Annotated in this window: 46 protein-coding genes, 3 pseudogenes and 2 riboswitches (1 of these 51 running past the window's edge); of the genes and pseudogenes, 7 read left to right on the forward strand and 42 right to left on the reverse strand. The window is 39.3% G+C overall.

Features of this window, described 5'->3' with window-relative positions; all coding sequences use genetic code 11:
* Positions 1-94: 94 nt before the first annotated feature.
* The 3 genes from preA to AC0KTX_RS06675 form a co-directional block, all read right to left on the reverse strand.
* Positions 95-1,378, reverse strand: a complete 1,284-nt coding sequence (gene preA, locus AC0KTX_RS06665) for an NAD-dependent dihydropyrimidine dehydrogenase subunit PreA (protein WP_474251444.1) — start codon at positions 1,376-1,378, stop codon at positions 95-97.
* 34 nt (positions 1,379-1,412) lie between these two features.
* Complete coding sequence (locus AC0KTX_RS06670; RefSeq protein WP_474251445.1) at positions 1,413-2,768, reverse strand: NAD(P)-dependent oxidoreductase; 1,356 nt, start codon at positions 2,766-2,768, stop codon at positions 1,413-1,415.
* 340 nt (positions 2,769-3,108) lie between these two features.
* Positions 3,109-4,347, reverse strand: coding sequence for a Zn-dependent hydrolase (locus AC0KTX_RS06675; protein WP_094245140.1), 1,239 nt, complete (start codon positions 4,345-4,347; stop codon positions 3,109-3,111).
* A gap of 166 nt (positions 4,348-4,513) precedes the next feature.
* On the opposite strand from AC0KTX_RS06675, the gene AC0KTX_RS06680 reads away from it, so the two are divergent.
* From AC0KTX_RS06680 to AC0KTX_RS06690, 3 genes are all read left to right on the forward strand, one after another.
* A complete protein-coding gene (locus AC0KTX_RS06680; protein ID WP_340854825.1) occupies positions 4,514-5,695 on the forward strand; it encodes a PucR family transcriptional regulator in 1,182 nt (393 codons plus the stop codon).
* Between the two features lie 779 nt (positions 5,696-6,474).
* Positions 6,475-7,821, forward strand: a complete 1,347-nt coding sequence (locus AC0KTX_RS06685; RefSeq protein ID WP_474251446.1) for an aminotransferase class III-fold pyridoxal phosphate-dependent enzyme — start codon at positions 6,475-6,477, stop codon at positions 7,819-7,821.
* 13 nt (positions 7,822-7,834) lie between these two features.
* Positions 7,835-8,968: an iron-containing alcohol dehydrogenase family protein gene (locus tag AC0KTX_RS06690; RefSeq protein WP_094245137.1), complete on the forward strand. Its 1,134-nt coding sequence runs from the start codon at positions 7,835-7,837 to the stop codon at positions 8,966-8,968.
* A 214-nt stretch (positions 8,969-9,182) separates the two neighbouring features.
* Here AC0KTX_RS06690 and AC0KTX_RS06695 read toward each other — a convergent pair.
* The 17 genes and pseudogenes from AC0KTX_RS06695 to AC0KTX_RS06775 form a co-directional block, all read right to left on the reverse strand.
* Positions 9,183-10,062: pseudogene (locus AC0KTX_RS06695) on the reverse strand (transposase); the annotation flags it as partial.
* A gap of 146 nt (positions 10,063-10,208) precedes the next feature.
* A complete protein-coding gene (deoC, locus tag AC0KTX_RS06700) occupies positions 10,209-10,880 on the reverse strand; it encodes a deoxyribose-phosphate aldolase (RefSeq protein ID WP_474251447.1) in 672 nt (223 codons plus the stop codon).
* A 10-nt stretch (positions 10,881-10,890) separates the two neighbouring features.
* The gene (locus AC0KTX_RS06705; protein WP_474251448.1) at positions 10,891-11,916 is read right to left on the reverse strand and encodes a substrate-binding domain-containing protein; all 1,026 of its coding nucleotides are present in this window, start codon (positions 11,914-11,916) and stop codon (positions 10,891-10,893) included.
* A gap of 16 nt (positions 11,917-11,932) precedes the next feature.
* Positions 11,933-12,874 carry an ABC transporter permease gene (locus tag AC0KTX_RS06710; protein WP_474251449.1) on the reverse strand — a complete coding sequence of 314 codons (942 nt, stop codon included), beginning with the start codon at positions 12,872-12,874 and terminating at the stop codon, positions 11,933-11,935.
* Entirely contained in the window at positions 12,864-13,715 is an 852-nt protein-coding gene (locus AC0KTX_RS06715) for an IS982 family transposase (protein WP_474251535.1), read from the reverse strand. The genes AC0KTX_RS06710 and AC0KTX_RS06715 overlap by 11 nt, the downstream gene beginning before the upstream one ends.
* 67 nt (positions 13,716-13,782) lie before the next feature.
* Positions 13,783-14,963 (reverse strand): annotated as a pseudogene (locus tag AC0KTX_RS06720) (IS701 family transposase).
* A gap of 927 nt (positions 14,964-15,890) precedes the next feature.
* Positions 15,891-16,409 (reverse strand): DUF7878 domain-containing protein, encoded by a 519-nt coding sequence (locus AC0KTX_RS06725; RefSeq protein ID WP_474251450.1) that lies wholly within the window; start codon positions 16,407-16,409, stop codon positions 15,891-15,893.
* Positions 16,410-16,437: 28 nt separating this feature from the next.
* Positions 16,438-16,986 (reverse strand): SAR2788 family putative toxin, encoded by a 549-nt coding sequence (locus AC0KTX_RS06730; RefSeq protein WP_130156700.1) that lies wholly within the window; start codon positions 16,984-16,986, stop codon positions 16,438-16,440.
* A 638-nt stretch (positions 16,987-17,624) separates the two neighbouring features.
* Positions 17,625-19,397 (reverse strand): allophanate hydrolase, encoded by a 1,773-nt coding sequence (atzF, locus tag AC0KTX_RS06735; protein ID WP_474251451.1) that lies wholly within the window; start codon positions 19,395-19,397, stop codon positions 17,625-17,627.
* Positions 19,394-23,032: an urea carboxylase gene (gene uca, locus AC0KTX_RS06740; RefSeq protein ID WP_474251452.1), complete on the reverse strand. Its 3,639-nt coding sequence runs from the start codon at positions 23,030-23,032 to the stop codon at positions 19,394-19,396. The genes atzF and uca overlap by 4 nt, the downstream gene beginning before the upstream one ends.
* Positions 23,033-23,075: 43 nt before the next feature.
* Positions 23,076-23,726: an urea amidolyase associated protein UAAP2 gene (locus tag AC0KTX_RS06745; protein ID WP_474251453.1), complete on the reverse strand. Its 651-nt coding sequence runs from the start codon at positions 23,724-23,726 to the stop codon at positions 23,076-23,078.
* Positions 23,727-23,825: 99 nt separating this feature from the next.
* Positions 23,826-24,539 carry an urea amidolyase associated protein UAAP1 gene (locus tag AC0KTX_RS06750; RefSeq protein ID WP_474251454.1) on the reverse strand — a complete coding sequence of 238 codons (714 nt, stop codon included), beginning with the start codon at positions 24,537-24,539 and terminating at the stop codon, positions 23,826-23,828.
* A 62-nt stretch (positions 24,540-24,601) separates the two neighbouring features.
* Positions 24,602-24,724: riboswitch (guanidine-I (ykkC/yxkD leader) on the reverse strand.
* Between the two features lie 136 nt (positions 24,725-24,860).
* The gene (locus AC0KTX_RS06755; protein WP_474251455.1) at positions 24,861-26,567 is read right to left on the reverse strand and encodes a methyl-accepting chemotaxis protein; all 1,707 of its coding nucleotides are present in this window, start codon (positions 26,565-26,567) and stop codon (positions 24,861-24,863) included.
* A gap of 19 nt (positions 26,568-26,586) precedes the next feature.
* Positions 26,587-27,381, reverse strand: coding sequence for an ABC transporter ATP-binding protein (locus AC0KTX_RS06760; RefSeq protein ID WP_474251456.1), 795 nt, complete (start codon positions 27,379-27,381; stop codon positions 26,587-26,589).
* Positions 27,382-28,200, reverse strand: a complete 819-nt coding sequence (locus tag AC0KTX_RS06765; RefSeq protein WP_474251457.1) for an ABC transporter permease — start codon at positions 28,198-28,200, stop codon at positions 27,382-27,384. It abuts the gene before it with no gap.
* A 13-nt stretch (positions 28,201-28,213) separates the two neighbouring features.
* Entirely contained in the window at positions 28,214-29,239 is a 1,026-nt protein-coding gene (locus AC0KTX_RS06770) for an ABC transporter substrate-binding protein (RefSeq protein WP_474251458.1), read from the reverse strand.
* 162 nt (positions 29,240-29,401) lie between these two features.
* Positions 29,402-29,532: riboswitch (guanidine-I (ykkC/yxkD leader) on the reverse strand.
* 451 nt (positions 29,533-29,983) lie between these two features.
* Positions 29,984-31,921, reverse strand: a complete 1,938-nt coding sequence (locus AC0KTX_RS06775) for a beta-glucoside-specific PTS transporter subunit IIABC (RefSeq protein ID WP_474251459.1) — start codon at positions 31,919-31,921, stop codon at positions 29,984-29,986.
* Between the two features lie 244 nt (positions 31,922-32,165).
* On the opposite strand from AC0KTX_RS06775, the pseudogene AC0KTX_RS06780 reads away from it, so the two are divergent.
* Positions 32,166-32,903: pseudogene (locus AC0KTX_RS06780) on the forward strand (ATP-binding cassette domain-containing protein); the annotation flags it as partial.
* 357 nt (positions 32,904-33,260) lie between these two features.
* Here AC0KTX_RS06780 and AC0KTX_RS06785 read toward each other — a convergent pair.
* Complete coding sequence (locus tag AC0KTX_RS06785; RefSeq protein WP_474251460.1) at positions 33,261-34,193, reverse strand: LysM peptidoglycan-binding domain-containing protein; 933 nt, start codon at positions 34,191-34,193, stop codon at positions 33,261-33,263.
* Positions 34,194-34,504: 311 nt separating this feature from the next.
* On the opposite strand from AC0KTX_RS06785, the gene AC0KTX_RS06790 reads away from it, so the two are divergent.
* Entirely contained in the window at positions 34,505-34,798 is a 294-nt protein-coding gene (locus AC0KTX_RS06790) for a hypothetical protein (RefSeq protein ID WP_474251461.1), read from the forward strand.
* The gene (locus AC0KTX_RS06795; RefSeq protein ID WP_474251462.1) at positions 34,782-36,203 is read left to right on the forward strand and encodes an FMN-binding glutamate synthase family protein; all 1,422 of its coding nucleotides are present in this window, start codon (positions 34,782-34,784) and stop codon (positions 36,201-36,203) included. The genes AC0KTX_RS06790 and AC0KTX_RS06795 overlap by 17 nt, the downstream gene beginning before the upstream one ends.
* A 370-nt stretch (positions 36,204-36,573) precedes the next feature.
* On the opposite strand, the gene AC0KTX_RS06800 is transcribed toward AC0KTX_RS06795, so the two are convergent.
* A complete protein-coding gene (locus AC0KTX_RS06800) occupies positions 36,574-37,665 on the reverse strand; it encodes an NAD(P)-dependent alcohol dehydrogenase (protein WP_474251463.1) in 1,092 nt (363 codons plus the stop codon).
* Positions 37,666-38,425: 760 nt separating this feature from the next.
* The gene (locus AC0KTX_RS06805) at positions 38,426-38,617 is read right to left on the reverse strand and encodes a YjfB family protein (protein WP_474251464.1); all 192 of its coding nucleotides are present in this window, start codon (positions 38,615-38,617) and stop codon (positions 38,426-38,428) included.
* 141 nt (positions 38,618-38,758) lie between these two features.
* Here AC0KTX_RS06805 and AC0KTX_RS06810 point away from each other — a divergent pair, with 141 nt between their 5' ends.
* The gene (locus tag AC0KTX_RS06810) at positions 38,759-38,983 is read left to right on the forward strand and encodes a hypothetical protein (protein WP_474251465.1); all 225 of its coding nucleotides are present in this window, start codon (positions 38,759-38,761) and stop codon (positions 38,981-38,983) included.
* Between the two features lie 676 nt (positions 38,984-39,659).
* On the opposite strand, the gene AC0KTX_RS06815 is transcribed toward AC0KTX_RS06810, so the two are convergent.
* The 19 genes from AC0KTX_RS06815 to AC0KTX_RS06905 all read right to left on the reverse strand — a co-directional run.
* On the reverse strand, positions 39,660-40,412 hold the full coding sequence (locus AC0KTX_RS06815) for a DUF2920 family protein (RefSeq protein WP_474251466.1): 753 nt from the start codon (positions 40,410-40,412) through the stop codon (positions 39,660-39,662).
* A gap of 13 nt (positions 40,413-40,425) precedes the next feature.
* Positions 40,426-41,571: a UDP-4-amino-4,6-dideoxy-N-acetyl-beta-L-altrosamine transaminase gene (gene pseC, locus AC0KTX_RS06820; RefSeq protein WP_474251467.1), complete on the reverse strand. Its 1,146-nt coding sequence runs from the start codon at positions 41,569-41,571 to the stop codon at positions 40,426-40,428.
* A gap of 14 nt (positions 41,572-41,585) precedes the next feature.
* Positions 41,586-42,641, reverse strand: a complete 1,056-nt coding sequence (gene pseI / locus AC0KTX_RS06825) for a pseudaminic acid synthase (protein WP_474251468.1) — start codon at positions 42,639-42,641, stop codon at positions 41,586-41,588.
* A 4-nt stretch (positions 42,642-42,645) separates the two neighbouring features.
* On the reverse strand, positions 42,646-43,695 hold the full coding sequence (gene pseG, locus AC0KTX_RS06830; RefSeq protein WP_474251469.1) for a UDP-2,4-diacetamido-2,4,6-trideoxy-beta-L-altropyranose hydrolase: 1,050 nt from the start codon (positions 43,693-43,695) through the stop codon (positions 42,646-42,648).
* Positions 43,696-43,742: 47 nt separating this feature from the next.
* Positions 43,743-44,546, reverse strand: a complete 804-nt coding sequence (locus AC0KTX_RS06835) for a formyl transferase (protein ID WP_474251470.1) — start codon at positions 44,544-44,546, stop codon at positions 43,743-43,745.
* Positions 44,543-45,889: a DUF4910 domain-containing protein gene (locus tag AC0KTX_RS06840; RefSeq protein WP_474251471.1), complete on the reverse strand. Its 1,347-nt coding sequence runs from the start codon at positions 45,887-45,889 to the stop codon at positions 44,543-44,545. Before AC0KTX_RS06840 ends, AC0KTX_RS06835 begins: the two co-directional genes overlap by 4 nt.
* 78 nt (positions 45,890-45,967) lie before the next feature.
* Positions 45,968-46,690 (reverse strand): cytidylyltransferase domain-containing protein, encoded by a 723-nt coding sequence (locus AC0KTX_RS06845; protein WP_474251472.1) that lies wholly within the window; start codon positions 46,688-46,690, stop codon positions 45,968-45,970.
* A gap of 13 nt (positions 46,691-46,703) precedes the next feature.
* Entirely contained in the window at positions 46,704-47,240 is a 537-nt protein-coding gene (pseH, locus tag AC0KTX_RS06850; protein ID WP_474251473.1) for a UDP-4-amino-4,6-dideoxy-N-acetyl-beta-L-altrosamine N-acetyltransferase, read from the reverse strand.
* A 13-nt stretch (positions 47,241-47,253) separates the two neighbouring features.
* A complete protein-coding gene (locus AC0KTX_RS06855; protein ID WP_474251474.1) occupies positions 47,254-48,477 on the reverse strand; it encodes an acyl-CoA reductase in 1,224 nt (407 codons plus the stop codon).
* On the reverse strand, positions 48,474-49,559 hold the full coding sequence (locus tag AC0KTX_RS06860; RefSeq protein WP_474251475.1) for a LuxE/PaaK family acyltransferase: 1,086 nt from the start codon (positions 49,557-49,559) through the stop codon (positions 48,474-48,476). The genes AC0KTX_RS06855 and AC0KTX_RS06860 overlap by 4 nt, the downstream gene beginning before the upstream one ends.
* Entirely contained in the window at positions 49,559-50,950 is a 1,392-nt protein-coding gene (locus tag AC0KTX_RS06865) for an AMP-binding protein (RefSeq protein WP_474251476.1), read from the reverse strand. The genes AC0KTX_RS06860 and AC0KTX_RS06865 overlap by 1 nt, the downstream gene beginning before the upstream one ends.
* A gap of 376 nt (positions 50,951-51,326) precedes the next feature.
* On the reverse strand, positions 51,327-52,166 hold the full coding sequence (gene rfbD, locus AC0KTX_RS06870; RefSeq protein WP_474251477.1) for a dTDP-4-dehydrorhamnose reductase: 840 nt from the start codon (positions 52,164-52,166) through the stop codon (positions 51,327-51,329).
* Positions 52,163-53,185 carry a dTDP-glucose 4,6-dehydratase gene (rfbB, locus tag AC0KTX_RS06875; protein ID WP_474251478.1) on the reverse strand — a complete coding sequence of 341 codons (1,023 nt, stop codon included), beginning with the start codon at positions 53,183-53,185 and terminating at the stop codon, positions 52,163-52,165. Before rfbB ends, rfbD begins: the two co-directional genes overlap by 4 nt.
* 15 nt (positions 53,186-53,200) lie before the next feature.
* Positions 53,201-53,752 carry a dTDP-4-dehydrorhamnose 3,5-epimerase gene (gene rfbC / locus AC0KTX_RS06880; protein ID WP_474251479.1) on the reverse strand — a complete coding sequence of 184 codons (552 nt, stop codon included), beginning with the start codon at positions 53,750-53,752 and terminating at the stop codon, positions 53,201-53,203.
* 1 nt (position 53,753) lies between these two features.
* The gene (gene rmlA / locus AC0KTX_RS06885; protein ID WP_474251480.1) at positions 53,754-54,638 is read right to left on the reverse strand and encodes a glucose-1-phosphate thymidyltransferase RmlA; all 885 of its coding nucleotides are present in this window, start codon (positions 54,636-54,638) and stop codon (positions 53,754-53,756) included.
* 334 nt (positions 54,639-54,972) lie between these two features.
* Positions 54,973-55,716 (reverse strand): SDR family NAD(P)-dependent oxidoreductase, encoded by a 744-nt coding sequence (locus AC0KTX_RS06890; protein WP_474251481.1) that lies wholly within the window; start codon positions 55,714-55,716, stop codon positions 54,973-54,975.
* Positions 55,717-55,953, reverse strand: a complete 237-nt coding sequence (locus AC0KTX_RS06895; protein WP_474251482.1) for an acyl carrier protein — start codon at positions 55,951-55,953, stop codon at positions 55,717-55,719. It lies immediately after the preceding gene.
* Positions 55,954-56,002: 49 nt separating this feature from the next.
* On the reverse strand, positions 56,003-57,169 hold the full coding sequence (locus AC0KTX_RS06900) for a glycosyltransferase (protein WP_474251483.1): 1,167 nt from the start codon (positions 57,167-57,169) through the stop codon (positions 56,003-56,005).
* Between the two features lie 44 nt (positions 57,170-57,213).
* Positions 57,214-57,671, reverse strand: partial view of a glycosyltransferase gene (locus AC0KTX_RS06905; protein ID WP_474251484.1) — the end only. 1,444 nt of this gene lie beyond the right edge of the window; the window shows 458 of its 1,902 coding nt (coding positions 1,445-1,902); the start codon falls outside the window, past its right edge — the gene reads right to left on this strand; its stop codon occupies positions 57,214-57,216.

Genomic DNA, 57,671 nt, shown 5'->3' on the forward strand with positions numbered 1-57,671 from the left:
TACAACACAAGGCAATCAGAGACTGTTGTTTTTTTAACGGCCTGTCTGGCCGATTGGTATAGTAATGATGCAAGGCTCCTTTGACTAAAAAAGCTTATTTTATGTCAATATTACAGTTACTGAGATTGCCAATGACTGCTTGTCTCTCTTTCCATGTCATAGGTGGATGTTCAACTGGAATTTCAACCATGTCAATTGCACCGTCCACCGGACAAACGATCGAACATAAATTACATCCTACACAATCTTCTTCCCGCACTTTCAAATACTCTTCTCCATTTTCATTCGTTAAAATATCAATGCATTGATGTGAAGTATCTTCGCAGGAGATGTGACATTTATTACAATTAATGCAAACATCTGGGTTAATGCGAGCAACTACTTTATAATTAAGGTCGAGATCTCCCCAATCGGAATATTTATGAACGGATTTTCCGACAATGTCCATAACAGAGGCGATTCCTTTTTCATCCAAATAATTGTTCAGCCCTTCAATCATGTCTTCAACAATACGGAAGCCATGATGCATAGCTGCTGTACAGACTTGCACACCGGTTGCACCCATCAGCATAAATTCCACTGCATCTTTCCAAGTGGAGATGCCGCCGATTCCAGAAATCGGTACATGAATATACGGGTCTCGGGCACACTCTGCAACCATGTTCAAAGCGATCGGTTTAACAGCGGGACCGCAATAACCTCCATGTGTCCCCTTTCCTGCAACATGCGGAATCGTATTCCATGTGTCTAGATCAACTCCCATTAAGCTATTGATCGTATTGATCATGCTGACGGCATCGGCTCCTCCCCGAACAGCCGCTTCCGCCGTTGCAGTAATGTCTGTAATATTAGGAGTCAACTTGACGATGGCAGGTGTCTGTGCCACCTCTTTCACCCAATACGTTTGCTTTTCCACAAGTTCAGGTACTTGTCCTGAAGCTGACCCCATTCCCCGTTCCGCCATTCCGTGCGGACAGCCAAAATTTAGTTCAAGACCGTCCACTCCTACATCCTCTACTTTTTTCACGATTTCATGCCATTTTTCCCTTTTTGGTTCAACCATTAAAGATGCCACCACAGCTCGATCTGGGAAACGCTTTTTTGTTTCATAAATTTCTTTTAAATTTACTTCAAGCGGACGATCTGTAATCAACTCAATATTGTTAAAACCCGCTACACGCTGCCCATTAAAGCTTAAAGCTGCAAATCGGGATGATACGTTCAAAATCGGTTCGCCGAGCGTCTTCCACACCGCACCACCCCAACCAGCTTCAAACGCTCTTTGCACTTGATAGCCGGAATTGGTTGGAGGTGCAGAAGCAAGCCAAAATGGATTAGGAGATTTGATACCTGCTAAATTAATGCTTAAATCCGCCATTTTCTTGTCCCCCTTTGCTAAAAATAGCTAATCATTAAGCAGTTTCACTCACTGCTTTTGTTAAATATTGATGTAGAGCATATGCTGTCTCTTTCCCTTGTTGTGCAGCAGTGACAACCATTGCTTCACCTTTTCCTTTATCAAAAATGACATCACCACAAGCAAACACTTTTTGATTGGATGTTTGATATTTTCCTGGATGCACTTTCACCACGCCATCGTCATGCTCTAATCCAAATTCCTCAATAAGATCAACGTGACGTGTCTGACCGATTGCTTTAATCACTACGTCCACTCGCATCGTGAACTCCGATCCTTCAATGGGAACAGGGCGACGTCGTCCGTCTGCATCTGGCTCTTCTAACTTCATACGGACACATTCGATATGAGTCACTTTTCCATTTTCATCACCAACAATCCGCTTCGGTGCAGTTAACCAACGAAATTCCACGCCTTCTTGTTTTGCAAACTCGTATTCAAAATCGTACGCTGTCATTTCTTCTTTTGTACGACGATATAAAATTTTTACATTTTCTGCTCCTAAACGCACCGCACAAGTGGCACCATCAATCGCAGTGTTTCCGGCACCAATGACAGCAACTCTTTTTCCTACTAGCTTGTCAGTCAATTCTTTTGTTTTCGTCTCTTTTACAAATTCAATGGCATCATACACTCCATCCAAGTCCTCACCTTCAATACCTAACTGCGGAACTTTTCCCATACCGACAGCCAAAACAACTGAATCATACTGGTCCAAAATTTCCTTAGCAGAAATATCTTTTCCTACCCGCATATTAGTGCGAATTTCTACTCCTAAACGTTTGACTTGATTCACTTCCCAAAACGATACTTCTTGCGGAAGCCTGAAGGAAACGATGCCATACGTATTAAGTCCTCCCGCTTCCTTTTCCGCTTCAAAAATGGTAACAGTATATCCCATTCTCGCTAATTCTCTAGCAGCCGATAATCCTGCAGGACCACCACCGACAACAGCCACTGTTTTTCCGTTTTTATTTCCAGCTTTAAATAATACTTCTTCATTCCGGATCGCCCAGTCCGTCACATAGCGTTGTAATTTTCCAATCATGATCGGCTTAGTGGAATGATTCAAAACACAAGCACCTTCACACAACTCCTCTGTTGGACATACCCTTGCACAGCTAGCACCAACAGGATTAGACAACATAATTTTTTTTGCTGATCCTTTCAAGTTCCCAGTTGCCACTTTTTTGATAAAAGAAGGAATATCAATTCCTGTTGGACAAGATTTAACACAAGGCGGATCATAACAATATAAACATCGGTTAGCTTCTTCCACTGCTTCTCGGTCGGTTAAACCCTTTTCGACTTCGTGAAAGTTTTTTTCTAAATCAGAAAGTGAAACGTTCATCATAGACAACCCCCTTCTCTATTTTGAAAAAAATCTTTTTTTAAGTTTTTCTATGAACTAACGGCGTTGCCATATTAAAATTCTCCTCTGTTGATGGGAACGACATAACTCCATGTGCCGCTGCACAAACCGTTTGTTCAAACTTCATAAGTTTAGAGGATACCACCTCCCGTCGTCTGACAGATTAAATGCAATTTCCCAGTTTGCATCTTACAAATGTGTACTTCTATCTTGGCACATTCAGCATTTAACATTTGGATATTTTTGAATATTCTAAATTATCCAGTTTAATATTTTTTTACCATCCACATTTACTTAAACGGCTTGAAAACGATCATTTTTATGATTTGCTTTCTTCTAAAGAAAATTTCTTTTGTAAATTTAATACTGTTTCAAGCAATACATCTGCCCCTTTTGCACAATCTTCATACGGTGTGAACTCTTCTTCGCAATGACTTTTTCCGTTAATACTTGGAACAAATATCATTGCGGAAGGAATGATACTAGCAATAAACTGAGCATCATGACCAGCACCACTGTACAGCCTTATAGACGAATAACCAAATTTGTTGCTCGCTTGTTCGATTTGATCGCATAAGTCCGAATCAAATACAACCGTATCCCGCCCCCAAAGTTTTTCGACTTTAACAGTACAACCATTATCTTCTTTAGGCAAAGATTGTAAAATATCTTCTACTTGCTTAATTTTTTCTTCTTCTTTGTGCCGAGCTTCTACAGTGAACGTTACTTTATTTGGAATGACGGTATGAATATTTGGTGTAACCAAGACTCGTCCAACGGTATAAACTAACTCTTCATCTACTGTTCCTAGTTGTTCAATGATTGAAGATAAGAGTTTTACTGATAAAAAAAGGGGATCTTTTCTCATGCTCATCGGAGTCGTTCCCGCATGATCAGACTCTCCTGTAACAGTGACTTCGTAGCAAACCATCCCCAACACGCCTTCTACGACGCCAATCGTTTTGTTTTCCGTTTCTAACACCGGCCCTTGCTCAACGTGAAGTTCTATAAAAGCTAAAGCTTCTTTTAATCGATTTTCAACATCGCCTTCATAACCACTTTCCTTTAGAGCTTCACCAAAGGTGATCCCGTTTTTATCAGTCGATTGGAGCATTTTTTCTTTATCAAATTTGTTTGTAAGAACTCCCGAACTCATCATCGCAGGATCAAATCTAGCTCCTTCTTCATTCGTGAAGTTGACAATCGTTACAGGAATATCCAATTCTATGTTGTTTTCTTTTATCGTTCGAACAACTTCCAGTGCCGTTAAAACTCCTAAAACACCGTCAAAGCGTCCCCCTTTTTCTACAGAATCTAAATGGGATCCCATTACAATTGGGGGAAGGTCTTTTTTCCCGGGCAAAGTCGCATAAATATTGGCCATATCATCTACTTTTATTTCCATGCCTAGCGCTTTACAGCATTCGCAAAAATAGTCTCTTGCTTGAATATCTTCTTTTGACAAAGAAAGTCTTGTGACTCCGTTGTTTTTTGTCGCTCCGAATTTACTAAATTGTTCGATAGTTTCTTTTAAACGCTCAGCATTACATGTATACATCTTGTATTCCCTCACTTTCCATGTTATTTAACTTAACATATATTCCGTTTGAGAATATTTTAATGGATATTATTCTGATAGTATATGTAAAATAATATAAAAAAAATTATGCATTTGCATATATTATATGTCATATTTATTAACATGATAATTGGAGGAGGTTATTATGACGACAATTCGACATCTTCTTCTCGCACCTGAATTTCAACATCTTCAATTAATTGCAGGAAAAGATGGTTTAAACCGTAAATTGTCCGGCATCAATGTGATTGAAAGCGATGATTTAATTCAATTTTGTCGAGCGAACGAGTTAATCGTTACAACAGGCATACAAATGAAAAATAATACTCAAATGCTAGAACGCTTGGTAAAACGTTCTTTTGATAAAAAAGTGGCGGGGGTCATTATAAATGTGGGACCATATATTCCTGAAGTTCCTCCATCGATCATAGAATTTGCAGATAACAATCATTTCCCCCTTATTCAAATGGAATGGAAGTACAGGGTAGCTGATTTGTTAAAAAAAACCTTCGCCTTTATATCGATGGCTCAAAAAGAAGTGACTATGCATCAAGAGGAGGAAAAGATTTTATACAATTTATTGTTTCGCTTTAAACATCTCCAACAGCTTGTTGAAAAACAGTTGCAAAAAAGAGGAATATCCAAAGGGGCAGAATTAGGCATTATCGTTTGCACAACAAAAAATAATAAAAAATCCATTAATCAATATTTTGACATTATCCTCTATGAATTTCAGAACCGCTATCATGATTTTTTATCTTTAAAACATGACAATCAACTCATTTTTTTAATTGATAAAGCAAAGGTGAAAACTAACAGAATTCCTTTTTCTAAAACTGTTGAGAAAATCTATAATAAGGTCATTGAGAAGGACGGAGAATTAAATTTAATCATTGGTATGGGCAACTTTTATAATTCTCTAGGGAAAATGTCTAAAAGTTATAATGAAGCTCTAACTGTGATATTTTTATCACAAAAACATCGAAATCCATTTATCTTTAAGTACAAAGAAATTGGAGCCTACAAAATTATTTTAAGTGTACCAGATCATTCAATTCTTAAAACATTTCATCAAGATATGCTCGGTCCTCTCTATTTATATGACGAGCTGCATGAAACAGATTTTGTTGACTTTTTAAGAATTTTCCTTGAAGAAAACGGCAGTGCAAATAAGATTAGCAAACGACTCTTTATCCATCGAAATACGGTCACATATAAAATTCGTAAAATTGAAACGTTATTAGATGTAGATTTAAATAATACGTTTGCCCGCACTAATTTGAGCGTCGCTTTTATGATTGAAAATATTTTAAATCAGAATAAGTGACATGCTCCCACCATCAACGCTAACGCTAGTGGTGGGAGCTTCTCGGACCATCCCATCTCATGACGGGAAGAGCGATCCCCGTTTGTATCACGGTTTGCGGTCAAGTTAGGCTATCGCTAATGATGTTTATATTGATCGCCGCATTGACGCTTCATTCATAGCGAAAGGTTCGCCCAGAAAGCAATAGCGACTCCTTGACTTGACCGCAACACGAATACGTTTTGGATGATGGAAACTACTGGTCGATTGTGATCAGTTTCTCACTTTGTTCTTCTAATTTATATTGGAGCAATGTCATAAACATCCCCGACGCATGATCAGCAACACTTTTGCCGAATGAAGGGCTTTTGCCATTCCCTTCATGTTGAGATCTTCATTCACCACGCCGTCATACCGTTTCGTTAATTGGTGTGATGCCTTTGTGTAGAAAGCCTTTTCGTTAGTTTGCCATTTTTCCAACCCTTGGCAATCGAGAATCATTCACCATCGACATACAGCGTGTTCATCGGTTGATGGACGTATTCAGTGAGAATCGAAACAAAGTTTTAGAAATGGTGCAAGACTTGATCGACCACCATTCATCTCCCACTTTTACTGGCGCTGACGCACCTTCACGTTTAAAACTAAATATGAAATACGTTTTTGGATTGGGGAGAAAGGTTAGATATGTTGTGCAAGTGCACAATATAATTTGTCATAATATTCATTGTTTTCAACTTTTCCCGTTGATATGATGACATAAAATCAATTCATCATATCAATTAAAGGGGTCATGTAAAATGGATGAATTACTACAAATCAAAAATGATGATTCAAAGTATGTTTTACATTCTTGGTCAAAACAGAAGGGCTTAAATCCGAAAGTGATCACAAAAGCAGAAGGTGTATATTTTTGGGATGAGAATGGGCGACGTTACTTTGATATGTGTTCGCAATTAGTGTATTTAAACGTAGGCCATCAACATCCTAAAATGATAGAGAGTTTCCAACAAATTCGTAACTATCCCCTTGCTTCCCCTTCCTTTGCGACAAAACCTAAATCGGAATTAGCGAAAAAGATTATTGAATTATCACCATCTAATATGTCAAAAGTATTTTTCACTTCCGGTGGGGCGGAATCAAACGACCATGCTATTAAAATCGCTAAAATGGTGACTGGACGTTACAAAATTTTTTCTAGATATCGTTCATACCACGGGGCTACTTTCGGAGCCGGTAATCTCACTGGCGAAAGCCGTCGATTTTATGCTGAACCGGGTATACCGGGCTTTATCAAATTTGAAGTTCCTTATTTATATAGAGAAGTCATCGACTTTGACTCCGAAGAAGAAGCTACAGCTTATTATTTAGATAAATTAAGAAATCAAATTTTATATGAAGGTCCCCATTCCATTGCGGCAATTGTTTTAGAAACGATCCCTGGAAGTAACGGGGTCTTAATTCCTCCGAAAGGTTATTTAGAAGGCGTACGTGCCCTTTGCGACGAATTCGGCATTTTAATGATCTGTGATGAAGTCATGACCGGTTTCGGTAGAACAGGCAAGCCTTTTGCAGTAAATCATTTTGATTTCCAACCGGACATCATTACTTTTGCTAAAGGCGTTACATCTGGATATGCGCCTCTTGGAGGGGTGATTGTAAGCGATAAAGTGGCACGTTATTTTGATGAAAATATTCTAATGACCGGATTAACTTATAGTGGACATACGATATGTACACACATTGGATGTACTAACATACAAATTTATGAAGAAGAAAATCTTTTCAAAAATGCTGAGACAGTAGGAAAAACTTTGAAAAGCCGTTTAGAAAAATTGCTTGATTATTCTTCAGTTGGGGAAGTCCGTCATATCGGTTTATTTGCCGCGGTTGAATTAGTGAAAAATAAAGTCACGAAAGAGCCACTCATTCAATATGGGATGGATTACGGAAAAGATCCAGCGGGTCTTATGAGTCAATTTGTTCAACGTTTAATTTCCAACGGTTTTTACACCTATTCCCACGAATCAAGCGTCATTATCGCTCCTCCACTGATTATTACAGAACGTCAAATTCATGAAGCGATGGACCTTTTTGAACAAACTTTACAACAGTTCGAAAAAGAATGTTTGTCTGCACTAGCGTAAGGAGTGAAATAAAATGCAAGACTTTTACTATGAATTGCCAGTTCCTATTGAATTTGGAATAGGAAAAATCAACAAAATCCCAGAAATCATCGAAAAGTTCCAGTTTAAACGCGGACTATTAATTAGCACTCCCTCATTAGTTAAAAATGGCACTGCAGAAAAAATGATGAAATTATCAAAAGGCAAAATAAAAGAAATTTTTTCAGACATTCAGCCTAATCCTACGCTACAAAATACGGATAACTGTGCAAACATTTTACGGGAAAAGGCATACGATTTTGCAGTTGCTCTCGGCGGAGGAAGTATTTTAGACTGTGCAAAAGTGGCTTGTTATGTCGCCACTACAGATTTTTTGACAAAGGAATTTTTCTACAATAAGAAACCGATTCAGCATCCGTCAATTCCTTTAATCGCCATTCCTACAACTTCGGGTACAGCGAGTGAAATTACTTCTGTTTCAGTTTTGACAGACCCTGAAAAAGGAATAAAAAGACCTTTAGCCAGTTCGTATTTTTATCCGAAATATGCCTTGATAGACCCAGAACTAACCGTCAGTTGCCCTCCGAGTGTCACGGCAACAAGCGGCATCGATGTGCTCGCTCACGCTTTAGAAGCATTTTACAATAAAAGACACCAACCTTACACAGATATGATGGCTGAAAAAGCGGCGCAATTAGTATTTGATCATTTATTAACAGCATTTCATGAACCAAATAATTTAGAGGCCCGATCAAATATGAGTTTTGCATCTGTCACAGCAGGACTTGCTTTCAATTTAACGCAAACAGCTGCAGCCCATGCTTGCTCTTACCCGCTTACCCAAGATTATAATATTCCCCATGGAGAAGCATGCGCTTTTACATTAGCAGCTTTTTGGCGATTAAATAGTCAAAGCGATGATGAGAAAGTGCGAGAGCGTCTCCAAAGCTTTAGTCAACGGTTAGGATTTACTAATGCTGATGATTTGGCCAATCGAATTGATGAAATGAAAAAAGAAATGGGATTTCGTATGACGCTTGAAGATGTTGGTGTTACTTCTGAGAAGCAACTTGATCAACTTGTGAAAAAAAGCTTCGCTCCTAACATGCTTAACAATCCTGTTGAAATGGATCCTTCTTCTTTAAAACAGCTATATGAATCTTTGTAACTGCTTCTGTACAATCTCATTAATCGTTCACTTTAGTGAGCCAGATTGATGACAAACACCTCTGTTTTAAGCCAACAAGAAGAGAGACAGTGTGCTGAACTTGCCATTTTATGAAAAATAATAACAATCGATCTTTCGAACCACCTGACTTCCATAGCCAGGTGGCCAATTTTTTTAAATTCATGGCAGCAAAAGTAAGCATCGCCTGCAAGGACACTTTTTCCAATAATTGGAAAGTGATCCATCGCATGCCATGCTTCTCCTTAGCGTCTGCAAATACCCGTTCAATGGTTTCTTTCCTAAGTGTATACAGCCTTATTTTCTTCGGTGTGTCTCAAATGCTCTGCTTCTTCCACATCCGCCACCCAAATATGGCCACTGATGCGCTTGGTCACATCTTTTCTTTCCGTCCATCGCGATCGGTCCGGATTTGGAACGGTACCCGGGTGGTTGTTTCATAGTCTGAGACTTTATTTTGCGGACAGAGGTAACAATCATATCATCGCGTTTGCGGAAAAAATCGTCTTTTGTACGGGGGAGAGTATACGGCATGACCGGACGAATGTTGCGTTCCAAGCACCATTTGGCGTGCTTGATATTTTTGGCTCTCTTTCTGAATCGCGGTTTTGATGAACTTATGCTTATTGGCACCGGCTTTGACCGGCGCCAAGGTCGATCAACCAAATGTCAGGGTCCACCAAACCATGACGAACCGCTTCTTCCAAAATGCGTTGGAAGATGGTTTCAAACAGGTTAGTGCCGCGAAAACGGCGGGCATCATTTTTCCCAAAGGTGGAGAAGTGAGGAATGGGTTGAGTAAAGTCATAACCGATAAACCAACGATAGGCGACGTTCGTTTCAATTTCTTTAATGGTTTGGCGCATGGAACGGATTCCAAACAGATACTGGATAAGGACAATTTTGATGAGCACAACCGGACCGATACGGGGACGTCCGGTATGAGGACTGTATTGATCTTGAACCAAATCATAAATGAAACTGAAGTCAATCGCTTGGTCGATTTTTCGAAGCAAATGATCTTGAGGAACCAAATCTTCCAAGGAGAAAAAAGCGATTTGATAACGTCCTTCAATGTGATTTTTTCTTTCCCTTCACATCACCTCAATGTTGAATCACTCTTTAATCATTTCGACAAAAAAAGCCTGAAGACCTGCTTCTTGTGAAGCTTTTGTCTACAGGCTGATCTGTAGGTAACTTTCCTACAGGTATGTTTCCATCATCAATATCCATTATTGTCGGAAATTAAATCGCTTTTCACAATCTGCACACCACTGCTTGTACCGATACGCGAAGCTCCGGACTCGATCATTTTTATGGCTGTTTTTCTATCTCGTATTCCTCCTGATGCTTTAACTCCCATTCGATCACCTACTACCTTTCGCAGCAATGTTACATCTTCGACCGTCGCAACACCTGATGCTAATCCTGTAGATGTTTTTACAAAATGTGCACCAGCCTCTTTCGACAATAAACAAGCCCGTTTCTTTTCCTCTTTTGTCAATAGACAAGTTTCCAATATAACTTTCACGATTTTTCCCTGTGCGGCTTTCACTACATCTTCTATGTCTTGGGATACCCCTTGATCGTTCCTTTCCTTTAAAGCTCCGACATTCATTACCATGTCAATTTCATCTGCACCGTTTTGAATAGCCTCTTCCGTCTCCTTGACTTTGATGATGGTTGTATTTGCACCAAGGGGAAAGCCGATGACCATGCACACATTTATTCTTGTACCCATTAATAGGTTAGACGCCAGTGGAACAAAATACGGGTTAACACAAACAGAAGCAAATCGATAGTTTATTGCCTCTTCACATAGCTTTTCAATGTCTTTTCCGGTTGCCTCAGGCTTCAATAATGTATGATCAATGTATGAAGAAATATTATCCATAGGAATCCCCCTATTTCATTGATGCAAAAACTGTTTTTTCATCAAAATAATCTTTCGCATTAGAAGCATCAATCAAACCAGTACCTCCATCAATGTACTCTTTGACTTCTTCACCTTCTGCAACTTTTATAGACGTCTCCACTACTAATTGCCCCAACTTTGCTGGATCATTTAAAACCGTTGCATGATGCTTGCCATCGACAATGGCTTTTACTGCTTCTGTGAGCCCATCAATACCTACAATTTTTATCTTGTCCAACATGTTTGACTGTTCTAAGACCTGAAGGGCTCCGAGAGCCATATCATCATTATGGGCATAAACCAAATTGACATCTGGGTGGGCTTGAAGAAGATCTTGAAATGCTTTGACGGCTTTAGAACGAACATAGTCACAATAAGGTCCTTCGATGATCTCAATGCCTGCTTCTTTTTCCACAATTTCATGAAACCCGTCATGACGATCTTTCATCACTTTACCGCCTGCATCTCCCTGCAGTTCAATAATTTTTCCTTTTGCTTTTCCTTCACCGCCAAGCAGTTCAACCGCTTTTTTTCCTGCAATTCTACCCATTTCCTTATTATCTCGACCAATAAAAGCTGTTACCTCTTCTTCAGTGGGACGGTCCACTGTAATCACTGGAATATTTGCTTGTTTCGCTGCTTGTAGCACCGGCGCAACGGCTGTCGGATGTGTAGGATTTATTACCAAAACATCAATACCTTTTGTAATCAAATCCTGCACGTCCCGATTTTGTTTTTCTATATCATTCTGTGCGTCGATAGCAATCAATTCAACTCCTTGCTTTTCTGCTTCTGCTTTTGCAGCATCTACTAAAGATACATAAAATGGAGACTCTAGCGTAACCTGTGAAAACTCTATAACCACATTGTCATTTTCTTGAGAGGAATCGGAAGTTTGCCCCTCACCGTTTTCTGATAATCCATCAGTTTGCTGGGAGTTTGTACATCCTGCCAAAAGAAGACTTGAACATAATAACGTAGCTAGAAGTAAACGTAACAAGCTAAAATTTTTCATTTGATATTCTCCTCTCTTAATCTGATTTTTTAACAACAAATCGATTCAATACTAAAGCCAGAACAATTATTATCCCCATGAAGATCGACTGATAATAAGACGACAAACCTAACAGATTGAAAATATTCGTGATAATACTTAACAACAAAACACCAATAAACGTCCCGCCAACACCTCCAATTCCGCCAAATAAACTTGTTCCGTCTAGGACTACCGCTGCGATAGCATCCAATTCAATTCCCTTCCCAGCGGTAGGCTGAGCCACCGTCAGCCATGATGTAAGGACAACTCCTGTCAAGGCGGACATGGCTCCACAAATAACATAAGCTGCAATAATATATCGGTTCACCTCAATACCCGATAAATAGGCAGATTGGGGGTTCCCTCCAATCGCATATAGTTTGCGTCCAAACGTAGTATAATGCAAAACGAAAATTCCGATAATAGTTAATAATATCCACAAAATCCCAGAAACAGGAACTTTATTATCAATAATATTACCTCCAAGAAATCGAATAGAAGGTGGCAAATTATGAATGGGTTCCCCATCTGTCAATAGCAGTGCGATACCCCTGGCTGCTACCATCATTGCCAACGTTGCAATAAATGCTGGAACCTTCAACTTAGTGGAAACAATACCGTTAATCCAACCGAGCATTCCCCCGGCTAGTATTGCCATGATTATTGCAAAGAAAGTTCCTGTACCGTTGGTAACAAGGATACCTAAAACCATGCTGGATAATGCCAAGACTGAACCAACCGAAAGATCGATCCCAGCGACAATGATGACAAAAGTCATCCCCAAGCTAATAATTCCTACAACCGATGACTGCTGTAACAAATTCATAAGGTTTTGAAAGGATAAAAACTTGGGAGACAGCAATGACCCAACAGCTATAAAAATTACCAATAAAATAAATAGATTAACCCATGGTGCTAGTTGAGCGTCAACGCTCAACTAGCCCAAGAACAACGAGCGAATAGGCCAATAAAATGGCATCAAGCGCCGTTTCAAATCCAGAGATCGAATTGGCGCGAATTTTCGTGATCCGAAATGAATCCACTAAAACCGAGAACGCGGTTTCGACGATTTTGCGTTTTCGCTTCATCCATTGTTTCCATTCTTTTGATTGCACCACACGTTGATTTTTTCGGGCAGGCGTCCAAAAAGCGATCTTGTATTCATCGTACAGCTTCTTTTGCAGGGCTTGGCTCACATATCCTTTGTCGCCAAGTGTATATGGATGAGGAAGTTGAGTCATCACTGTTTCCGCAGCTGTCCGATCGTGGCAGGATGCCTCGGTCAGGACATATCCCATCGGAAGCGCTTGGTCGGTAATCTGAAGATGAAGCTTAAACCCATAGTAAACCATCTTTTTGGATGCACAATACCCAATATCTGCGATTCCTTGAAATCGTTTGACGCGATACATTCGTGCGTGGTGGCAGAGTTCAATGGGTAAGCTGTCCACTACCGCATAAGCGTGATGTTGTCCACGTTTGGCGAGTTGGTGACGAATCCATTTGATCGCCCAACGCAAAGAACGGCATCGACGGTTGTATCGAGAGCGCTCTAGGAACTTTTCCTTGGTGAACAGGTTTCCAATGACAAATCGATGCCAAGCCCGTTCCGAAGTAAAACCCAGCAATTTTCCAAGAACGTGAATGGCGATGATAACCTCATCCTCTTGCTTCAACAAATGACGATTTCGACGTTGCAAATACATCTGAATACAAGACAGTTGTGCTGATACAACGAATAAGATCGCGGTATATTGCTTTTGAATTTTTGCTTGAATAGATTACTGTAGTTGAGCAATTTTCGTTACAATAATTACCATTTAAAAAGGGAAAACAGGGTACCCCTTATGCCACATGGAGCTGTTTTTTCACAATGTCCATTGGAATATTTTGCTTCGCTGCACGGTAAATAAACGCCACGAGGCTATGTCCTTTTTTCTTGCGCAGAAGATCGAGTCCATCCGAAACATCACTGTTCGACTCGAACATGCTGTACACATAAGTAAGTTGTACCAAGATCCAATACCGTTTCACCGCCCGACACTTGCGAACACGGTACCCATCAAGCTTCAGCTGGTCTTTCGCTTGTCGAAAAAAGCATTCGATCGACCACCGCTCGGTATAATAGCGTAGGATGTCTTCATTGCTCAGTTCCCGATTGGTGCTCATGACACAACGAAGATGTTCAGGTGTCATCGGTTGATCCGCTTTCCAAGTGAGCAACACCACCGCATCATCAAGACCTTTGAGCGCGCCTTCGTAACAATACACACGATAACGTTCTTCTCCCACCGTGACGAGGTGAGTATCTTGTGGTTTAAGTATCGGGCCAATTTTTTTGCTTGAATTGCTAAGCCCTTAGGATAAAGAATCCGATTGGTCTTGAGCATGGCGATGACGTGGAATCCCTTTTTCAGACAAGCTTCCACGAGCGTTTGCGATGGATACCAAGAATCCATCAGCACATAAACGGGACAGTGCACATCCAGAGAAGAAAGCATCTCAATGGCCAGTTTCCCTTTGCTTTTCCCAGCCGTCTTGTCATAGAGGCGAAACGAAAAAGGAAAAGCTTGGGTCATTGTATGAACCATGAGCCAAACGAGAGAATGTCCCCAGACGGACTTTTTGTCAGTGTGGGAATAATGCCAATCACATCCTTGAATGATGCGTGTTGCCCGTGACGAAGGCTTTGTTTTTTGGCAAATGGTATCGTCGATCGAAACAAAAAGGGGGGAATTCTCTCGTTTCGACCTGCGTTCGACACGGCGAAGGATCCATTGCTGTAGTTTGTGAAGCAACGTCTCTTCCTCCCAAGGGCTTTTCGTGAAAAAATGACTGAGTGTCGTGCGATGGTTCGGATGAAAGCTCCCATGATGTAGATCGGTCAACGTTCCCGAAAAACCTTTCGTCACCATCGCATCCACGATATGAACGAGATGCTTCATCACTGGCTTTGAAAAATGAAGTGTCAACCCTAACATCTCCAAAAACTTGTGAATTCCTTGATGATGTGCTAGTCTATTCATGAGACATGAACCTCCTTGTGGATAGTTGTGGCACATCTATTCTAATCAAGGAACCGGGTTCATGTCTCTTCTTTTGTTTATTTGTAAATTTATGTTAGCGAATTTGCTCATCTACAGTTTATTACTTAAAGGTTCACTGATTTGATTTTAGAATCCGAACTGAAATGGATTTTGAAGAAATGCCACTGTGAAGGACAAAAATAATCTAATAAAATTTATAAACGTCCTTCATGGAGGTGATGGAATCCAAAAAAAGGAAATTGCATATACTGAATGTCCGTCATAACTTTTGAAAGACAGAATGAAAATGGCGTGCATAGAAAAAGTCCTGTTTTTTGCAAAATAAAAGTGCAGAGAATTGCAAAATCCTTATGCAGTGATATGCAATGGGGCTTTACATGGAGGAGGAGCCATGATAACCTTTTTTGGTTTTGCCAAAACTGTTGAAGCTGGCGCTTGGCTAAAGAATCATGGCTACAGAGGATCCATGTCAAGCCCTTGATGGATAGATCACATATATGTATATTTATTCAAAATTTTGATAAAGATATACTGCAACACTCTGTATTTTTTTCTTGCAGAAAACAAAGTCCTTCATAAGATTCCCGAAGGACATAAACAAGATAGGGAAACATAGGAAAAGCAGTTGTCCAGAAAGCCAAAATCTTTTGGAAACGAAAAACATAAACATTGAATATTGAAAGGGCACCTATAAGCCGAAAAAATCGACTACTTTGACAGCCACTTTTGCCATTATGATTCGGCTTCTTTTCGGCAATAGGAACGCCATCCTCCAAAATCTGTAATATCCTCGAATCGATTGGCGATATACGCCTTCCAAAAGAAAGCCCGACACTTTGTTTCCGTTGATCAGTTCTACTGTTCCTATACTCTAAAGGATTTGTATCCCTAATTTTTTACAGAATACTAAAACCATTTCTTCTTGCCTCTCTTTTTATCGATGACAGCTAAAGCTCTAATGGGAAATTTATCAATAAACGGTTCTACTGAAATGCTATAATGTGCCTCAATATCTTTTTTTAATTGATCGCGTAATTCTGTCAATTTGTTCACTATATAATCCATCTTAAATACAGGATCAAACGGTTCCTTTCTCCAAATAGATGTGAGTCGAGCCTTATCGTTATTGTCAAAAGGGATGATTGAAATCAACGGCTCATCTTCGTCAATTTCAAGAGTATAATAATGAAATTCCGGGATATCATATTTGTCACTTTCGATAATGGCGAGCCATCTCTCTAGGTATAAATAAAACTCCAACAATGCGATATCATCTCGGAAATAGGAGATTCCATCTACTTTTATGTCAAAATCTCCACTAACTCTAAGCACAATGGCAGCATTCTTTTTCAACTTTTTAGGAATATAAGATTCATCGGTTGTAAAGTGATAGACAAATTCTATTTGACTGGATATGCTGTCCATATTTCACCATCCCACCCTACTACAATTTTTATTTTTTCTGACCTTTTGTACCTATTACTTTACCAAGGTCCGCTATAACTACAAATGACAAATCCGCATTCTTTTTTTCTTCCTCTGGATTTAAAGAATAAGATGCGTTCTTAGAATTTAATCCTTCTTTAACCCAATTACGTATTTGGCTTTTATCAGTAGTATTGAATTTAGAAAAATTACCTCCAGCATTTTTTAAATGCTTATTACTTACATTGAATTTGGAAACTTTACTTTTTGCTGCTTTAACGGCTGCCTTTGCAAATGTGTTAAGAACGGCTTTAGAGCTTTTTATCGACTTAACGATAAGTTTTTTTCCAAATTTTTTTATGGCATACTTGATTCCATGTTTTGCAACTACTCCGATTATAACCGCCGGCAGAACCGAAGCTTGAGCATCAATGGTATTGATCTGGTAAGATTCTCCAGTATCTTGATCAATGAGTGTTGCAATAAAATCGGTGCCGTCAATTTCTTGCAACACTACATCAAAATGTTGAGTAATGATTTCTCCATTCTCTAATGATACTAGCAACCGCTGTACCATGTCCGTATGAATCTATTTGATTATTTTTCTCGTTGAACCTTTTTGATACTTTGACACGAGCCTTTTCTTCATCAATTCCACTATCAATAATGGCAATTTTTATAGGTGTGTCTGTTAAAGAGTTAGGATCAGCATATTCCTTCTGTATGGAGCATAGAGCCCAATTCTGATTACAATCAATTTTTTGATCATAGGATAATTGATGATTGCATGAAGCTAAGAAGATGAAGAATATTATAAAAAAAATAGTTTTCTTAATTTTTATAAATTCCCACACCCCCTAGTTATTTTTACAATATATAGTAATTTTACCAAAATTGTAATTTAAATACAATATTTTAAAATTTTATGTAATAAATCTAACTAAGAGGAAATACTATTTTTTCAAGCAATTTGGAAATGAATTGATACATTGGTATTTTCAATATTCAAGTAACCAGCAGAGGTAAAAGTCGTATTTTACGGTTTAAAAAATAAACAAAACAGAAGTATGCAGCTAACTTTCTGTCTCCTAATACACTGTACGTACACGTCGATTTTATCTAAATAGTTCAGTCACTCCATCCTGTCAATCTCTTAAAATTAGAATTTTGCGCTTGAACGTGAAAAAGCCGCCAACATGTTTGACGGCTTTTGTATTATGAATTGAGTTCTTTCAGGCAATAAGAACGCCATCCTCCAAAAGCTGTAATATCCTCCGATTGATTGGCTATATATGCTTCACAAAGAAAGCCCGGCACTTTCTCTCCGTTGATGAGTTCTATTTTTCCTATTCCTAAAGGCTCCGGAATCGATGCGGCAAAAGCACCAAATGAAGCTAATGGCATTTCCCAAATCTCCACTTGAATGGAGGCACCATTGTCGTTTGTTTTGATAAGTCCCGGTTTGGCAGGATCCGTAGGCAGCTTATACAGTCGGTAATTAGGAGCTGTTGTTGCTTCACAAACGAATTTGCCGCCGAATTGATGCATTTCATTTTCGAGCGGAAATCCCCTCATATGCAAACCGCAGACGGCAACAAAAGTCGTATTTTTTTGAGGTTGAAAATTTTCTTTTGGAATCTCTCCTAAAAATTGAGAAGCAAGTCCGAAAACCAATCCTTCCTGCTCTGCCATCGAAAACATCGTTATACCGAAAGGAACATTCGCTTCCGCTTCTCCCGCCGGAATAGCTATTGCGGACAGATCCAAAAGATTACAGTGATTCGTGTATTTCCCCATTTCGCTATTTGTGCGAATTGGATCAAGGCTAACTTGTTCGCGTGTCCAAGTACCGCCGCAAGTAGGCAGAACCAATACTGCATCTTTTAACATTTTTTTCACTTTATGCTTGATTGATTGGATCCTGTGCATTTCCTGAAAAGCTGAAGCTGCCGTATGATCAGGAGCAGCTCCGGAAGAAAGGACTTTTTCTGTAACGGGAAACACATATTCTGCATTTGCTTTCACAAAATCGCCTAAATCCGCCCATCTTTCCGCCACCCAAGGACCTTCATAAAGAAGAGACGCCGCTTCGGAAAACATGTCATAGTCGATAAACTCAATCGGAAGGCGTAAACGTTCCAATTTTTTTATCGTTTTCATCCAAGCATTCCTATATCCTTCACGAAATGGGCCAAAAAATGAGAGCTGTTGTTTCGGCAAACAAATTTTGCTCGGACTTTTCGGCGATATGTTCGGGAAAGAGCGTGACCAAGGATCTGTTTCATCCTCACCGCGTACAATTTGATCGACTTCCAATGCATCCTGCAAATTGTGCGCAAAAACTGTCACACAATCAAGGCTTGCGCAAGCCGGAACTACTCCAGCGGTCGACCAGGCTCCCCTGCTCGGTTTAAATCCGACTAAGCGATTTAAGGCTGCCGGCACTCGTCCGGATCCAGCAGTGTCCGTTCCGAGTGCAAACGCTGCATGGCCGCGTGCAACGGCCACCGCAGATCCAGAACTTGATCCTCCGCTTATCAGTTCTTCTTTTAAGGCATTTTTCGTTTCCCCAAAAGGGCTTCTTGTACCGACAAGTCCTGTAGCGAATTGATCCAAATTTGTTTTTCCTAAAGGGATCGCACCAGCTTCGATTAACCGTTCGACTACTGTTGCGCTTTTTTCTGGTATATAAGCATATTGGGGGCAAGCTGCAGTTGTCGGAACCCCAGCCAAATCAATGTTGTCCTTAATAGCAAATGGAATGCCCCATAATGGCAAGCTTTTCCGATCCAGTGAAGCAAGCCTGTCTAGATAAGGCTGAATTCTTTCCATTGTCGGAGGGGTAATCCATATATTCATATCCTCATCTTGTTTAACTCGATGAATGATTTCAACGACTACTTCTTCGGGAGTTAGTTGATTGTTAAGGTACATCTCTCTCAAACGCGCAATCGTCAAAGGTTGAGGAAAATGTTTGACCGATTTCATTTGAGAACCTCCTCTCGTTCTTTCTGCTTTAAAATGCTGACAATCAATTGTCCTGATTGCACCTCATCCCCTGGTTTCACGTAAACATTTACTATTTGTCCATCGCACGGTGCCAGCTGTGGAAACTCCATCTTCATGCTTTCTTCAATCATCAGAACATCGCCTTTCTTAACTTGCTGTCCAGGAGACACAAGCACTTTCCATACACTTCCAGTCATGGAAGAACGAACAACCTCAGCACCTGGAGGGATATCTTCCTCTTGCCCTTCTTTCATTGGTTCATGCTCTGATATATATTCCGCCAATCCTAGCTGCTTCCACCGTTCTCGCTCTGCTTTAAAAGCTTCCTGCTGCCGCATACGGAATGTTTCGGCACTATCTTTGATCGAATCCAAGAATTTTAAATATTCACCAAGATCAAACGTTGTTTCTGTTATTTCCACTTCAAACCTTCCTCTAAGAAAATCTTCCCGTAATTGCAGCAATTGTTCCGCATCTACTGGGTAAAACTGAATTTGATCGAAAAACCGCAATAGCCAAGGTTTTCCTTGTTCAAAACTCTTCGTTGTCCGGAATTTATTCCACATTTGAATCGTCCGGCCGACAAATTGATAGCCTCCAGGACCTTCCATTCCATATATACATAAATACGAACCGCCAATTCCTACAGCATTTTCAGGCGTCCAAGTCCGGGCAGGGTTATATTTTGTTGTGACTAAACGGTGCCGTGGATCAATTGGAATGGCTACTGGGGCGCCGAGATAGACGTCGCCTAATCCTAAAACAAGATATTTTGCATCAAATACAATTTTCTTTACATCATCAATGCTATTTAAGCCATTTATGCGCCTGATGAACTCTAAATTGCTAGGGCACCACGGAGCATCAGGGCGGACGTTTTTCTGGTAGCGTTCAATGGCCAATTGAGTAGCCGGATCATCCCAGGAAAGAGGCAGCCGGACAATACGCGATGGGACTTTTATCGATTCCAGCGGCGGAAGCTCACGGTCAATTTCTAAAATTTTTTGACAAGCCTCACGAACGGACATTTTCGATGGGTCAATGTGCACTTGCAAAGACCGAATGCCCGGCGTTAAATCAAGGAAAGGGATGTTTCCTTTTTGTTGTATCGCTTGCATTAAAGCATGTACTTGAAAGCGATACAGCAGGTCTAAATCCATTGAACCGTACTCAATCAGCAAATTTTCGTCGCCGCTTGAACGAATCGTAATTGGAATGTTTCGAGATGTTTGTTCTTGAGCCAAAATTGAATCGTCGGCTGTAATTTTTGGATTAATGGCAGGAAGTTGAGAAGGTTGAAATCCGTACAAACTGCCATTTTCAATTTTTTGCAGAAACATTTCTTGTTTTTTTCGAAGTTCCTCCGCTTCTTCCAATGACAACAAATGAAACTTGACGATATCGCCCGGATGCAATTGCCCAATTTTCCAAAACTCAGCTGAAGCCGTCGTAACTGGGCAGACAAATCCTCCTAAACTAGGTCCATCAGGTCCCAGTAAAATCGGCATATCGCCTGTTAGATCAAGCGTTCCCACCGCATAAGCGTTATCATGAATATTTGACGGATGCAAACCTGCATCTCCGCCGTCTTCTCTTGCCCATTTCGGCGCTGGGCCCATTAACCGGACGCCTGTGCGCGAGCTGTTAAAATGCACTTCCCATTCTGTTTCAGTTAATTGCTGCAAATATTCCGGCTGCAAAAATTCGCTTGTACAATGTGGGCCCGGAATGACGCCAATCGTCCATTGATTCGCAATGATCGGTCTATATTCAGTTGGAAGCCCCTTCGTTTTTTTGACAACAGCCCCCCGGTTGACTAAAAGCACATCGCCAGTGCGCAAGGCGCGTCCGCCATGGCCGCCGAATCCGCCGAGCGTAAATGTGGAGGAGCTTCCTAAAACTTCAGGCATGTCAAAACCGCCTGCTACTAATAAATAAGTCCGCATTCCCCTTTTCGCTTCACCAAATGATAATACTTGGTTCTTTTTGGCCAAAACAGGTTCATACATCGGCACGAGCTGATCGTCAAGCTTAGCCTGCATATCGGCGCCTGTAATACAAAACCATATATCATCTCGAAAACGATAAGATCCCCCGCGCAATGTCATTTCAAGACCAGGGGCGCCTTCTCTGTTCCCGAGAAGTTTATTTCCAATCCGGAACGAGAGCGGGTCCATCGGACCGGAAGGCGGCACACCTACGCTCCAATATTTAATGCGTCCGGGCCAATCCTGAACAGTTGTTTGAATTCCTCCGTCCAATACTTCCAGTGCATGTTCTTTAGGTTGAAAATGGTTTAATAAACGGGTGTATACATTTCCTTTTATAAAATCTTTTTCCTTCAATAAAGCTTTCAAATATTGAAGATTGGTTGTAATACCGTACAATTTCGTTTCGTTTAGCGCTTGTATGAGTTTTCCGATCGCCTCTTCCCTATTTTTTCCACGAACAATCACTTTCGCCAGCATTGGATCATAAAGTGTCGTAACCGTGATCCCGTTTCTTACCCACGTTTCCGTTCGCGCTGCCTCAGAAAACTTTGCTTCATCAATCTGACCGGCGCTCGGTCGAAACTCTTGCAAACAATCTTCCGCATAAATACGCGCTTGAATGCTATGCCCTTTCGGCTCTTTAACCAAGGAATGCAATTCATGCAGATCATCTGCTGCTTCACGTATCATCCATTCAACAAGATCGATGCCAAAGACCTCTTCTGTTACACCATGCTCCACTTGAAGTCTTGTATTCACTTCAAGAAAGTAAAAGGAGCTTGTTTCAGGATCATATAAAAACTCAACGGTGCCTGCACTCCGGTATCCAACTTCTTCCGCCAATCGGATGGCGGCTGCGAACATTCCTTTTCTGACTTCCTGGGACAAAAGAGGGGCCGGACTTTCTTCCACAACTTTTTGATTGCGGCGCTGAATAGAGCAGTCTCGTTCGCCTAAAGCTACCACTTCACCAAATCGATTTCCAAAAATTTGAACTTCTATATGGCGTGCTTTAGCGATATATTTCTCCAGGAAAACGCCTTTATTTTTAAAATTTGTTTCAGCAAGACGACGTACAGCCTCAAATGCCGAGCGCAAATGCTGTTCATTTTCGCAAACGCGCATTCCGATGCCTCCGCCTCCTGCCGTGCTTTTTAAAATAATTGGATAACCAATATGTTCAGCTTGTTTTACCGCCTCATCCAAATCGGTGATGAGGTCCGTTCCCGGCAATAAAGGAACATTGGCTTTTTTTGCAATTTCTCTGGCAGAATGCTTTAATCCGAATATCTCCATCTGTTCAGGTGAAGGTCCGATAAACGTAATTCCATTTTGTTCGCACAAGCGGGCAAAATCTGCGTTTTCACTTAAAAATCCATATCCGGGATGAATGGCATCGGCTCCTGACTCAATGGCAGCTTTTATGATTAAATTTCCATTCAAATAGCTGTCTTTGACCGGGCCTTCTCCTATTAAAATAGCTTCATCTGCTTCGTCTACATGTAAACTGTCTTGATCCGCCTTTGTATATATAGCAACCGATAGAATTCCAAGCTTGCGAAGCGTCCGTTCAATCCGGACGGCTATTGCCCCGCGATTGGCAATCAGAATTTTTTTAAACATTTTGTTCTCCCCCCTGACGCATCCGTATCCTAGTTGATTCTGTTTATTTATCCCAAATCAGCACTTGTATTTTTGTTGGATTGTAAGCATTGCAAGGATTGTTTAATTGCGGGCAGTTGCTGATCAGCACCAATGTCCGCCTAAGGGATAATAATTCCACATAACTTCCGGCATAAGAGATTCCATCAGCAAATTCTAAATGACCATCTTCTGTAACCGGAACGTTCATGAAGAAGTTAATATTTGGAGCCAGGTCCCTTTTTGTAAAACGTTCCCCATATTTCGACAACTGCAGCATAAACGTGTCTCGGCAATTGTGCATATGCAATTTATCATGTGCATAGCGGACGGTATTGCTTTGTGCTGAGCAAGCACCGCCTAATGTATCATGGCGCCCGCACGTATCCGCTACAATCTTCAGCAGTTCATTTCCTGATTCCGAACGAAGCACCGAACCCGTTGTTAAGTAAATATTTTTCTGCCCTGTCATGGTGGCTGTTACACTGTAATGATCCTCCGGGTTATCTGCATCGTAAAACAATGTATCTACTGCCTGATTTCCTTCCAAGTCGACAATTCTGAGAACCTGCCCTGGCTTTAGTTCATGCATCCAGCCTTCCCCGGCAGGAATGATTTTGTTATAAATTGCATTCTCTTCCTTTCGAGAACTTTCCACTTTTTTAATATTTTCCATGTTCCTTTCCTCCTCGCATCCTATTTTTATCGCTATTTTCTATAATGTTGAGCTTTAAAGGCATCAGCCCTGGGCTCTCAAACAATTTCCTGCCCGATGTTACAAAAGCGTATAATATTCCCAAGTATTTTCAAATGCCCGGCGGTTTTCAGGACGATAATTTACACAATGATCGTTCAAATCGACAGGCTCTGCCGGAAGCACTTCCATCGCCACCGGAACGGACGGATAATGGGTTCTTGGATCAAGCGGGTTTGGTGTATTGGATAAAATCAGCAAAATATTCATTTCAGTCCTTAATGTCACTGTGTCATTTTTTTTGCAATGATCCAAACAATAGGTAAGGTTGCCTTTGTCATCGGTTTTCACTTTTGAAAACAGATTGACGACAGGAGCCATGTCGCGCAGGCTGAGCCCGTTTCTTACAAGTTCCATGGCAAAGTTCTCTTCTCCGCTTCTGAGCCATTCATTTCTTAATTCTTGATAGCTTGTTTTGCCATATTTTTCATCTGTTCCTTCCCTTGTGGTATAGCCTGAAACAGTATCGTGCCAGCCAAGGCTGTCGCTGGTTATGCTGGCCAATACTCGGCCGTTATCGCTCATCAATACGTTTCCCTTTGTCAAGTGAAATGTGTGCTGGGCTTTTAATGTATCCGGCATGTTATAACGCTCTGAAAGATCATGTGCATGATACATCATAAGCGAAAGATTAGCCCCAGCCTCCAAGGCTGTAAAACGAATAAGCTTTCCTTTTCCAATTTTTCCTGACCATTTTCCTCCAGGTACGATCGTTTTGCTGAAAATTCTAGTCATCCAATATACCTCCTTTGAGACTTTTCTTAATGATCGTTGTAAAAAAATAAAAGCCTAGGGAAATCTCCCAGGCTTTTATCCTTCCGTGTTTATAGAAAGACATCTTTTGATGCTTTCTATACGCTCTCTCTCGGACCAGACCTGCTGCAAGCTCGAGCAGCAGCGGAACCCTAGACAGCTTTTTTGTTCCTATCGATCAGGAACCTTTATGAAATTTTTATTTAAGATTAATATAGAAAGGAGTGCAGCATTGTTCAATGATTTTGTCAGATAATATAACATAAAACTTACAATGAATGAGGGAAATAGATAAAAGCAATGTTAAACATTAAATTCCCCGATCATGTTTCTCAGTTTTTTCGCTACATTTGAGAGATTTTCTGCCGTTGCTGTAAATTCTTCAATTGCAGCCAATTGTTCTTCCGTTGAGGCTGCCACATTTTGTGAATGAGCTGATGATTTTTTGGCGATGTCAGCCAATTGTCCGATAGAAACAGCAACTTGATCAGCACCTGTTGACATTTGCTGGACAGATGAGGAAACCTCTTGTATTTGACATGTTACTTTCTCAACTGATGTTAAAATTTTATGGAAAGCACGCCCAGCATCATCCACAACCCTTTTTCCCTCTTTTAGATCGCTTCTTCCTTTATCGATATTCTCCACGGCTGCAGCAGCAATGGAGAGGACATGCTGAATCATTTCATTTATTTGAACCGCAGATTGTTTTGACTCTTCCGCCAAATTTCGAACTTCTGTTGCTACAACAGCAAAACCCTTGCCTTGTTCCCCTGCACGCGCCGCCTCAATGGCAGCATTTAGAGCCAATAAATTCGTCTGCTCCGCTATGTTTGCCATGACATCTGATATTTTTTTTATCTCATCGGTAAGCTTGCCAAGTTCCTCGATCTTGATAAACGCTTCATCCACCGATTTTTGCAAAAATTCCATCTGCTTTACTGCTTTGACGATTGATTTATTTCCTTCCTCTGCTATTTTCGATGTGGTCAAGGCCGATTCTGCTGCAAAAGAAGATGACGATGCAACTTTTTGAACTTCAGTGGCAATTTTATTCACCGCATGCGAGCTTTCATCCGCCATGTCACCTTGATCTCCGGCTCCGGAAGCAATGTCTTGAACAGCCATCGTGATTTGTTCGGTGCTTTCCGCAAAGTTTCTAGTACCTTCAGAAAGCTCAAATGCTGAAACAGAAACTTCATCTGTCGTTTCCTTTATTTTAATCATCATTTTTTGCAGGTTTTCCAGCATTCTATTAAATACCGTCGCCAGCCTGCCGATTTCATCTTTATTCGTGATATGGATTCTGGCTGTTAAATCTCCTTTATTTCTCGCCAATTCCTCTAATTTATTTGCCATTTGCCCCAATGGCCGGGTGGTGCTTTTAGAAATGAATATTGCAATTAAAATTCCTGCAAGCATTGCTATGATAAATACCGCTGCACCTGCCATGATTTTTTTTCTTATTAATTTTTCATCTTCCTCAATTTTCTTGGTTATCCGTTCTGTCGTGATTTGTTTGAATTCTTCCAGTTTGGAACTAAAAATTGCGCGAATATCGGCATATTCTCCATGAAAAATAGCAAGCGTTTTTTGACGGTCTTTCCCGGCCAATTCCATCATCTGCGTTTCTAAATCAACTAATTTTTGATTGTTTCTATTTAGATCATGAAAAATTTTTTTCGTCCTGGAATCATCCAGCATAGGGGTCACTTCTTGAATATGTTGATCAATTTGCTCAGCAAACTGATTGTACTTTTCCCTTTCGGCCGTATTATCCGGTTCGATAATCACCCCTCTAACCGCATCTGTTAACGCAAGATCTTCAAATTGAATCTGGTGGGCAAGCTGCAATTTTTTCATCTCAGTTTTTGCTAAATTAAAATAAGAATTGGAAATGTCCTGCAAAGTAGAATAAACGATGAGAAAGGCGAGCAGGACAATTAGCAAAACGGTTCCAAAGCCAAGTAGCAGTTTGTTTCGTATCCCCATTATCAACAGCCCTTCCATCCTCCTGTGGAGTTTTTTGCTAACGCTTTAATAAAGAAATGATATGTTTTTTGACAGCCATAAATTTCTCTACATCCACCAGCTCCCCATCTTGAAACAATTGCAAGTCCGCATCAATCTCTTCGAGAATTCTCCCCGGTCTTGCTTCCATAACATAGATTCGCTGGGATAAGAATAAGGCTTCGTCGATGTCGTGCGTTATAAACACAATGGTTGTTTTTTCCTTCTTCCAAATATCCAACAATAATTGCTGCATGGACTGCTTTGTTTGTGCATCAAGCGCTCCAAAAGGTTCATCCATTAATAACACTTCCGGATTATTGGCCAAGGATCTTGCAATAGCCACACGCTGCTTCATGCCGCCGGACAATTCTTTGCCATAGGAATCTGCAAATCTTTCCAGTCCTACCAGCTCTAAATATCGATCGGAAATTTCTTTACGCTCTTTTTGTTTCATTCCTTTTAGCTTGAGACCAAATTCTATGTTTTCTCTTACTGTCAACCATGGAAACAACGTATAAGACTGAAAGACCATCCCCCGTTTCGCACTTGGTCCTTTCACTTCTTCACCGGATACTTGCACACTTCCTGATGTCGGTTCCTCTAAACCTGCCAAAATTCTCAAAATGGTGGACTTGCCGCATCCCGACGGACCAAGAATGGAGACGAATTCTTCATTTTTTACGTACAAAGAAACATTCTTCAGCGCTTCAAAGGAGCCATTATTCGTTTTATATACTTTGGATAAATTTTGAATGTTGATTTCAATTTCCTCTTGCTGAAGTTCTGGTTGAGTTTTGACCGCCTTCAACATTTAATTTCCCCCTTCCGCCCATGGAAATAATTTTTTGTTAACGTAGGCGAAGCACCTGTCTATAATAAGTCCCAACAGCCCGATGACAATGATTCCGACAAAAATGGACTCAGTATCCAAGAAACGCTGTGCTTTCATGATTGAATAGCCAAGACCGTTGTTTGCTGCCACCAGCTCTGCTACAACTAAATACGTCCAAGCCCATCCCATAATCAGCCGCATAGTTGTCATTAATTTCGGAAGCATTGCTGGGATGATGACCTTTGAAATGACTTGCCGGCGATTCGCTCCAAGGGTATAGGAAGCATAGAGCAGGTCTTTATGAATTCGGTTTGTGTCATCTGCCACCATTAAAACAAGCTGAAAAAAGCTGCCGATAAAAATCACTAAAATTTTGGCAGTTTCCCCAATCCCTGCCCAAACCATTATAAGCGGAATAAAAGCGGCTGCCGGCATATACCTGATAAATTCAGAGACGGGCAAAATAACCGATTCTGCAAGCTTAAAAGTACCAGCCAATATTCCGAGCGGAATCCCTAACAGACAAGCCAGCAAAAACCCCATAAAAACTCTGTAGACGCTAATACTAATTTCTCCCCAATACTCCGGACTTGAAAGGGCGGCAAAGAAAGAGGCCACAACAGCTGCGGGAGTCGGAAGAAAAACTTCATCCACGAACTCTAAATTGCTTAGCAAAATCCAAATGAGCAATAACAAGAGAAAAGCGGCCGATACCCCTGTAAAATACCATTTTTTCGGAATATCCTCGCGTATTTTGAATAATGTCCATTGATGCCTTTTTCCTTTTTGAAGCTCCATCCATTTATCCTCCTTACTTTGCCCGTTCAATTTCCGCTTTAATAAATGATGTGTCAACGAAACTGCTAAAATCAGGAATTTCTTTAATAAACCCTAACTCTTTTAAAAATTCAGCATTTTTTTCAGCTGTGTAATAAAAAGATTGATAGTTATCCCCCTCTTTAAAAGCATTCAAGCTTTCTTCAGGAGAAAACAGCTTGAATCCTTTCATTCCTACATCCAGCTCTTCTTTGGAAATTCCCGCCTCGTCCGCTATCAGTTGAATCGATTGATCGTAATTTTGCGAAAGATAGTCAACCGCATCAAACCATGCTGCTACGATTTTTTGGACGTCCTCTTTTCTCTCTTTCGCAACATCTCCTCTTACAACAAATAAGTCGGAAATCAAGCCTGGAAAGTCAGCGGATGTCACCAATTTATGTCCTTTTCCCTTATTCACTGCCATGCTTAAAAAAGGCTCCCACAAACCGGCTGCATCCAATTTTCCAGCTATAAATGAATTCCCCGCATCTTGAACAGATAAGTTTGTAAATTTCACATCGGATTCCTTTAATCCCGCTTCATGTAATGCCGTGAGAAGAAAAAAATGTTCAATCGTTCCTATTTCCGTACCGACTTTCTTCCCTTTTAAGTCTTTAACGGAGCGAATATCATTTGAAGCAACAAGCCCATCGCCGCCAAGTGAATTATCTGTAATAAATACCGCTTTTAAATCAATTCCTTTATCTAACGGGGATATCGAATCAAGCAAAGCCTGGCTGTTTCCATCAATTTCTCCCGTATTTAATGCAGAAAGGGAATCAGCATATACTGGAAACCAAACCAATTCGACATCCACTCCATGTTTTTCGAAAAAACCCTTTTTTTCTACGAGATGCCATAAATACCAGCTCGGCAAAGCACTGAAACCAATCTTAATCGGTTCTTTTTTGCTTTTATTGCCGCCAGAAGTCTCATTTGCAGATTTACTTCCGCAAGCAGCGAGCAGCAAACAAAATATAATTGATAGCGCAAGTAATGGAAGTTTCCTTTTTTTCATGTCATTCACCTCTGTTTTATATTTTTTGTCAGGAATTTCGAGAAAATGAAGATGGCTTTGAAAATAGACAGGGTCAATATATGGTGAATTTTCTGCGGCAGCTGCATCTCCCTCCCTAAATTTTTTATTTTTGGATGAAAAAATAAAAGCCTGAGAGAATCGATCTCCCAGGCTTTTATCCTTCCGTGTATATAGAAGTTGCGATAAAATGCAGCTTCTATACGCTCTCTCTCGGACCAGACTTACCGGCGGTGATATAGCCAGCCAGCAACGGAACCCTAGACAGCTTTTCTTTCCCACCTATTTTTGGGGAACGATATTCACTTGTTCTTCATCCAGAGAAGTGCTGGCTCAAGCTTAGCTTTTCACCTTCTTTTTTGGTTAATAGGGAATGAGAGATCACTTTGAATTTTAGGGGGATCCTGTTTATTCATTTATTTACTATGAATTATAGTATATGTGATGATATCCGCAAGATTCATGTCATATTTTTTGACATTATTTTTTTAAGCAACACTTAATTTTCACATTATTGCGATAACTATTATTACATAAAAAAACGCTTTTTGAATAATTTTTGTCTCACTAATTCATTTGACTTTGCAAATACAGGATAAAACAGGATAAAATAACAGAAGGAAACAGAATCGAAGAGCCGTTAAAGCTCTTGCATTGTAAAGGCATTTTTTCAATAAAAAAGCATCCGCCCGATTAAATGAGCCGATGCTTTTTTCTTGTGCAAAATCATTCCGATTCTTTTGTAAGCGTCAATAAAGGTTCGCCAATCTTGATTTGCGTTTCTTTTGTTTCAATAACATCTTGATATTGATCCGTATTGGTTATAACAACCGGAGTCGCCAAATTGTAGCCTTCCGACTGAATTCCTTGTATATCAAATTCAATCAGAAGCTGTCCTTTCTCTACACGCGCGCCTTGAGTCGTGTGTGCAGTGAAAAATTTTCCTTCCAGTTGAACGGTGTTCATGCCGATATGAATCAAAATTTCCGCCCCTTGATCAGAAGTTATTCCAATTGCATGCTTCGTTGGAAAAAGAGTCGTTACTGTGCCGGATACAGGCGCTACTAATTTTCCTTCCACGGGGTCAATGGCTGCACCTTTACCAAGGGCTCCTGATGCAAAGGCGGCATCCTTGATTTCTGATAACGGCTTTACTTCTCCGGCAAGAGGGCTGGAAATGACTTCTTTTTTCACTGAAAATTCTTTTTCCGCACCAGCCCCAGTTGTTGTCTGTTGAGATTGTCGATCTGCTTCTGCTGCAGATGTTTTGCTGAATCCAAAAAGGAAAGTAAGGATAAAACCAAGAATAAAGGCAACAGTAATGGCAATAATCATGCCCCATAAACCTAACGTAATGCCTTCGGTCGGACTGATAAAGGATGGAATACCAAAAATCCCTAGACCTCCCAGCATATACATTTTTGAGTCAAATACTCCTGTGATTGCTCCGCCAATTGCCGCAGCAATACAGCTGATTATAAACGGTTTTTTGGGCGGAAGTGTGACGCCATAAATCGCCGGCTCGGTAACACCGAAAACTCCGGAAATAAAGGCAGGAACACTAAGCGTTTTCAATTTTTGCTGTTTCGTTTTCACCATGACGGCAAGTACAGCACCTATTTGTGCAAAAGAAGGAGCGAATGCCATCGCTAAAATAGGATCCACTCCCATTGTGCTCATATTGTTGATGGCAATCGATACAAGCCCCCAATGAAGACCGAAAATAACAAATACTTGCCAGAATCCGCCAAGAAGCAACCCAGCGATGATAGGCGATAAATCATAGATGGCAACGGTTCCTTGTCCAAGAAGTTTTCCGGCCCATGTTGCGATTGAACCAATTACCAAAAAAGTTAAAGGAACGACAACAAGCAATGTACAAAAAGGAACTAAAAATGTTTTCACGACATCCGGAATGACTTTTTTAAACCAATTTTCCACCTTTGCTCCAAAATAAGCAGCCAAAATAATCGGAATAACCGACGATGAATATGACATTAAAATGACCGGAATGCCAAGGAACGTTATATAAACAGGCGACTCAAACATCGTGCCTGAAAACAAAGTGTAAAGCGCTTTTCCGCTTGTAAGGTTCGCCAATGTCGGATAAACCAAGGCCGCCCCAATCGCCATCCCGATAAACGTATTGCCGCCAAATTTTTTGCTCGCCGTATAGCCGAGAAAGATCGGGAAGAAGTAAAACAGCGAATCGCCGATTGCATATAAAATTTGATAGGTTCCCGATTTATCCGAAATCCAGCCTATTGAAACGAAAAGTGCAGCAAACCCTTTAATCATCCCTGTTGCAGCTAATACCCCAAGAATTGGCGTAAAAATTCCCGAAATAATGTCAATAAAGCGGTTGAATAAATTTTTATCCTTTTCCCCTGCGTCCGCACCTTCAGGCTTCGCTGCTTCAAAACCTCCGACTGCAACGACCGCCTTATATACATCTGGCACATGGTTGCCGATCACTACTTGATACTGTCCGCCGCTTTTCATAACGGTGACAACGTCATCCATATTTTTTAATACTTCTGTGTTTGCTTTCCCTTCATCCTTTAGTTGAAAGCGCAATCTTGTAATACAGTGGACAACACTGATAACGTTTTCCTTGCCGCCGACATTTTCGATAATGTCTTTGGCCAATTGCTCATATTTCATGATTGACCCTCCCAAAAATATATTATTTATAAAGAAAACCTGAACCAATTTGAACGCGCACGAATAAACCACTGTGTTGTTCAAATCAGTTCAGGTTATGCCCGGATGGTAACATTCCTTCCTGATTTTTACAGTTTCACAAAAACCGTTTCGTTATTGAATTTTACCTTTATTACTCTAAATTTGCGCCATTCGATGAGATGACTTGTTGATACCAATAAAAGCTTTGTTTTCGAATAACGATCGTTTATTATTAAAAGCCGATTATTTGCCTATCCACAAGCATGACCGGATCGGGCTTGTCGGCCGAAATGGGAGCGGCAAAACAACGTTGTTAAAAAAAATCATCGATGAGGAAGAAGGCATAACGCTTTCTCCATCCGTGAAAATCGGCTACTTTAGCCAAAATATTGACATATTAAACACCGAACAATCAATTTTGGAAAATGTCCGCTCGACCTCCAAACAGGATGAAACATTGATCCGAACGGTTCTGGCAAGGCTGCATTTTTTCCGAGATGATGTCTACAAACCTGTAGGCGTTTTAAGCGGCGGAGAACGCGTCAAGGCTGCCTTGGCGAAACTATTTGTCAGTGATATGAACACGTTAATTCTTGACGAACCGACAAACTATCTCGATATTGAAGCTGTCGAAGCATTGGAATCTCTTTTGCAGGAATACGAGGGTACCGTCATTTTTGTTTCACACGACCGCCGTTTCATCGAAAAAATCGCCAACCGCATTTTCAAAATCGAAAACGGGGAAATCAATATATTTGAAGGAACTCATCAAGAATTTATCCATAACAATTCGTCAGAAAACCGCAATACGGCTGAAGACGAACTTTTATTATTGGAAACAAAAACAAAAATATCTGAAATATTGAGCCGCATAAGCACCCAACCTTCAGCCGAACTGGAAAAGGAGTTTCAACGACTTATCGGCAAAAAGCGAAGCCTTGAGCAATTGGTGGAAAAGTGAAACGATTGAAAAACAAAAAACCCTGATTCCAACCATCTTTGTTGGGATCAGGTTTTCATGGCAATAGGAATCATTGAATGCTCTATGAAAAAATCCACCTTTCCAATCTGGCCTTATAATAAAGGGCAACCCTTTTTCACAAGTGCGCATCTTCACAATTTTTCTTTGATATGGAGAATTTGATCGCTATACTTCATCTTATTGCTTCAGTTGATGGTGGCGATGAAACGATCATGTATTCCTGATTTACCTTTCAAAATTTATTGAATATCAACTTTTACAAAGATGGGGTTCTTTTTTGGTGAAACAAACTGTATCAAAAAACAGACGTCCCTTTTAACTGGGACGTCTATTTTTTTATTCATGATTTAATTTTGTTACTTGTACTTGCCTGCGGCCGAAATTGACGGCATCTTGTTTCGTTGGCATATGAATGTCAATCTTATTGCCTTTGATGGCGCCGCCTGTATCTGCCGCTGTATATGTGCCGAACCCTTCAATATAGACTTTACTGCCCAACGGTATGACGCTTGGATCCACGGCTACAACTTTCGAATCTTTTGTCAATTTGGTTCCAGTTGCCGTCGTATTCCCGACTAAAGAATAAGCAGTTGCTTCCATTGTTAGAGATTGACGAGAATCTTCGGGTGCTCCTTTATCTTCCGGTTGTGAAATTTCTTTTGGTGCTACCGCTTTTTCAGCTGGAACCGCATTGTTTTTTGCTGTTGCTGCTTCTGATTCTGCCACAGCATTTCCATTTTCAGGTTTTGAAACTGTGTTATTGCTTGCTGCTGCCTGAAGGTCTTTTGCTTGTTGGTTCACTTCAGGCCGGTCTGCAGCCTCTTTTTTTACTGGTGAAGATGATTGAGAAGCTTGATTGATCTTTTCGGCGCGTACCTCCGTTTTGTTTTGTCCAGCAGAAACTGCCGCTTTCCCAGCTTTTTCAATGACCAATACATCTCCAGCAAAAATTAAATCAGATGTTAAATGATTGGCCGATTTAATCGAAGAAACCGTCACGCCGAACTGGTTGGCGATGCCGCTTAATGTATCTCCTTGTTTAATTTTATATTTTACTTCTTCGTTAACAACCAATTCTTGGTTTGGATATATATTATCAGATGTCAATCCATTCCATTCTTTTAAATCATTAACCGTTACGTTGTTTTCATTAGCAATTTTCCAGAGAGAGTCCCCAGGTTGAACATGATACGTTGCTGCAGAAGCTTGGCCCATAAATGGAACTGAAAAAGCAGCAGCGGTTGCTAGAGCAATCATTGATTTTTTCATTATTTAAAAAACCCCTCCTTTTCGCTAACAGTTTCCATCATAACAACTTTATGTAACAACAACTTTACAGTTCAATTTAATTTACATGACAGCTAAGTTTCAAAGTCAAAATTTTTTGTAATGTTTGCTGGAAAAACTCCTTCCAAAACCTAAGCATAAACTGCCAATATATGCAATAAATCAGGCAGCGCTTTGCAGCCGAAATGAACTTTTTATGGGAAATTTTACACATCCTTTATTTTCTCTTCTAAAAGCATAGAAGACGGAATGATTGGAAATAGTTAAGTTAAAAAGGTTAGGTGATCATCATCATGGATCAATATCAAGACTTTAAAAACACACTATCTTACCTCCGCTCTGAATTAAATCGGATCGAAACGATGGCTGGAACACTATCGACCATTGAAAACGAGCATTTTCACAGACTTACCAATTTTGACCATCGAGAGCTGGTCGATCTTGCAGTAGAAGAAAAAAATGCCGCACGCCAACTCGGAACGATCAAGCAAATGTGCTTGACGATGACTGAAAAAATTGAAGAGATAAAAAATGCGGTGGATCGTGATGAAGTTGGGGGGAGTGGCCGACGTGCTGAAATTCATTGAAAATTTTTTCCGCTCTGTCATTAACGAAACCGTGGACAAAGCGATTACAAGAGTGGTTAGAGACCAATATACTGAAAACCTGTATGAAATGATTCCGGGATCTCAGAAAGTTGGCATAACAAACCTTATGGAGATTGCCATGCGGGCAAAACAAGGCACAACGGTTCCACGCCCTCTCGGAAGCCCCATTCATTTTTCTCCATGGGAAAAAATTCTCTTTAATCCTGTTCATCTATTCCGTTTTCCGACTCCTGAAAATGTTGGAATCGATACTTCGGTTACAATCGGCCCACGGGCAAAAAAGCCGATGACAATATCGATTCCCATTATGATTGCCGGTATGTCTTTTGGCGGAGCATTGAGTAAAAGCACCAAAATTGCTTTGGCAAAAGCGGCCACCGCTGCCGGAACCGCAACCAACACGGGTGAAGCTGGTCTTCTTGAAGAAGAACGGGACGCAGCACAATGGCTGATCGGTCAATACAATCGCGGCGGCTGGTTAAACACTCCCGATAAATATAATCGTCTGGACGCCATTGAAATCCAATTAGGTCAAGGAGCGCAAGGGTCGGCTCCTCAACGGACAACAGCCAAAAATATCGGTCAAGAATTTTGCGAAGTTTTTGGCTTAGAGGACGGACAAGATGCGTTGATTCATTCCCGCCTTCCGGGCGTAAATTCGAAAGAAGATTTTATACAATTAGTTCGGCGTCTGCGTGATGAAACAGGCGTCCCGGTTGGTTTGAAAATTGCAGCAACCCATCACCTTGAAAAAGAATTGCAAATTGCGGTTGAAGCCGAAGTTGATTTCGTGACAGTTGATGGTGCGGAAGGCGGAACGCATGGGGGAGCCCCAACTTTACAGGACGATTTAGGATTGCCTACTCTCTTCGCCGTCGCAAGAACAGCCGAGTTTTTGGCCAGAAAAAGAGTTATCGGCGATATCAGCCTGATTGCTACGGGAGGATTAGTGACGCCCGGACAAATGCTGAAGGCAATCGCATTGGGGGCAGATGGTGTCTACATTGGTACAGCCGCTATTATGGCGCTTGTAAGTGATCAAATCGTCAAATCGGCGCCTTTTGAACCGCCAACAAGCCTTGTCGTTTATACGGGGAAATTGACGGACCGATTAAATGTTGACAATGCTGCGATGAACTTAGTTAAATATTTGAATGCATGCGTTCTCGAAATGGAACAAATCGCCATCACCCTCGGCAAAACCGCCATTAAAGATATTTCTAAATCGGACTTGTGCACGATCGACCCTTTTATCGCTAAAGCAACAGGGATTCAGCTTGGTCTTGTTGCGCCCGAACATCAAGATCTTTTCTTTGAAGAAACAAAACCTTTCTTTCAAACTTTTGAAGATCAAGCAGAAGGTGAACAAATGAACCTTCATTAAAAAGATCTAATCGAGCAATGAAATCGGAACGCAAGCCATTTTACCGGCGAGGATGTGCGAAAAGGCAGAGATTGTGAAATTCAAGGGCAAGTCCTAATGACCGTGTAAAATCTCACTTCCTGCCCAACGAACTTAGATTCCCGGAAAAAAAACCGCTTCCTTTTTACGCTAAGTTCAAAAGCCTTGGACTTCTTTATAGCCAAACCATTAGGAAAGCGGCTGCTCTTTTTTAAACAAAACAAGGAAATATTGTCTTTTCTTTTACATACCAAAATCCCACAGAATTCTTAAAGTATTTCTGCGGGATTATATATTAGATTTGATCTTTAAACTTCAAAGAAGTGCTTGTCGGGAATTGAAACAGCACCGTCTATAGTGCGATTTTTAAAATTGGTTTGATGGTGAACCCATTCTTGGAATCTTCAAAGGCTTTGTTAATATCGTCAAAATTGTAAAAACGGACTAATTTATCAAACGGGAACAGGCCTTTTTTATAATAATCAACCAATTCAGGGATGAACACTTGCGGCACTGCATCTCCCTCAATCACACCCATCATCGTTTTCCCTTCTGCCATCAGATCATTGTGGACATCGAGGGTCATTTCAGGTGTAACACCTACAATGGCAACTTGTCCAAGCGGACGCAATGCTTGAAGCGATTGGCGGACAACAACAGGTACACCGGTCGTTTCAACGGCATAATGAGTGCCGCCATTCGTAATCTCTTTAATGTTTTTCACAATATCGACTTCTTTGCTATTTAATGCAGCAGTAGCTCCTAATTCTTTCGCCATCTCCAAACGATTCGCATGAATATCAATAGCGATGATATGTTTGCATCCGACGATTTTGGCTGCCATAATCGCGCTTAACCCTACAGCCCCACAGCCATAGACGGCAATGGAAGAACCGAACTCCGGCTTCAATTTATTTAAAACCGTGCCAGCCCCCGTTTGAATTCCGCAGCCCAACGGTCCTAATAGAGAGATGTCGACCTCTTGATCCACTTTCACAACGTTTCTCTCATTTGCAATCGCATATGCGGAAAAAGAAGATTGGCCAAAAAACGTTGATATTCCTTTGCTATCCTGATGAATCCGATGATTTCCGTCTTCATCCGTTCCGCCGAAATTCAAATCATTAAAATTGACGCATGTCGAAGGATGACCGGTTAAACAGTTTTCACAATGGCCGCAGGAAGCATAAGAAATGACAACATGATCCCCCGGCTCCACAGTTTTTACACCTGATCCGACTTTTTCTACAATTCCGCTGCCTTCATGTCCTAAAACAACGGGAAACGGCGTCAACCCCATATCTCTCGCAACTGCATCCGTATGACAAACTCCGGAAGCCACCACTTTAACTAATACCTCATTCGCCTTTAATTCGGATAGCTCCACTTCTTCGATTTTAAAGTCTTCCCCTTTGGTATGAATCACTGCCGCTTTTGTTTTCATGAGAGTATCCCTCCTGTTCGTTTGTATGTATGCCCATCAAAAAAATTTTATGAGGCTTTGCCTTTAATATTGACAAGATGCTTGTCATTTATAATCGATCTCATGAAAAATTAACTTTTACATCTCACGCGAGACCCTGCTTCGGAAAAACACTCTTGAACGTACAAAAGAGCGGCAATTCCATAATAGCAAGTGTTTTTTTATGATTTGTTTTTAGGTGCTAATTCAACAGCCTGCCTGATGGCTTCAATCTGTTGTTCGGAAAATTTGTTCATGAACTTTAAAGTCATTTTTTTGCTTGTTATTCTCCTTTTTCCCTTGTAAGATTCTTTTACTCTTCCTGATATGAGCATTTCCTCTTTATACTTTCAATGAGCCTCAGGCCTTGCGCGAACCACATAAAAATATTCTCCTTCTATACATCTGGCAGAAAAAAGGGAGGCACTCGACATAAGCTCTTATCAACTTTTTATCAGCGGTAGTAAAATTTGTTCCATCTTCGGACAATGCTGCATCGCCATCTTTGCACCGTTGTTTCTATTATACCAAGACAGGAACAAATGTTCTGTTTTTTAAAACTTTTTTCCTTTCTTAATGAAGGCTGCTGAATCCTTAATAATCTTTTTTTGGATGTTGTCGTTCAGACAGCTGCTGCCAGCAATCAGCGACTCGTAATTCCTTAAAAAGAAAAAACAGCTGCAACTCAGAAAGAAATTCAGGTTGCAGCTGCTTTTTCAAAGGAAGAAGATCTCAAATCTTTTTATCCTTTCAAGTCAACAGTGTTTCCAAGATGAAGCTCAAGAGAGACGGCAGGCTGTGATCCTTTCAGCATTTCTGCAATGTTTTTCCCATTTTGTTCAGCCGTGTTCATGGCCAGCTTTAATACCGATAGACTTGCTTGCTGCTGAACATTTGATTGGCTAAATGCAACAGAGAGCGCAGCAACATCCATATGATCAACTCCAATTGAAAGTGTACTCCTTTTTATTATCGGCTGCTTTTACCAAATCTGAATTTTTAAGGAGAAAAAGCTTAATCTTTCAGTCCTCTTTTTATATAATATTGTTAAAAAAAGAAGGATGCGGTAAAAAGAATGGAAGAGGTAACATTAAAAACCATCTTGCAGGCTTTAAAAGAACATTCAGAGCATATCGACTCTCGGTTCGACCGGCCGGAAACGAGAATGGACGGCCTTGAATCGAGAATGGACAACTTAGAATCGAGAATGAACAGTTTGGAAAAAGAAATGTATTTTTTAAGAACAGACATGGAGAAGCGCTTTAGCCAACAAGAAAAAAGTAGAAGGCATTCGCGCTGACTTAACAGATGCACAAGAAACTCTCGACTTCGTCTCCACCAAAACTTTAAAGCATGACAAAAAACTTAGGCAATTATAGGTTTGTTTTCCCCATTGAGAGAGCAAAAGCATTATTGCCGAAAAATTTCACATGCTGCAGCCACACGAAAATTCACAGCAACTCTTCTTTCCTATCGATCTTTACAGAAATGTTTTTTAAAAAGAATCTTAGATTTTCGTATTAACCGATAAATCCTGTCAAATTTTTGACCATGAAAATTGCAGGCTGACTTTTATGACTACTTTCAGGAGAGCATTATCCCCCTTAGTTTCGCTTATGTCTTTTTAAAGTTTTTTCACAGTCATTACCGGCAATCCTTTATCAAAATCAACTCGATACTCAAATTGATGGCTATTAATAATAGTATTAGGATTACGTTTATGTTTTTCTTTTTTATCCATTGTACTTGTTCCATTACAAATTTAAACATTTCTAAAAAATCAGCATTTAAACCATGTGTGGTTGAATGAAATATTTTATGATCAACCTTTGATTGGTCAATCAAATAAAAATTTGTTTGACCCAAACCTTTGCAAAAATTCTCTTTTTCTTTGATTGATACTAAATTATCGTCAGTACCTAAAAAAGAATAAATTTGCGCATTATTTATGAATCCTTTATATAAATTTGATAATGTTAAGATATTTTGTCTTTGACCAATTCTTTTGCTAAATAGGAGAATTCGATGTTTAAAGTCAATTTACCATAATATTTATGAAGAAAACGGTTTGTATATAAATACTCAGGCTTCATCCAAGCAGAATTATCAATAATGAAAGTAAATTCATTTGGCGCCATACGATTACACAGATAAGCTAAATAAGCCCCGTGTGAATGTCCATATGCAATGACCTTATTGACATTATATTTTAATTGATTGTCATTTAAAATAATTTTTACAGCAAATAATGCAGTCAATAAATCCAATGCCTGCATGAAACCCATATCATTAAAATTTTCAATATTTTCATCTAACAATTCATGAAAAGGCAGTGATATTGGATATTTAGCAAGAATTGTAATAAATTCTTCAAAATTTTGAATGGATTTTAATTTCATTAAATCAACATCTTCAATAACATCTTTAAAATCTGTAAGTGAAAAATTTAATTTCACTCTCTTAGAATCCTGCATAAACTCGCTTCCAAAATAATCGCATTGTATCGTAATCAAATTATATTGATCAGCAAATTGCTGTCTCATTTTTTTATAAACATTAGATTGACTATTTGCGCCAAATCCAGGTATAAGTATTAATAATCCTGTATCTTCATTTACGCCAGTTTCAGGTTCCGAGAAGTATATATTAAGTTGTCTTCCTTTGTTGTTTCCTGTATAAATGCTGGGATGAGCAGGAATTTTCAATTGGGTTCTTAGCCATTTTTTCACCCAATTTCTTCGTTTAATAAATATTTCTTCTCACCACTTCGATAACATCCCTTACATCCTCATCTGACATTCTAGGGAAAATCGGCAATGTTAACGCTTGTTCATACCATTGCTCCGCTTTTGGGCAAATCCCTCTTTGATATCCTAACTTCTGGTAGTATGGATGCCAATAGACAGGAATGTAGTGAACGTGGACGCCAATATTTTCGGCGCGAATATTTTCAAAAATCTCCCTTCGGCTCCTTGCCAGCCTATCCAGTTTTAATTGCAGCATATATAAATGCCAGCCTGATTTCGTTCCTTCAAGCTGCTTTGGCAAGACAACACAATCCAGATCTTTAAAAGCTTCATTGTACATGTTGGCAATTTCCCGGCGACGCTTAATAAAACGATCCAACTTGTCCATTTGTGAAATCCCTAACGCGGCTTGTATATCTGTCATACGATAGTTGAAGCCTAAATCAATCATTTCATAATACCATGGACCTTCATCCCTTGATAAATTTTGATTAATGATGCCGTGGGAACGAAAACGTTTTAGTTTTTCGTAATATTCCTCGGAATCGGTGACAATGATTCCACCCTCTGCAGTCGTAACCGGTTTTACAGGATGAAAGCTAAACATGGTCATATCCGCAAGTGTTCCCACTTTTCGACCTTTATACATTGCTCCGAGGGAATGAGCACCATCCTCGATCACCACAAGCCCAAATTCATCAGCTATCTCCATAATGGCATCCATATCAGCCGGCTGGCCGGTAAAATCAACCGGGATAATTGCCTTCGTATTCGCTGTAATCTGTTTTCGTATTTCTTTAGGATCAATATTGTATGTCCGTTCATCTATATCAGAGAAGACAGGCTTTCCCCCACAATAAAGAACTGCGTTTGAAGTAGCTGCAAACGTTATCGGGGTTGTTATGACTTCATCTCCCTCGCTGATCCCGGCAGCAAAACAGGCTCCATGAAGAGCCGCTGTTCCATTCGAAAAAGCAACGGCATATTTCGCTCCAACATAATCGGCTACTTTTCGTTCAAACTCTTCAATTTTTGGTCCTTGCGTTAAAAAAGGCGATTTTAGCACAGTTACGACCGCTTCGATATCTTCATCCGTAATCCATTGTCGTCCGTAGGAAAGGAAAGATTCCCTTTTTTTCATTGTTCCACCTTCATTTACAACAATATGTCCCAACTTAATGGGGTTCCTTTTTTGACGTCTTTTTTAATTGTTTTGCCAAGAACTATATCATAATATTTTGGTGGCAATCCATGTCCAGGACGAATCGCGCGAACATTCTCTTTGGTGATGGTATCCCCTGCCTTTAAATCCTCTGTAACATAAAGAGAACGTCGATGTTCAAGGGAAGGCTTTTCCGCATTTGTAGGGCCGTAATGAACAACACCTAAGCTAAGCCAAGCTCGTTCCGTTTCTGCAACAAGCATTTTCATTTCATGGGGCTCCAGCGAAAAAGCAGCATCTACTCCTCCTTCTGCACGGGAAGTGGTGAAATGTTTTTCAATTACCGTTGCACCAAGAGCTACTGCTGCCACTGCTGCCCCAATGCCCATCGTATGATCAGACAAGCCGACTTCAACTCCAAACAATTCCCGCATATGAGAGATCGTTGCAAGATTTGAGTTTTCTGGTGTTGCCGGATATGTACTTGTACATTTCAATAATATTATTTGGTCATTGCCTTCTGAACGAACAGCTTGAACTGCTTCATCCAATTCCGCAACAGTAGCCATTCCAGTCGAAATAATGACAGGTTTTCCTGTAGAAGCCACTTTTTTAATTAACGGTATATCTATATTTTCAAATGAAGCAATTTTATAAGCCGGCACATTTAATGTTTCTAAAAAATCAACTGCTGTTTCATCAAAAGGGGAACTGAAAGCAAGCAATCCGTGCTTTTTGCAACGTTCAAAGATCGCTTCATGCCATTCCCACGGCGTGTATGCTTCTTTATACAGGTTATATAATGATTGACCTTTCCAAATATTTGTCTCACTTTCAATAAAAAATTCGCCTGTATGAATATCTAAAGTCATTGTATCAGGGGTGTATGTTTGCAGTTTTACCGCATCAACACCAGCTTCCGCCGCAAGATCAACGATTTTTAAGGCTCTTTCTAAAGATTGATTATGATTCCCTGACATTTCCGCAATAATAAAAGGCTTTTGACTTGAACCAATCAGACGATTGCCTATTTTAATATCCTTACTCAAGATGTTATCCCTCCAAAATAGCCTGAACAACGGGATGTATAGTATTTTTGTCCCGATATCCGAACAACTCAAAAGCTTTCCTTCTCATCGATGCAAGCTGACGAGGATGGGAAATCGCTTCAATCAATATATCGGCATAATCAGATACACTTACATCTTCGTGCCAGCCAAGATTCCATATTGCTCCATACTCTGCAACGTCTGCTGTTGATTGTCTTTGGTTATCCGCAACAACCGTAACAATGGAAGGGAGTCCAAGAAAGCATCGCTCCAACATTGTTACACCACCTGCACCAAATGATAAATCAGCTTTTTTCATTAAGTCGGCAATATAATCGATTTGGCAATGAAAATTCAGATTAAAATCAAGACACATTTTTTTTATTTGTAAACGATTTGGATTGGCACTGCCGACCACAACATCTATTTCCATATCATTAAGTGGTAATCTTTGCAATGCACACAAAACTTTCTCCGTTTCATTTGTCGGATCGCTTCCGCCAAAAAAAATCAAAAGGCGTTGAACAATACCGCTCCAACTTTTTAATGATTTTTTTGCTTTATAAAACTCGGATCGCAAAATCAAATATTTTGGCCCTAAAAAAAGTTTACAATCTGAAGGTACAAGACCTATATAGCGGTGTTCATAATTTTTATAGTAATTTTGATCTAACAGTAAATGGCAATCGTGAGGACGGTTGGCTAAATCGTCAATCACCATCACTTTGTGAACATATTGTTGGACATGTTTCTCCCATTGTTGATCCAGCTGGTAGTGATCCACAATACACCAATCAATATGCATTTTCATTTGACGAATCACTTCAATTGTTAAATGAACATCCTTTTCTTGCGCAAAACTTGAATCATGTATAATGGGAAATACATCAAATCCTTTGTTTTTGACATATTCGCATAAATCCCCCAACCCGGCTCTCATTACAAATCCAACATAGCACCCTGTTTCACGCAGCATTTCTGCAAAAGTTAAGCACCGCATAACATGACCTGTACCTATCTTAACCGACGAATCAACACGGATTAAAATATTCATATAAATTCACCAGCAATGAATGTGTTAACACACTCTCTTTTTAATATTTAATCTTTTAGAGCGTTGACCAGTTTAGGTTCTATATGCCCTAATTTTCCATCTAAATATTGGTCAACAATATCATTATTGAAAGTCTGATAAATCAATCGTAAATGCTGTGGTGTCCAATCCGTTCCAACAAATAATTTGCCACTTGTTTTTTGGGGTACATATTGTGGTATTACTCCTTTGCGTAATCTTTTTAATATTTCTACTAGATCTTGTGCTGCTTTTATAACTGCTTTACAAGCCACATCATGAATACCATCGCCATATTCTAGTTCGGGAACAGAATGGTGAATAATGTCCCCTCCATCAAGTTTGGAAGTTAAACGATGTATGGTCATCCCCGCCCAGTTTGGCCTTAACATATAAAAAGGCCAAAAAAGTGTTATATTTCCCCGATACCATGGAGAGAGGCCGCCGTGTATATTCCATGCAAAATCCGGCAATAGATCAATAATATGATCATCGATTTTATGTACTCCATATGTTAACACAACATCTGGTTTTTGACCTACCAGCCATTGAAGCATTTGTTCACCATTAAATTCAGATTTTTTCACTTTTAATGTCGGGATATCTTTAAAAACTTTCAAATGACGGCCAAAATAAGCCTGTTCAGCCTTCTCGCGATCATGAAAATGACGGATAAAATTTTCTCGGTCAATGGGCTCTAATTCTTTCGGCGGAACAGGCATAAAGGCCTCTCGTTCCTCAATCAAATGTCCATGAAGCAAATCGTTTTCTAATAATGTATTGGCAATAAAATAATGGCGTGGATGCGAACCTGACAGAAGTACTATTTTCATTCAAATAAACTCCTTTTTTCATAATATGGTCCTTTGAGTAAACCTTTTTCTTTTAATAACTTAATAGCATTCATTAAGTTATCGAGATGAATACCAGACAACTGAGCAATATCCAATAATGAATGTTCTCCATCTGAATAATTTAGCATAGTTAAAATAGCATTTAATTGTTTTCTATTATCTATTTTTTGGTTGTTCGATGCATTTCCATTCAAAGGTGTATTTATATCAGGATAAAGACCGTGTTTATCTAATTTCACTTCTCCAAACGGATTTGTATTAATATAGTAACCATCCCACTCTTGGATTTTTAAAATTTTTTCTATTTCGTTAACACTGTCTATTAATTTTTCAATTGTCATTACTTCTTTTGTATCAAGGGAATTATGGTATCCCTTATATTGTCCATAAACCATTCTTGCAAATTGTCCTACTGGCAGATTAAAGCCCGGAGAACAATATTGTCTTTCATCCGAGCCATGTGTTGGTGTAAAAGGTCTGACAATCAGTTCCATTTCCCCAGTTGATATTAAGTAGTCTACTATTTTATTAATGGGAGCCTTTTTATTTCTGGAACGTTTAAAACTTAAAGGATAATTTTTTCCGCCTAGACATGTTAAAACAAATCCTGAATACACATTTTTGCGCAAATGTTCGCCGAAACGATGTAAATACGCAATCGATCCAATCGTTTCTGGCACAAAGACAAAACGATAAGTAAATTTTCTATCTCGATATTCTTTCATCCGATTATATAAAAATGCAGCAACGATTGGTCCGCTTAGTTCATTGTTGGCCATCGATGGGTGGCAAATATATGTACTTATTAATATCTCTTTGCTCGATTGCCCAGGTAAAATAGCGTGGGCATAATTCAGCTCTCCATCTTTAAGTTCGCTATCGATAAAAGCATGATAGGTTCCTTCTTTCAAACTTTTGAATTGATTATAACTCATACAAAATCCCCATCGTTCTTTATAATACGATGTCACATACGGAATCGCGTCTGGAAGATGCGGAATCGTGTGAATAAATGGTTTCAATTCTTCTAAAGACATTTTTTTATTGACAGGAACGCTGTAATTCAAAACATGAAGATTATGATTTTTCATATTAATGATTTCATTGCCATCTTCATCCTTGATCCATGCTTCTCTAATAACCCATTCTTTCGGAATTTCCCAATCAAAAACTTTCGTGCCAGTTTTAACAGAAAACATTTCCAAAGGAATAAACTTTTTTAAAATATTAATCGTTTTCCTAACCCCTTCACCAGTTATGCTCCGGCTTATGGGGAAAAGTTCGTCAAATAACTGATCCATTAATTCAAATTCATTTTTCATTCTATACGTCCTTTCATAGTGTGAGAGAAAATTCCCTTAAACCATTTTTTTACGTCAAAAAGTCCCCTTAATGTCTATTTAAACAACCGGTTTTTGTTGGATATGTTTGTTTAAACTTGCGATTTCAGGATGCTTTATTAAAAACTGTATGACATCAACACTAGAAATGAGCGGGTCTTTAAAATAATCAGCAACCGCTTTGCAAAGAGCGTAATCTTCCTCTGTATCCAGAGTAATTCTTAACTCTGGATGCCGCCGAGTAACCGGTACTGAATAGGAAGCACGTTGAAACTCTTCTTTAAATTCGTAAGCATAATAGGTTACGTGTTCGCGATGGCGAGGTTCATGACCATGCCGGTGAATATACTGCAAAGCCTGATAAGAGATTAATTCAACAGCCAATCCCCTTGGCAATTCCCCATCTAAATCAATAATATCGACTTTTTCCTGTTTCATTAGTTCTACCATTTCACTAGCCATTTCAAAGTCAACAAACGGACAATCCGCTGTAACACGCATCACATAGTCAGGTTCATAAACTTTCGCACATTGGACGTAACGATCTAACACGTCCTCCTCCGATCCTCGGAAAAATGAAACTCCATGGTGCTTACACCAATCTTCTACTTGGTCATCCTGAGATAAAGCAGAAGTTGCAACAATGACATCACTCACACTCTTTATTTTATTGCAGCGTTCCACAACATATGTAAGAACATCATGCTCGCCCAATGGTTTTAAAATTTTCCCGGGCAAACGGGAGGAACCCATTCGGGCTTGGATGATGATTAAAGTTTTCATAGCTCTCCTTCTCTCATTCTTCAAATTGACCGATATATTTTTTGTATTTTTCCTTGTGCTTCTCCCAAGTGCTGCTTAGCATCTCATAAATATATACATCATGAAACTTATTATATTTGAAAATATGATCTTTATAATAACCTATCTCTCTGCATCCGTGCATCAGATGAATTTTGCGAACATTCACATTTTCTCCCATAACTTCCCCTAATAACTTATGAAGTTTTAATTGTTTAAAGGCATAATTATATATATAAGGGCCTACCATTGCCCCCACCATATTAAATTTTTCTTCTCCAATGTAGTAAGCCCAATAAGCCCGTTGATGAAACAAGTCTATATTATTAAGTGATACAAGTCCGATCAATTCTCCTTTTGCTTTAATAACCCAGTATTTGCTTGTTTCATCATTTGAAATTTTTTCAAACCATTTTTTTTGGTTTTCGATACTATATTCAATATCAGTAAACATATATCGCGTTACATGTTCACTTGTCCGCCACTTTAAAATCCGTTCTAAATGTTCTTCTTTTACTTTTATAAACTCCAATTGCTCCACCCCATTACTGCAGATCAATTTCTCTTGTCAAGTACGTCAATAAGTAATATCCGTCCCATACTTCGAGAAAATCCAGTGCTTTGCCAATGGGTACAATCCGATCAATTCCACGGCCTTTCAGAGAATAGATGAATGCCGTTAATTCTTCTTTGGAAAAACCAAAATAGGATAACGTCTGATCTTTATCGATAATAATATCCGCCATATCTAATAAAGAAGGAAAAGTCATCTCTAAAAATAATCCACCACCGCAATGCATTTCTCTTGCAAGCTGATCTACCTTATTCACTTCAACACGGAGAGGGATATCTAAACAAGCAGAAGATACCGCCTTAGCATAAGATTGAGCGCCATAATAGAAGGCCGTTGTTAAGCGCGTCATATGCAAAGCTGAAGGCAATTCATATTGTTCTTGTTCAATTTTTTGTTGTACCTTTTCCCAAAAACGCTGTTTTGCCGCTTCGACTTGATCATTTTCGCCAATCCAACAAACCAGCCTTGGTGAAGAACAAGCTCTTTGCTGAAACCAAAAAGCATCATTATAAAAGTGATGAATAAGCTGGGAAAACGCTTCTTCATCAAGACAGTTTACCTTATCCGCTGACAGCACAACACTGGAAAAACGATCAGGAAAGACAATTTCTGTCGCAATTGCCGGGAGCGGAATGGAACGGATTGTCGCAATCGTCTCATCTCCTCCCCAAATAACACGAAGATGGCACATACTTGACAAATATCGTGTTATTTCCGTATCGTGGGCATAACTGATGACAAACGTTCGCTCTTGTATTGGTTCATACTGCTTTTGTTTTAATATAGACCGGATAATCTCTAACAAAATACGAATCTGCTCATTTTGCTTTTGCGATAAACGAATTATATTGATATTTCCAACAAGCATAGATAATACCCATGAATAAAGAAAAATCGAATCGACATTTGAAGGAGCAAAATGAAGAACAATTCCTCTTGGCAACAATATCTTCCCTTCATGCCGCGTTTCAAACTCTTTCTGAATCCGAACAAGATTGCTTTTCCGCAGCCAATAAGCAGTAGCGATTAACTCTGGATACTTTCGCATTGTTTTATCTTTTAAAATTTTACTAGAAATCTCTTGTAAAAATTTGATCACGAGGGGAGAAAAAAGTGAAAGCGGGCGCTGTGATGTCAATTTTTCCACATACTGCTTCCATTCTTCTTGTTTTAACGCCGGAATTAAGCAGTTCACACCTTCACCTCATTTCTTGCATAAGCATGAGTATCACTGCAACCGCGAAGCTCTGCTTTCGGAATCCGCCCTTCCACCACAAAATATTTTCCTTTCCTCCCACACAAGCAATCATCTTCCCCAATAATCTTTCCCACATCTTCCGTCAACAAGCTATGTCCCGGGTAACTTTTCGGCAACACACTTAAAACTTGTATAATTCCTTTCTCCCCGATCGGTAATGGCACCAATGTTTCCATATCTCGAACGATAACGTCGGCAAAATCAGGAGTATGTAAAAAGCCTTTTTCACATTCCATAAAAATGGAGCCGACTTGCTCCACCATACCATAATAATTATGAACAGATGAAATGCGAAATTGCTCATATAATGCTTCCTTAAACTCTTCGTTGCCTACGGCTTCTTCTTTCAACTTTTTCCAGCCGCCGCCGTGGATTAAAAGACTTTCCTTTAAAGGTAATGTAATCCTTTTTTGTTTAGCTGCTTTATAAAAATACTGCCAAATCATAAACGTAAAGCCAAATAAAAGTATTTTCTCCCCCTGATGCTTCTCTAAAAATTCGTGTAATCCATCCCAATCAACATTCATTTCATCATCTAATAAATAGAAATGATTTCTTCCAAAATTGGAGAAACCAACAATCCCAGCTCCTCGAGCGCTAAAAGCCTTACGATCTTTAATGACATTTTTCGTATCAATAATAATCATTGGCAATCGTTTTTTTCCGATAAAAGAAGATACAATCGAAATCAGCGCTTTTGATTGCAACAGAGATGTCTCCCGATCAATAAAGATTTTAGAAACTTGTTGAGAGGTCGTTCCACTAGAAGTTAATGTTTTAATAATCTCTTCATTTGCTACGGAATATAAATCAAGTATTTTAAATAATTGAACAGGCAAATACGGAACTTCCTCTAAAGTATTAACTTTTTTTGGAAAAGGAACATTTTTTAAAATATTTGCATAGGCATCACAATTTTGTGTATGAAAATCGGTTAACTGATTCAATTCATTAACAAGAATTGATTGTTTTTGTATTTTCTCTAATTTATAGGGGTTTTGAGAAAATATCTCACTCATCACATCAAATCCTTTAATTCAGAATAATTGATTTTTCCATTAGCCAAACGCGGCAAATCAGGAACGCTTTTGACAGTAAAAGCCGAAGGGTGAAGTTTATACAAGTCGCGAATATATAATTTAATTTCCTCTATTTTTGCGGCTTCCTCTGTAACGACGCATAATTTGTCATCATCACCTACGCAAGCCACATGAATGAAAAAATTTTGTTCGATTTGTTTTTCAATCTCATCCAAATTCAGACGCAAGCCAAATAACTTAATAAATCTTTTCATGCGCCCTTTTATATAAAAATAACCATCTTCATCCATTGCAGCGATATCTCCAGTATGCAACTTTCCAAAAAGCTCGTCTCCTTTTGCTAAATCGCTGTGCGAATGGGCATATCCTAACATCACATTAGGACCTTCGTAGATTAATTCAGACGTTTCAGCGTCTAAAGAAAGCTTTCCATTTGGTATCGGTATTCCAATCGAACTTTCTTTCTCGCTTAACCGCTCTGGGGGCACATAGCTGATACGTGCTGTTGCTTCTGTTTGCCCATACATCAAGTAAAAACGCCACCCCTTTTCTTTAGCTACATCATTAAAGTAACGAACTAAATTCGGTGAAAGCCGCCCTCCTGCTTGAGTGAAATAACGTAAAGACGGTAAGTCCATTCTATCAAAACGCAAACGATGCAACATTTGGTAAATATATGGAACACCCGCCAACGAGGTCGCTTTATTTTCCTTAAAAAAAATCCAAAAATCTTTCGACAAAATCGAATCATCTGTTAATAACAATGTTCCTCCAGAAAGCAAATGACTGTTAATGACTGATAAGCCATACGAATATTGCATCGGCAACGTCGTAATCGCTCTTTCCGTTTCGTTAAGCTTTAAATAGGATGCAATCGACTCAGCATTTGATTGAAGATTGTGATAAGAAAGCCGTACAAACTTGGAACTTCCCGTAGTTCCGGATGTACTCAACAACAATGCCAACTCCGGATAAATCTCAATCGCATCACTAGGGGAAACCCGGCTCCAAATGGCATAACCGTCACTTTCATAATACAATCTATAACCTTGATATCCTTGCATAGTTTTGCTTGTAAAGATCCAATCTGGTGCATATTGCACAATAATATTTTTTAGCAACCTGTCATTGATTTGTTCATCTAACAGCATTAAAGCATCGTTTAACTGGAGTCCAGCAACATAAGCAGTCATTGTTGTAATACGATTAGAGCATAAAATTACTCCTAATTGCTTTTGCCTCATCCTCGGCAGCTTTTCTTTAAATGACTCAACTTTATATTTAAATTGTCCATAAGTAACAGCAGCCAATGAATGTTCTATCAGAGCAATTTGATCATCATTATGTGGTAACTTCCAAAATGGAATCACTTTTTACACTTCCTTTATCGATTACACTATTAGTATCGGACAAATTCGTTTTTTTTCGATAAAAAAAGTACTTACCACATTATTTGGCTAAGTACTTTTATAATTTATACCACCATTCCACCATCCACACTGATAATTTGACTGGTTATATAAGAAGATAAATCGGAAGCAAGGAGAAATGGATTGATCTTTTTTCAGCTAATAAGTCCTTTTATTGGTGGTGAAAATTTAAAGTATAGAATGTGCCAATAAAAAATCCCCCCAAACAAAATGGTTATGATTACCTTTATATTTTTATTTTCCACCTCTTTCTTCCCTTGGTATTTTTTATTTGACATAGTTTCGATAATTTTTGTGCACTCTGTAAGTTTTAATATCAAATGTTCAATAAAAATTCTTTCAATGCCTCACGCCAATGTCTTAACATTGGAAACCCATTCACCTTCATTGCAAAGTTGTCTAATACAGAGAATTTCGGCCGTGCAGCTGGTCTAGGAAATTGTTCTGTTGTGATTGGCAGAACCTTGACATCAATATTGCTTTCTTCAAAAATTGCTTTCGCAAACTCAAACCAAGAACAAGATCCACTGTTGGTACAATGATAGATTCCATACTTCTCTGTTCGAACTAGTTTAACAATAAAATGCGCCAAGTCGACCGTATATGTCGGAGAGCCAATTTGATCATGGACAATACCGATTTCCTCTTTTTCTTTCGCAAGACGAAGCATCGTTTTTACGAAATTCGTTCCAAACTCACCGTACACCCATGCTGTTCTTACGATAAAATATCGAGTGCACAACGATTTGGTTAACTCCTCACCGGCGAATTTAGACTTTCCGTATACTCCTAGAGGATTCGTTTGATCATATTCCCGATAAGCAACCATTGAATTACCGTCAAATACATAATCTGTACTAATGTAACAAATTTTCGCTCCTACCTTTTCCGCAGCAATGGCCAAGTTCCTTTGTCCAAAGGCATTAACTAAAAAAGCTCTTTCTTCCTCCGCTTCTGCTTGATCAACTTTGGTATAGGCAGCTGCGTTTATAATGATGTCAGGGTTAATGTTTGTTATAACTTCGTTGACGATGATTTCATTCGTAATATCCAATTCAGATTTTGTAAATGGATATAATTTCTCACTCGTTTGCTCCAGTTGGCGTACAAGCTCTTGCCCTAACTGCCCGTTTGCCCCAGTGACAACAATCTTCATTGCGATCTCCCTAACTTTTGTCCATATTGTCTTTTATAATATTCTTTATATTCACCTGATACAATGTTTTCCCACCAAGAACGGTTTTCTAAATACCAGTCAATCGTTTTCTTTAATCCTTCTTCAAACGTATATTTCGGCTGCCATCCCAATTCCTCACGAATTTTTGTCGCATCTATGGCGTAGCGCCGGTCGTGACCAAGGCGATCATCAACAAATGTAATGAGCGATTCCGGCTTATTTAAGTATCGCAAAATCGCTTTTACTACTTCAATATTTGTCCGCTCATTATTCCCGCCAATATTGTATACTTCTCCATTTCGCCCCTTATGCAATACTAAATCAATTGCAGAACAATGATCTTCCACATGAAGCCAGTCACGAACATTCAATCCATCGCCATAAACAGGGAGAGGCCTATCGTTTAACGCATTAATTATCATTAATGGAATTAATTTTTCCGGAAAATGATATGAACCATAATTGTTAGAACATCTTGTAATATTCACTGGTAATCCATATGTCTCATGGTACGCCCGCACTAAAAGATCGGCTCCTGCCTTGCTCGCACTGTACGGACTGTTTGGGGCCAGTGGTGTTGTTTCTGTAAAATACCCTGTTTCTCCTAATGTTCCGTATACTTCATCGGTGGAAATTTGGACATATTTTCTGACACCATACTTTTTCGCTGCATCTAACAAAACATGAGTGCCTTGAACATTTGTTTTTACAAATATCCCTGGATCAGCAATACTCCGGTCAACATGCGACTCAGCAGCAAAATTCACAACTGCATCAATGCCTTCTGCAAACAACGACTCGATCAATTCCCTATCTGTAATGTCGCCTTTTACAAATCGATAATTCGCCTCATTCTCAACGTCTTTGACATTTTCCAAATTTCCCGCATATGTTAGAGCATCTAGATTAATGATTTGATAGTTTGAATACTTTCGAACCATGTAATGAACAAAATTACTGCCAATAAAACCTGCCCCACCTGTTATTAATACTTTCATCAGCATTTCCTTCCCTTAATAAGTGAAATTATTTTCCGCCTTTATCAACCTAGGGTGTTTACTGTCTTTTTCAGACAAAATCGGAGAATGAGTTGGCCAGTCAATCTTTAAATCAGGGTCGTTCCAGCAAATTCCACGATCATGCTTTGGCGAATAATAATTATCTACTTTATATAAAACTTCTGTATTGGGTACAATCGTACAAAAGCCATGGGCAAATCCCTTTGGCACTAACAGCTGTCTTTTATTCCATTCGCTTAAAATAAATCCTTGCCATTTGCCGTACGTCGAAGACCCTTTGCGAATATCTACTATCACATCATAAATCGCTCCGCGGATCACTCGAACCAGCTTCGTTTGAGCATAAGGCTCCAATTGATAATGGAGGCCTCTTAAAGTTCCAACTTCCACAGATAAAGAATGATTGTCTTGGACAAACTCATAATCTAATCCCAATTCATTGAATACGTTATCATTGTAGCTTTCCATAAAAAAACCGCGGTGGTCACCAAACACTTTTGGTTCTATAAGAAAGACATTATGAAATTGAGTATCAATAATTTTCAATCTATTCACCCTCTTTGATAAAGCGATTAGCAATATCAAGCAAATATTGCCCGTAGCCATTTTTCTTCAAAGGTTCTGCCAATTTTAACAGCTGTACTCTCGAAATGTAACCTTTGCGATACGCAATCTCTTCCAAACACGCCACCTTTAAACTTTGTCTTTTTTCAATAGTTTCAATAAAAAGTGAAGCCTCAAGTAACGACTCATGTGTTCCAGTGTCTAACCAAGCAAAACCACGCCCGAGCAATTCAACATGAAGTTCTCCAAGTTCTAAATAAGCTTTATTGACATCCGTAATTTCAAGCTCTCCGCGAGCAGACGGTTTAAGTGATTTGGCAATCTCAATAACCCGATTATCATAAAAATATAAACCAGTCACGGCATAAGAAGACTTCGGTTTTTCCGGTTTCTCCTCAATCGACATCACTTTACCGTTCTTGTCGAACTCGACTACACCGAAGCGTTCTGGATCTTTTACATTGTATCCAAATATGGTGGCTCCACTTTTTCTGGATGCCGCTCGCTCCAACATGGCTGAAAATCCATGACCGTAAAATATGTTATCGCCAAGAATAAGAGAAACATTGTCTTTACCAATAAACTCTTCGCCGAGAATAAAGGCTTGTGCCAATCCATCAGGCGATGGTTGAACAGCATAGGACAATGATATCCCCAAGTCACTCCCATCACCAAGTAGATGCTCGAAACGCGGTGTATCCTCTGGAGTGGAGATGATCAAAATATCACGGATACCAGCGAGCATTAAAACTGATAATGGATAATAAATCATTGGTTTGTCATAAATAGGTAATAATTGTTTGGAAATTGCCTTTGTTAAAGGATATAGGCGTGTGCCGCTACCGCCGGCTAGAATGATTCCTTTCACTAACTCCCCCCCTAAGTTACAATTTAGAATGTTTACAAACCTAGAAATAAACTAGTAAGTTTAATAAAGAGAATCCATACTTCTTATGTTTACTTGAACTCCATCTCGATTATACATTTATATTATATTAAACATACATTGAATGTGGATTAAACATTTAAAAGTAAGATAATTTCCTCACCATAGACTGTAAATAGAAGGAATAAACCACATCCAAAAATGAATAATTTCCAGCAAAAAGCAGTAAAATAACTCTGTCAGAGAGTGGTTTATCAAAACATTCCCTCTTATACAATAAAAAACAATCGTCTGTTTTCATTAGGGGTTAATGAGTTTATATAACCATCCCGCCATCCACACCGATAACTTGCCCAGTTATGTATGACGATAAATCTGAGGCAAGAAAAAGAATGGAATTAGCCACTTCTTCCGGACGGCCGATTCGTCCCATTTTGATGGATCCTAAACGTTCCTGGAATTTTTCAAACGGGATTTGCGTCGTCATATCTGTTTCGATAAATCCTGGAGCGACCGCATTCACTCTTATATTGGCAGAGGCTAGTTCTTTTGCAGCTGATCGTGTTGCTCCAATGACTGCCGCTTTGCTGGCGGAATAAGCAACTTGTCCTGCCTCGCCTAAACGGCCAAAAATAGAACTTATATTAATAATCGAGCCCTTTTTTTGCCGCAACATCAATCGGGCCGCATACTGCATATGATAAATGACTGCGTTTAAATTAACCGCCATCAACTCTTCCAGCCTGCTTGGTTGAATAAGTCCAAGCAAACTGTCATATAGAATGCCGGCATTATTAATGAGTACATCTAGGCGCTTATACTCTCGATGGATGCGCTGAAAGGCTTTTTTCATATCATCAATATTGGCTACATCATAATTCACTATAAGCGGACGTTTCGCAGAAATTTCTTCGATTTCATCGGCTAAAGTAATTAATTGCTCTTCATTTCTCCCGTTAATAACAAGAAGAGCTCCGTGCTTTGCACATACCAAAGCCGTTGCTCTCCCTATTCCTTTAGAAGCGCCTGTAATGAAGACTATTTTCCCTTCCAGCAGCATTTAAAATTCAACTCCATACTTTTGCAAAATCTCCTTTGCTTTCGCAAAAGAACTCATATCAATGACATCATCCGTATCCATCATAATATCAAAAGCTTCATCAATGGCTGCAACTAACGCCATATGGGCAATCGAATCCCACTCGGCAATACTGTTATACTGTAAATCATCTACTACCAATTCTTCTGAGATTCCTAACGCCTCAGCAAAAATTGCACGAAGTTTTTGTTCATTCATCTTCCATCTTCCTTTTTATTCATAAAAGTAAAATTAGAAGTGCCTGTCTCTACTTAATACTAGTATGCGTTAAAACTTCCCTTAGAAGTCTGGTTGTAAATTTGTATTTTTTATAATCCATCATATTGCTATTCAACAATTTTATATTATAAACGGCATCACTATATTGCTTATTTAAAACATATGCCTTATTAAACCATTCCTTAGCTTCCGCAAATTTTTTCAAGTAGATAAGCATTACCCCTATATTATTAAATATAGACGGGTTATTATATCCTTTTATCACCAATTTTCTTAACAGTTGAAAACTTTGGTCATATTCATTCAATAAGTAATATAAAACACTATTATAAAACACGGATTCCTGATACGTTCTTCTATTGGATTGATCAATTAACAACATCGCTTTTTGCAAATAAGGAGAAGCTACTGCTATGTTATGTTGAAACAAATAACATATCCCTAATGATAAACTGGCTTCAAACTGATTAAATCCCTTTTTAAGCAAGTATTGAAACAACTCTTGATGCTCATACTGACTAAAGATAACTTTTACATCCTGTTTTTGTTTACTATAGTTAGCTGATGTATTTTGATTATGAACTCGATACTGAATTAAAGTTTCGGGGATATATGCGAACTGGTAATCCCTTAACAACATTTTTAAAGAAATATCATAATCCGTTACTCCGCCACTATTTACATGGAACTCAAAATCTCGTTTATATTTAAAAGCCATAGCCGAACCTAAAAAATAGGTTCTCTTCAATTGTTCGAGCAATAAATTTTCTGAGTTTATAAAAGAGGGAAAAGAAATAATTCTCCCAGTCGACTTCGAATACTCATCAATAATCTCGTAATCCCCCATCACCAGCTCAGCGCCGTCAGCAAATACTTCCACTGTTTTCTCTAACCGCCAAGGTGTTGCAATATCATCTTGGTCCATTAAAACAATATAATTGCTGCAAGCTTCCTGAATCCCTCGTCTTATAGCTTGTGGGATACCAGCATGATTTTGACAAACTAGCTTAAATCGTTGATCAACTTTTACTATTTCTTCAATTAATTCTTTCGAATGATCACTGCTTCCATCATCAACATATATTACTTCAAAGTTTTGGTATGTTTGCTTTAACCAACTTTGTACATTCTCCCTTAAAAATTTTTCGCCATTATAGACAGGGGTAATAATACTTAAAAATAACTGACGATTCAATACTAACAGTCCTTTTCATAACTGGTTTTCAAAGACAAAGAATATTAATGATCCACCCAAAAATCTTTTTCTTGCTCATAACCCATTTTTACCAACTCGGTCTTAATCTCATCTGAATACATTGAAGCTACCACTACATAAGGCTTTAATTTTGTTGATTCTAATAATACGGGAGAAAAGATAGGTAAATTAAATATAACTTTATTCCATTTATTAGGGTCACTATCTATAAATCCTTTAATCTTAAACCCCAGCTGATTAATTACCGAATACATTCTATAACCACTACTTCCAGCGCCCCATATATATATATGTCTGTCATTTCCTTGAGTATTTTTTTCAAGCGAGTGTTGTATTCGGTCTTTGTTTATTCTTTCGATTATATCAAAAGGATCTCCTTTTTTTAGAAGTTTGGACCATTTCTCAAAGAAATAATCCACATTATTTTTAGGATGATCTTTCCCACGAGTTGCACTTTCATAATGATAGAGTAAAGCGTTAG

This window comes from Aeribacillus sp. JST-2 (genome assembly GCF_056032925.1).

Coding starts and splice junctions, on each gene's coding strand:
- preA (WP_474251444.1), bottom strand. CDS start 1,378: ATGGCGGATTTAAGCATTAATTTAGCAGGTATCAAATCTCCTAATCCA.
- AC0KTX_RS06670 (WP_474251445.1), bottom strand. CDS start 2,768: ATGAACGTTTCACTTTCTGATTTAGAAAAAAACTTTCACGAAGTCGAA.
- AC0KTX_RS06675 (WP_094245140.1), bottom strand. CDS start 4,347: ATGTATACATGTAATGCTGAGCGTTTAAAAGAAACTATCGAACAATTT.
- AC0KTX_RS06680 (WP_340854825.1), top strand. CDS start 4,514: ATGACGACAATTCGACATCTTCTTCTCGCACCTGAATTTCAACATCTT.
- AC0KTX_RS06685 (WP_474251446.1), top strand. CDS start 6,475: ATGGATGAATTACTACAAATCAAAAATGATGATTCAAAGTATGTTTTA.
- AC0KTX_RS06690 (WP_094245137.1), top strand. CDS start 7,835: ATGCAAGACTTTTACTATGAATTGCCAGTTCCTATTGAATTTGGAATA.
- deoC (WP_474251447.1), bottom strand. CDS start 10,880: ATGGATAATATTTCTTCATACATTGATCATACATTATTGAAGCCTGAG.
- AC0KTX_RS06705 (WP_474251448.1), bottom strand. CDS start 11,916: ATGAAAAATTTTAGCTTGTTACGTTTACTTCTAGCTACGTTATTATGT.
- AC0KTX_RS06725 (WP_474251450.1), bottom strand. CDS start 16,409: ATGGACAGCATATCCAGTCAAATAGAATTTGTCTATCACTTTACAACC.
- AC0KTX_RS06730 (WP_130156700.1), bottom strand. CDS start 16,986: ATGGTACAGCGGTTGCTAGTATCATTAGAGAATGGAGAAATCATTACT.
- atzF (WP_474251451.1), bottom strand. CDS start 19,397: ATGAAATCGGTCAAACATTTTCCTCAACCTTTGACGATTGCGCGTTTG.
- uca (WP_474251452.1), bottom strand. CDS start 23,032: ATGTTTAAAAAAATTCTGATTGCCAATCGCGGGGCAATAGCCGTCCGG.
- AC0KTX_RS06745 (WP_474251453.1), bottom strand. CDS start 23,726: ATGGAAAATATTAAAAAAGTGGAAAGTTCTCGAAAGGAAGAGAATGCA.
- AC0KTX_RS06750 (WP_474251454.1), bottom strand. CDS start 24,539: ATGACTAGAATTTTCAGCAAAACGATCGTACCTGGAGGAAAATGGTCA.
- AC0KTX_RS06755 (WP_474251455.1), bottom strand. CDS start 26,567: ATGGAAGGGCTGTTGATAATGGGGATACGAAACAAACTGCTACTTGGC.
- AC0KTX_RS06760 (WP_474251456.1), bottom strand. CDS start 27,381: ATGTTGAAGGCGGTCAAAACTCAACCAGAACTTCAGCAAGAGGAAATT.
- AC0KTX_RS06765 (WP_474251457.1), bottom strand. CDS start 28,200: ATGGAGCTTCAAAAAGGAAAAAGGCATCAATGGACATTATTCAAAATA.
- AC0KTX_RS06770 (WP_474251458.1), bottom strand. CDS start 29,239: ATGAAAAAAAGGAAACTTCCATTACTTGCGCTATCAATTATATTTTGT.
- AC0KTX_RS06775 (WP_474251459.1), bottom strand. CDS start 31,921: ATGAAATATGAGCAATTGGCCAAAGACATTATCGAAAATGTCGGCGGC.
- AC0KTX_RS06785 (WP_474251460.1), bottom strand. CDS start 34,193: ATGAAAAAATCAATGATTGCTCTAGCAACCGCTGCTGCTTTTTCAGTT.
- AC0KTX_RS06790 (WP_474251461.1), top strand. CDS start 34,505: ATGGATCAATATCAAGACTTTAAAAACACACTATCTTACCTCCGCTCT.
- AC0KTX_RS06800 (WP_474251463.1), bottom strand. CDS start 37,665: ATGAAAACAAAAGCGGCAGTGATTCATACCAAAGGGGAAGACTTTAAA.
- AC0KTX_RS06805 (WP_474251464.1), bottom strand. CDS start 38,617: ATGGATGTTGCTGCGCTCTCTGTTGCATTTAGCCAATCAAATGTTCAG.
- AC0KTX_RS06810 (WP_474251465.1), top strand. CDS start 38,759: ATGGAAGAGGTAACATTAAAAACCATCTTGCAGGCTTTAAAAGAACAT.
- pseC (WP_474251467.1), bottom strand. CDS start 41,571: ATGAAAAAAAGGGAATCTTTCCTTTCCTACGGACGACAATGGATTACG.
- pseG (WP_474251469.1), bottom strand. CDS start 43,695: ATGAATATTTTAATCCGTGTTGATTCGTCGGTTAAGATAGGTACAGGT.
- AC0KTX_RS06835 (WP_474251470.1), bottom strand. CDS start 44,546: ATGAAAATAGTACTTCTGTCAGGTTCGCATCCACGCCATTATTTTATT.
- AC0KTX_RS06840 (WP_474251471.1), bottom strand. CDS start 45,889: ATGAAAAATGAATTTGAATTAATGGATCAGTTATTTGACGAACTTTTC.
- AC0KTX_RS06845 (WP_474251472.1), bottom strand. CDS start 46,690: ATGAAAACTTTAATCATCATCCAAGCCCGAATGGGTTCCTCCCGTTTG.
- AC0KTX_RS06860 (WP_474251475.1), bottom strand. CDS start 49,559: ATGAGTGAGATATTTTCTCAAAACCCCTATAAATTAGAGAAAATACAA.
- rfbD (WP_474251477.1), bottom strand. CDS start 52,166: ATGAAGATTGTTGTCACTGGGGCAAACGGGCAGTTAGGGCAAGAGCTT.
- rfbB (WP_474251478.1), bottom strand. CDS start 53,185: ATGAAAGTATTAATAACAGGTGGGGCAGGTTTTATTGGCAGTAATTTT.
- AC0KTX_RS06890 (WP_474251481.1), bottom strand. CDS start 55,716: ATGCTGCTGGAAGGGAAAATAGTCTTCATTACAGGCGCTTCTAAAGGA.
- AC0KTX_RS06895 (WP_474251482.1), bottom strand. CDS start 55,953: ATGAATGAACAAAAACTTCGTGCAATTTTTGCTGAGGCGTTAGGAATC.